The 56,802-nt window shown below is 34.5% G+C and carries 67 protein-coding genes and 3 pseudogenes (1 of these 70 only partly in view); 30 read left to right on the forward strand and 40 right to left on the reverse strand.

All coding sequences use genetic code 11. From position 1 onward, the window contains the following. Positions 1-322: 322 nt before the first annotated feature. The gene (locus LAV82_RS26065; RefSeq protein WP_013056457.1) at positions 323-754 is read right to left on the reverse strand and encodes an ASCH domain-containing protein; all 432 of its coding nucleotides are present in this window, start codon (positions 752-754) and stop codon (positions 323-325) included. Between the two features lie 172 nt (positions 755-926). Here LAV82_RS26065 and LAV82_RS26070 point away from each other — a divergent pair. Further along, positions 927-1,034: pseudogene (locus tag LAV82_RS26070) on the forward strand (M4 family metallopeptidase); the annotation flags it as partial. 827 nt (positions 1,035-1,861) lie between these two features. Here LAV82_RS26070 and LAV82_RS26075 read toward each other — a convergent pair. Together LAV82_RS26075 and sigH are read right to left on the reverse strand one after the other, a co-directional pair. After that, complete coding sequence (locus LAV82_RS26075) at positions 1,862-2,578, reverse strand: AraC family transcriptional regulator (protein ID WP_499717257.1); 717 nt, start codon at positions 2,576-2,578, stop codon at positions 1,862-1,864. A 256-nt stretch (positions 2,579-2,834) separates the two neighbouring features. Further along, positions 2,835-3,467 (reverse strand): RNA polymerase sporulation sigma factor SigH, encoded by a 633-nt coding sequence (gene sigH / locus LAV82_RS26080; RefSeq protein ID WP_499717258.1) that lies wholly within the window; start codon positions 3,465-3,467, stop codon positions 2,835-2,837. 659 nt (positions 3,468-4,126) lie between these two features. On the opposite strand from sigH, the gene LAV82_RS26085 reads away from it, so the two are divergent. Further along, a complete protein-coding gene (locus tag LAV82_RS26085) occupies positions 4,127-4,567 on the forward strand; it encodes a YaiI/YqxD family protein (RefSeq protein ID WP_499717259.1) in 441 nt (146 codons plus the stop codon). Positions 4,568-4,806: 239 nt separating this feature from the next. On the opposite strand, the gene LAV82_RS26090 is transcribed toward LAV82_RS26085, so the two are convergent. Together LAV82_RS26090 and LAV82_RS26095 are read right to left on the reverse strand one after the other, a co-directional pair. Then, a complete protein-coding gene (locus LAV82_RS26090; protein ID WP_011106177.1) occupies positions 4,807-4,995 on the reverse strand; it encodes a hypothetical protein in 189 nt (62 codons plus the stop codon). A 300-nt stretch (positions 4,996-5,295) separates the two neighbouring features. Further along, on the reverse strand, positions 5,296-5,694 hold the full coding sequence (locus LAV82_RS26095; protein WP_499717317.1) for a PD-(D/E)XK nuclease domain-containing protein: 399 nt from the start codon (positions 5,692-5,694) through the stop codon (positions 5,296-5,298). 193 nt (positions 5,695-5,887) lie between these two features. On the opposite strand from LAV82_RS26095, the gene LAV82_RS26100 reads away from it, so the two are divergent. The 5 genes and pseudogenes from LAV82_RS26100 (at position 5,888) to LAV82_RS26120 (ending at position 10,574) form a co-directional block, all read left to right on the forward strand. Continuing rightward, the gene (locus tag LAV82_RS26100; protein WP_211079400.1) at positions 5,888-6,211 is read left to right on the forward strand and encodes an ArsR/SmtB family transcription factor; all 324 of its coding nucleotides are present in this window, start codon (positions 5,888-5,890) and stop codon (positions 6,209-6,211) included. 20 nt (positions 6,212-6,231) lie between these two features. After that, entirely contained in the window at positions 6,232-7,197 is a 966-nt protein-coding gene (locus LAV82_RS26105) for a TIGR03571 family LLM class oxidoreductase (protein ID WP_211079361.1), read from the forward strand. A gap of 31 nt (positions 7,198-7,228) precedes the next feature. Next, positions 7,229-8,103, forward strand: a pseudogene (locus LAV82_RS26110) (MsnO8 family LLM class oxidoreductase). A gap of 156 nt (positions 8,104-8,259) precedes the next feature. After that, positions 8,260-9,285, forward strand: coding sequence for an LLM class flavin-dependent oxidoreductase (locus LAV82_RS26115; RefSeq protein WP_211079362.1), 1,026 nt, complete (start codon positions 8,260-8,262; stop codon positions 9,283-9,285). 167 nt (positions 9,286-9,452) lie between these two features. Further along, positions 9,453-10,574 carry an NADH-dependent flavin oxidoreductase gene (locus LAV82_RS26120; RefSeq protein ID WP_499717260.1) on the forward strand — a complete coding sequence of 374 codons (1,122 nt, stop codon included), beginning with the start codon at positions 9,453-9,455 and terminating at the stop codon, positions 10,572-10,574. A 359-nt stretch (positions 10,575-10,933) separates the two neighbouring features. Here the strand turns inward: LAV82_RS26120 and LAV82_RS26125 are convergent. From LAV82_RS26125 to LAV82_RS26150, 6 genes and pseudogenes are all read right to left on the reverse strand, one after another. Continuing rightward, positions 10,934-11,169 (reverse strand): annotated as a pseudogene (locus LAV82_RS26125) (phosphoheptose isomerase family protein); the annotation flags it as partial. Between the two features lie 149 nt (positions 11,170-11,318). Further along, complete coding sequence (locus tag LAV82_RS26130; RefSeq protein WP_499717261.1) at positions 11,319-11,591, reverse strand: stage V sporulation protein S; 273 nt, start codon at positions 11,589-11,591, stop codon at positions 11,319-11,321. A 167-nt stretch (positions 11,592-11,758) separates the two neighbouring features. Continuing rightward, a complete protein-coding gene (locus LAV82_RS26135; RefSeq protein ID WP_097825606.1) occupies positions 11,759-12,022 on the reverse strand; it encodes a hypothetical protein in 264 nt (87 codons plus the stop codon). Between the two features lie 1,095 nt (positions 12,023-13,117). Beyond that, positions 13,118-13,291, reverse strand: a complete 174-nt coding sequence (locus tag LAV82_RS26140) for a Fur-regulated basic protein FbpA (protein WP_211079365.1) — start codon at positions 13,289-13,291, stop codon at positions 13,118-13,120. Between the two features lie 151 nt (positions 13,292-13,442). After that, complete coding sequence (locus LAV82_RS26145) at positions 13,443-13,601, reverse strand: hypothetical protein (RefSeq protein ID WP_211079366.1); 159 nt, start codon at positions 13,599-13,601, stop codon at positions 13,443-13,445. A gap of 175 nt (positions 13,602-13,776) precedes the next feature. Then, complete coding sequence (locus tag LAV82_RS26150) at positions 13,777-14,157, reverse strand: YkvA family protein (RefSeq protein WP_211079367.1); 381 nt, start codon at positions 14,155-14,157, stop codon at positions 13,777-13,779. Between the two features lie 136 nt (positions 14,158-14,293). Here LAV82_RS26150 and LAV82_RS26155 point away from each other — a divergent pair, with 136 nt between their 5' ends. Then, positions 14,294-14,848 carry a Chromate resistance protein ChrB gene (locus LAV82_RS26155; protein ID WP_499717262.1) on the forward strand — a complete coding sequence of 185 codons (555 nt, stop codon included), beginning with the start codon at positions 14,294-14,296 and terminating at the stop codon, positions 14,846-14,848. Between the two features lie 45 nt (positions 14,849-14,893). Beyond that, entirely contained in the window at positions 14,894-15,634 is a 741-nt protein-coding gene (locus tag LAV82_RS26160; RefSeq protein WP_499717263.1) for a transglycosylase domain-containing protein, read from the forward strand. A 296-nt stretch (positions 15,635-15,930) separates the two neighbouring features. Here LAV82_RS26160 and LAV82_RS26165 read toward each other — a convergent pair whose 3' ends face one another. Further along, the gene (locus LAV82_RS26165; RefSeq protein WP_211079370.1) at positions 15,931-16,557 is read right to left on the reverse strand and encodes a type 1 glutamine amidotransferase family protein; all 627 of its coding nucleotides are present in this window, start codon (positions 16,555-16,557) and stop codon (positions 15,931-15,933) included. Positions 16,558-16,651: 94 nt separating this feature from the next. Here LAV82_RS26165 and LAV82_RS26170 point away from each other — a divergent pair, with 94 nt between their 5' ends. Then, entirely contained in the window at positions 16,652-16,942 is a 291-nt protein-coding gene (locus LAV82_RS26170) for a cysteine hydrolase family protein (RefSeq protein ID WP_499717318.1), read from the forward strand. Positions 16,943-17,123: 181 nt separating this feature from the next. Here the strand turns inward: LAV82_RS26170 and LAV82_RS26175 are convergent, their stop codons facing one another. Beyond that, the gene (locus tag LAV82_RS26175; RefSeq protein WP_013083310.1) at positions 17,124-17,522 is read right to left on the reverse strand and encodes a VOC family protein; all 399 of its coding nucleotides are present in this window, start codon (positions 17,520-17,522) and stop codon (positions 17,124-17,126) included. A 153-nt stretch (positions 17,523-17,675) separates the two neighbouring features. Between LAV82_RS26175 and LAV82_RS26180 the strand changes: the two genes are divergently transcribed. Further along, positions 17,676-17,879 carry a cold-shock protein gene (locus LAV82_RS26180; protein ID WP_499717264.1) on the forward strand — a complete coding sequence of 68 codons (204 nt, stop codon included), beginning with the start codon at positions 17,676-17,678 and terminating at the stop codon, positions 17,877-17,879. Between the two features lie 270 nt (positions 17,880-18,149). On the opposite strand, the gene LAV82_RS26185 is transcribed toward LAV82_RS26180, so the two are convergent. Next, positions 18,150-18,350, reverse strand: a complete 201-nt coding sequence (locus LAV82_RS26185; protein WP_013056497.1) for a cold-shock protein — start codon at positions 18,348-18,350, stop codon at positions 18,150-18,152. A gap of 243 nt (positions 18,351-18,593) precedes the next feature. Between LAV82_RS26185 and LAV82_RS26190 the strand changes: the two genes are divergently transcribed. The 6 genes from LAV82_RS26190 (at position 18,594) to LAV82_RS26215 (ending at position 24,002) form a co-directional block, all read left to right on the forward strand. Beyond that, a complete protein-coding gene (locus tag LAV82_RS26190) occupies positions 18,594-18,734 on the forward strand; it encodes an FbpB family small basic protein (protein ID WP_211079373.1) in 141 nt (46 codons plus the stop codon). A gap of 145 nt (positions 18,735-18,879) precedes the next feature. Then, the gene (locus tag LAV82_RS26195) at positions 18,880-19,062 is read left to right on the forward strand and encodes a hypothetical protein (RefSeq protein WP_025751379.1); all 183 of its coding nucleotides are present in this window, start codon (positions 18,880-18,882) and stop codon (positions 19,060-19,062) included. 1,687 nt (positions 19,063-20,749) lie between these two features. Next, positions 20,750-21,190 (forward strand): aspartyl-phosphate phosphatase Spo0E family protein, encoded by a 441-nt coding sequence (locus LAV82_RS26200; protein WP_211079374.1) that lies wholly within the window; start codon positions 20,750-20,752, stop codon positions 21,188-21,190. 347 nt (positions 21,191-21,537) lie between these two features. After that, on the forward strand, positions 21,538-22,068 hold the full coding sequence (locus LAV82_RS26205; protein WP_499717265.1) for a hypothetical protein: 531 nt from the start codon (positions 21,538-21,540) through the stop codon (positions 22,066-22,068). Between the two features lie 362 nt (positions 22,069-22,430). After that, positions 22,431-23,411 carry an NADPH:quinone reductase gene (locus tag LAV82_RS26210; protein WP_211079376.1) on the forward strand — a complete coding sequence of 327 codons (981 nt, stop codon included), beginning with the start codon at positions 22,431-22,433 and terminating at the stop codon, positions 23,409-23,411. A 144-nt stretch (positions 23,412-23,555) separates the two neighbouring features. Further along, positions 23,556-24,002 (forward strand): OsmC family protein, encoded by a 447-nt coding sequence (locus LAV82_RS26215; protein WP_499717266.1) that lies wholly within the window; start codon positions 23,556-23,558, stop codon positions 24,000-24,002. A gap of 671 nt (positions 24,003-24,673) precedes the next feature. On the opposite strand, the gene LAV82_RS26220 is transcribed toward LAV82_RS26215, so the two are convergent. From LAV82_RS26220 to LAV82_RS26245, 6 genes are all read right to left on the reverse strand, one after another. Beyond that, positions 24,674-24,880 (reverse strand): hypothetical protein, encoded by a 207-nt coding sequence (locus tag LAV82_RS26220; protein WP_211079378.1) that lies wholly within the window; start codon positions 24,878-24,880, stop codon positions 24,674-24,676. Positions 24,881-24,927: 47 nt separating this feature from the next. Further along, the gene (locus LAV82_RS26225) at positions 24,928-25,275 is read right to left on the reverse strand and encodes a hypothetical protein (RefSeq protein WP_211079379.1); all 348 of its coding nucleotides are present in this window, start codon (positions 25,273-25,275) and stop codon (positions 24,928-24,930) included. Between the two features lie 213 nt (positions 25,276-25,488). Continuing rightward, positions 25,489-25,803: a hypothetical protein gene (locus LAV82_RS26230; RefSeq protein WP_499717267.1), complete on the reverse strand. Its 315-nt coding sequence runs from the start codon at positions 25,801-25,803 to the stop codon at positions 25,489-25,491. Between the two features lie 377 nt (positions 25,804-26,180). After that, the gene (locus tag LAV82_RS26235; protein WP_211079381.1) at positions 26,181-26,330 is read right to left on the reverse strand and encodes a phosphoesterase; all 150 of its coding nucleotides are present in this window, start codon (positions 26,328-26,330) and stop codon (positions 26,181-26,183) included. Between the two features lie 126 nt (positions 26,331-26,456). Beyond that, the gene (locus tag LAV82_RS26240; RefSeq protein WP_211079382.1) at positions 26,457-26,636 is read right to left on the reverse strand and encodes a hypothetical protein; all 180 of its coding nucleotides are present in this window, start codon (positions 26,634-26,636) and stop codon (positions 26,457-26,459) included. A 316-nt stretch (positions 26,637-26,952) separates the two neighbouring features. After that, positions 26,953-27,153 (reverse strand): hypothetical protein, encoded by a 201-nt coding sequence (locus tag LAV82_RS26245; RefSeq protein ID WP_025751504.1) that lies wholly within the window; start codon positions 27,151-27,153, stop codon positions 26,953-26,955. A 1,611-nt stretch (positions 27,154-28,764) separates the two neighbouring features. Between LAV82_RS26245 and nfsA the strand changes: the two genes are divergently transcribed. Then, positions 28,765-29,505 carry an oxygen-insensitive NADPH nitroreductase gene (nfsA, locus tag LAV82_RS26250; RefSeq protein WP_211079383.1) on the forward strand — a complete coding sequence of 247 codons (741 nt, stop codon included), beginning with the start codon at positions 28,765-28,767 and terminating at the stop codon, positions 29,503-29,505. A 233-nt stretch (positions 29,506-29,738) separates the two neighbouring features. Here the strand turns inward: nfsA and LAV82_RS26255 are convergent, their stop codons facing one another. Continuing rightward, positions 29,739-30,098, reverse strand: a complete 360-nt coding sequence (locus LAV82_RS26255) for a winged helix-turn-helix transcriptional regulator (protein WP_098792142.1) — start codon at positions 30,096-30,098, stop codon at positions 29,739-29,741. A 225-nt stretch (positions 30,099-30,323) separates the two neighbouring features. On the opposite strand from LAV82_RS26255, the gene LAV82_RS26260 reads away from it, so the two are divergent. From LAV82_RS26260 to LAV82_RS26270, 3 genes are all read left to right on the forward strand, one after another. Beyond that, entirely contained in the window at positions 30,324-31,058 is a 735-nt protein-coding gene (locus LAV82_RS26260; protein ID WP_211079384.1) for an NADPH-dependent F420 reductase, read from the forward strand. A gap of 740 nt (positions 31,059-31,798) precedes the next feature. Next, positions 31,799-31,981, forward strand: coding sequence for a hypothetical protein (locus LAV82_RS26265; protein ID WP_211079385.1), 183 nt, complete (start codon positions 31,799-31,801; stop codon positions 31,979-31,981). 355 nt (positions 31,982-32,336) lie between these two features. Continuing rightward, on the forward strand, positions 32,337-32,609 hold the full coding sequence (locus LAV82_RS26270; protein ID WP_211079386.1) for an HU family DNA-binding protein: 273 nt from the start codon (positions 32,337-32,339) through the stop codon (positions 32,607-32,609). 106 nt (positions 32,610-32,715) lie between these two features. Here the strand turns inward: LAV82_RS26270 and LAV82_RS26275 are convergent, their stop codons facing one another. The 14 genes from LAV82_RS26275 to LAV82_RS26340 all read right to left on the reverse strand — a co-directional run bounded on the left by LAV82_RS26275 (position 32,716) and on the right by LAV82_RS26340 (position 42,083). Further along, positions 32,716-32,997, reverse strand: a complete 282-nt coding sequence (locus LAV82_RS26275) for an AbrB/MazE/SpoVT family DNA-binding domain-containing protein (RefSeq protein WP_211079387.1) — start codon at positions 32,995-32,997, stop codon at positions 32,716-32,718. Between the two features lie 176 nt (positions 32,998-33,173). Further along, positions 33,174-33,410 (reverse strand): hypothetical protein, encoded by a 237-nt coding sequence (locus LAV82_RS26280; RefSeq protein WP_211079388.1) that lies wholly within the window; start codon positions 33,408-33,410, stop codon positions 33,174-33,176. Positions 33,411-33,522: 112 nt separating this feature from the next. Then, positions 33,523-34,083 carry a L,D-transpeptidase gene (locus tag LAV82_RS26285; RefSeq protein WP_499717269.1) on the reverse strand — a complete coding sequence of 187 codons (561 nt, stop codon included), beginning with the start codon at positions 34,081-34,083 and terminating at the stop codon, positions 33,523-33,525. A 643-nt stretch (positions 34,084-34,726) separates the two neighbouring features. Then, positions 34,727-35,392, reverse strand: coding sequence for a restriction endonuclease (locus LAV82_RS26290; RefSeq protein WP_211079390.1), 666 nt, complete (start codon positions 35,390-35,392; stop codon positions 34,727-34,729). After that, positions 35,385-36,338, reverse strand: a complete 954-nt coding sequence (locus tag LAV82_RS26295) for a DUF3991 and TOPRIM domain-containing protein (RefSeq protein ID WP_211079401.1) — start codon at positions 36,336-36,338, stop codon at positions 35,385-35,387. Before LAV82_RS26295 ends, LAV82_RS26290 begins: the two co-directional genes overlap by 8 nt. Before the next feature lie 123 nt (positions 36,339-36,461). Further along, complete coding sequence (locus LAV82_RS26300) at positions 36,462-37,490, reverse strand: hypothetical protein (protein WP_499717270.1); 1,029 nt, start codon at positions 37,488-37,490, stop codon at positions 36,462-36,464. Positions 37,491-37,659: 169 nt separating this feature from the next. Next, positions 37,660-38,181, reverse strand: coding sequence for a DinB family protein (locus LAV82_RS26305; protein ID WP_211079392.1), 522 nt, complete (start codon positions 38,179-38,181; stop codon positions 37,660-37,662). Positions 38,182-38,430: 249 nt separating this feature from the next. Continuing rightward, positions 38,431-38,796: a cupin domain-containing protein gene (locus LAV82_RS26310; RefSeq protein WP_211079393.1), complete on the reverse strand. Its 366-nt coding sequence runs from the start codon at positions 38,794-38,796 to the stop codon at positions 38,431-38,433. A 138-nt stretch (positions 38,797-38,934) separates the two neighbouring features. Beyond that, positions 38,935-39,207 (reverse strand): hypothetical protein, encoded by a 273-nt coding sequence (locus LAV82_RS26315; RefSeq protein ID WP_211079394.1) that lies wholly within the window; start codon positions 39,205-39,207, stop codon positions 38,935-38,937. A gap of 47 nt (positions 39,208-39,254) precedes the next feature. Next, on the reverse strand, positions 39,255-39,692 hold the full coding sequence (locus LAV82_RS26320; RefSeq protein ID WP_499717271.1) for a hypothetical protein: 438 nt from the start codon (positions 39,690-39,692) through the stop codon (positions 39,255-39,257). Beyond that, complete coding sequence (gene mobP2 / locus LAV82_RS26325; RefSeq protein WP_499717272.1) at positions 39,693-40,889, reverse strand: MobP2 family relaxase; 1,197 nt, start codon at positions 40,887-40,889, stop codon at positions 39,693-39,695. After that, the gene (locus tag LAV82_RS26330; protein WP_047933301.1) at positions 40,886-41,143 is read right to left on the reverse strand and encodes a hypothetical protein; all 258 of its coding nucleotides are present in this window, start codon (positions 41,141-41,143) and stop codon (positions 40,886-40,888) included. The genes mobP2 and LAV82_RS26330 overlap by 4 nt, the downstream gene beginning before the upstream one ends. A gap of 258 nt (positions 41,144-41,401) precedes the next feature. Next, positions 41,402-41,785: a hypothetical protein gene (locus LAV82_RS26335; RefSeq protein WP_499717273.1), complete on the reverse strand. Its 384-nt coding sequence runs from the start codon at positions 41,783-41,785 to the stop codon at positions 41,402-41,404. Continuing rightward, positions 41,739-42,083 carry a hypothetical protein gene (locus LAV82_RS26340; protein ID WP_499717274.1) on the reverse strand — a complete coding sequence of 115 codons (345 nt, stop codon included), beginning with the start codon at positions 42,081-42,083 and terminating at the stop codon, positions 41,739-41,741. Before LAV82_RS26340 ends, LAV82_RS26335 begins: the two co-directional genes overlap by 47 nt. Before the next feature lie 1,129 nt (positions 42,084-43,212). Between LAV82_RS26340 and LAV82_RS26345 the strand changes: the two genes are divergently transcribed. From LAV82_RS26345 to LAV82_RS26375, 7 genes are all read left to right on the forward strand, one after another. Next, positions 43,213-43,914 (forward strand): helix-turn-helix domain-containing protein, encoded by a 702-nt coding sequence (locus LAV82_RS26345; RefSeq protein WP_211079399.1) that lies wholly within the window; start codon positions 43,213-43,215, stop codon positions 43,912-43,914. A 569-nt stretch (positions 43,915-44,483) separates the two neighbouring features. After that, positions 44,484-45,785, forward strand: coding sequence for a replication protein (locus LAV82_RS26350; RefSeq protein WP_499717275.1), 1,302 nt, complete (start codon positions 44,484-44,486; stop codon positions 45,783-45,785). 109 nt (positions 45,786-45,894) lie between these two features. Beyond that, on the forward strand, positions 45,895-46,680 hold the full coding sequence (locus LAV82_RS26355) for a ParB N-terminal domain-containing protein (RefSeq protein WP_499717276.1): 786 nt from the start codon (positions 45,895-45,897) through the stop codon (positions 46,678-46,680). Positions 46,681-46,966: 286 nt separating this feature from the next. Next, positions 46,967-47,107, forward strand: a complete 141-nt coding sequence (locus tag LAV82_RS26360) for a hypothetical protein (protein WP_499717277.1) — start codon at positions 46,967-46,969, stop codon at positions 47,105-47,107. Positions 47,108-47,181: 74 nt separating this feature from the next. Further along, positions 47,182-47,601, forward strand: a complete 420-nt coding sequence (locus tag LAV82_RS26365; protein WP_211079269.1) for a hypothetical protein — start codon at positions 47,182-47,184, stop codon at positions 47,599-47,601. Between the two features lie 501 nt (positions 47,602-48,102). Beyond that, positions 48,103-48,330, forward strand: coding sequence for a helix-turn-helix domain-containing protein (locus tag LAV82_RS26370; protein ID WP_043978001.1), 228 nt, complete (start codon positions 48,103-48,105; stop codon positions 48,328-48,330). Positions 48,331-49,045: 715 nt separating this feature from the next. Continuing rightward, the gene (locus tag LAV82_RS26375; RefSeq protein ID WP_499717278.1) at positions 49,046-49,504 is read left to right on the forward strand and encodes an HTH domain-containing protein; all 459 of its coding nucleotides are present in this window, start codon (positions 49,046-49,048) and stop codon (positions 49,502-49,504) included. Between the two features lie 1,217 nt (positions 49,505-50,721). Here the strand turns inward: LAV82_RS26375 and LAV82_RS26380 are convergent. From LAV82_RS26380 to LAV82_RS26390, 3 genes are read right to left on the reverse strand one after another with little or no spacing between them, the layout of a single operon-like run. Then, on the reverse strand, positions 50,722-51,420 hold the full coding sequence (locus LAV82_RS26380) for a hypothetical protein (RefSeq protein WP_499717279.1): 699 nt from the start codon (positions 51,418-51,420) through the stop codon (positions 50,722-50,724). Continuing rightward, positions 51,417-52,550 (reverse strand): FtsK/SpoIIIE domain-containing protein, encoded by a 1,134-nt coding sequence (locus LAV82_RS26385; protein WP_499717280.1) that lies wholly within the window; start codon positions 52,548-52,550, stop codon positions 51,417-51,419. Before LAV82_RS26385 ends, LAV82_RS26380 begins: the two co-directional genes overlap by 4 nt. 12 nt (positions 52,551-52,562) lie before the next feature. Beyond that, positions 52,563-52,862, reverse strand: a complete 300-nt coding sequence (locus tag LAV82_RS26390; RefSeq protein WP_499717281.1) for a hypothetical protein — start codon at positions 52,860-52,862, stop codon at positions 52,563-52,565. 711 nt (positions 52,863-53,573) lie between these two features. Here LAV82_RS26390 and LAV82_RS26395 point away from each other — a divergent pair. Both LAV82_RS26395 and LAV82_RS26400 read left to right on the forward strand, forming a co-directional pair. Then, positions 53,574-54,416 (forward strand): aldo/keto reductase, encoded by an 843-nt coding sequence (locus LAV82_RS26395; RefSeq protein ID WP_499717282.1) that lies wholly within the window; start codon positions 53,574-53,576, stop codon positions 54,414-54,416. A 154-nt stretch (positions 54,417-54,570) separates the two neighbouring features. Beyond that, positions 54,571-55,365 carry an SDR family NAD(P)-dependent oxidoreductase gene (locus tag LAV82_RS26400; protein ID WP_499717283.1) on the forward strand — a complete coding sequence of 265 codons (795 nt, stop codon included), beginning with the start codon at positions 54,571-54,573 and terminating at the stop codon, positions 55,363-55,365. A gap of 226 nt (positions 55,366-55,591) precedes the next feature. Here the strand turns inward: LAV82_RS26400 and LAV82_RS26405 are convergent, their stop codons facing one another. Together LAV82_RS26405 and LAV82_RS26410 are read right to left on the reverse strand one after the other, a co-directional pair. Beyond that, the gene (locus LAV82_RS26405; RefSeq protein WP_097812432.1) at positions 55,592-56,470 is read right to left on the reverse strand and encodes an Rpn family recombination-promoting nuclease/putative transposase; all 879 of its coding nucleotides are present in this window, start codon (positions 56,468-56,470) and stop codon (positions 55,592-55,594) included. Between the two features lie 153 nt (positions 56,471-56,623). Further along, positions 56,624-56,802, reverse strand: partial view of a hypothetical protein gene (locus LAV82_RS26410; protein ID WP_499717284.1) — the 3' portion only. The gene runs 166 nt beyond the window's last position; only the last 179 of its 345 coding nucleotides appear in the window; its start codon lies off the right edge, out of view; the stop codon is at positions 56,624-56,626.

The following is a 56,802-nucleotide window of genomic DNA, read 5'->3' on the forward strand; positions in this document are numbered from 1 at the left end:
TTATGAAGATGAAGAATGACTACATTTATACAATACAAAGGAACTGACATTCAATTGTCAGTTCCTTTTTTATTATTCCGTTCAACTTTAGTCCTTGGGACATCTTTGGATCTCTCGTCCATTTCATAAAAAATATAAGCCACCAGGCCAATCTCCAACATATAAAAGCCAAGCACCTCTTACATCACCATCTACTGATCCCCTACTGCGGTAAGAGGAGCCGTAGGATGTCTGAAAAAATAAAGAATCTAGAAGATTTTGTGCATGAAAAGTAGGTTCCTGAAGGAGCTGATTCAGCGCATCGTGCGCAATGTATCAGCTCCTATAAAATTAAAACATGCTCCCATAATCCTAGCTTTCCCTTTGCTGGAATAAATTCATCCAGCATCTGCATATCCTCAACTACCCAAGCATAACCTCCCACTATAAAGTTACCCATAAAATAGTCATTCCCTGATACGATTCGACCATCCTCCAGAATGGCCCATGTCTCATTGTTTTCAGTTACCTTCAAACAATCTACAAGTTTGCATACAGCAATGATCTGGCCAGTTGGAAGATTCTCTGGTGTGTATCCGTGCTTACCAAGCAACGACTTTATGGCTATATGGTTAGAGACGTCTTTATCTATTTTTTTACTTGTGTGAATGGCAAGTGGCCCCCGATAATTCGTTCTCCATGACCTTGTTTCATATGTTGCCTCTCTAAGGACAAAAAGGCTTGCCCACGGCTGGATCATTGATAAAACCTTCATTCTGACAGCCTCCAACCTATAGAAGTTTATTTTGATTATAGAGTGTCCCTTTAAAGGAATATTATGAGCAAAAGGCAGAATATCAGTTCACGGAGATCCAATTTATGAGGCATGAGTCATGACCAGTGATCATTAATATCATATATTAATCAGCGAACTATTTTTGTTGGGTTTTACAAACTCACTAGATGTGATTGGGCACGAACTTACACATGTAGTGACCCAGTTCACAAGCGGGCTAAAATATGAAAAGCAGCCTGGAGCTTTAAACGAACAGATTTAATGTGGTTTGTTATACCAATTGTGGAAGTTTACGTAACGGAAGGAATTCAACTGGTGAATCGATTCAACTAGGCGTAAGTAAAATTAATATTTATAGTGATATGAAGTATGCATATTTTACAAAAGCACGCGAAATTCTAAGTACTACCGAATACTGGGATCCACTTTATTTTCCGAAAAGCCAAACAAAAAGCGTTTGTCAGGTTGAAGGGTGCAATGGTAAACACAAGAGTTTAGGTTATTGTTCGAAGCATTATAAACGATTTAGAAGTCATGGAGATCCTTTTTTAGTTGCGCCAACACACGGAGAGATTAAAAGGGTAAAAGAATAAATTTGTCATAATTAAGGTTCAGAAAAAGGGAACCTGAAAAGGGTTCTCCTTCTTACTATGAATTATATTATATTTGTTCAGTAGTACAATATTAGATATGTAAATAATAAATTATTTACGATATATTTATGGTTTTAAACTTTACACTTATTGAAGACAAATATGAACATATTTCTTCCAATTCCCTGCAATATAAGTCTTTTTATATAATTAATTAAGATTTAGTGTAGAAAAAAGTAAATTTAAGGAATTGTTATTGGGATTTTGAACAAACTACCCAAGACGTTCTGCAACGTTGGCCAAACATTGATTATCATGCATGAAACAGAAAAAAACAACTGAATGGACCCAGTTGTTTTTTCTGTTTTTTAAGCTGTATATGATATACAGAGCTCCCTCTATAAATTGAGTAATACCAAGGTTTTATAGGGAGAAGCTTATAACATGTAGAAAAGTTATCAATTTCTCTATAAAAAAGACTATAAGCAAAGTGCTAAACTTTGCTTATAGTCTCAATAATTTTTAAATATTGCACATCTCCTAGACCATACTGAGGAAATGACTGGAATAAATTTTCTAACAATTCATTTTGTGATTGACCTTGATTTTTTCTTATATATGTTATGATTTCATTATCGGCCTTTATATATTCCATGTATAACCTAATTCCTTGAAAAATGCTAGGTGTTACTTTTATATTAGGAAATTGATGATCTATCAATACTTGTTGATAAACCTTTTTATAACTGCTTAAAAATATTTCAGTTGTTTCAATCTCATAAGTCATTTCATTAACCATATTGAAAAATACTTTCCCCTTATACGCCACTTGTTCTAAATATGCTAGTACCGTTAGCATATTTATTTGACAGAACATATCATCACCAAACCACGAAACGATACATTTATACTCTTTTTCAAACAGTGGTTTTAAGGGTGTCGTAGTGAGATTTCTGTATTCTTGTATAGATACCTTATGTCCTAAAGCCCTTAAATTTATAAATTCTTCACTGAATATTGCAACACTTGTTTCATGTGAGCACATGGCTTCGTTAAAAGGAATATACTCACCTTTTTCCAAAAGTTTATTTGTTTGAAATACCTCGTACATTACCTGTCCATTTAAAATATTTAATATTTCGGAACCAAATTGATGATTCATTTTACTATGAAAATCCTTAATCTTCTCCCTGTAGGAAAGATCTATCATAACACTCCTCCTCATAACACTTACATTTCATTCTACATCACTCATACAAAATAATGGGTTTTAAACGAGGATTAATTACAAAAATGAAATTATGCAATAAAAAGAGCTAAAACACTACAACCTTATTTTAAATCTATATAGGATACACAGATATAGTTACCATAATGTAAATTATAGGAAAACATAAACTCAAAAGCCCTTTTATCAACGGCCTTTTGCATACTATAAATTTAATTTTTTCATTAAGGCAAAAAGATTACATAGCTTTTTCTATCTCCAAGTACCGTTCTACTTTTCTTTTTATTCGTTGAATAGCATTATCGATAGACTTTTCAGGTATACTTAATACTTTGGAAATTTCTATATATGAATAGTCATTTATATATAAAGCCCATACTCTTTGTTCTAATTTACTAAGTAATTCGGCTATTTTTTGTTTCTTTTCTTCGAATTCTTCTTGATCGATAAGTAATAATTCTGGATTTGTTATATTTCTTTCGGCTATCATATCCAGAAGCATATAGGTTGATCCTTGATTAGATAGGGACTTGTATAAGGAAACATATGCATTTAGAGGTCCATGTTTTTGACGAGCAGCTGTTTTAACTGCAGTGAACATCTGTCTCTTAATACAGAGCTCAGCGAACGTTTTAAAAGAGGACATCTTATCCTCTTTAAAATTACGAATGGCCTTATATAGACCAATCATTCCTTCTTGAATAAGATCTTCCTTATCTGCCCCTTTTAAAAAATAGGTTGATGTCTTCGCTTGAACAATCCTCCGATATTTTTTAATTAAAAAATTTAGTGCCTCCTCGTTCCCGTAATAAATTAAGTTTAGTAGATCTTCATCTTTATATTTATCATAATTTTTGATATTTGCACTCACTCATATCCCTCCGCCAATCTTAGGTGAATTTTGAAAGTATTCCTGGAATAGCAAGCTTAATTTTTTTAAGATAATCTTAGTCAGTAAAAAAATATTGGTTTGTTGTAAGACAAAAAGCGCCTAGAATAGCCTGGCGCTTCTCTATATACCTTTATTTTTCGATTATTATTTCTCCATCCCTCTAAAGTATAAACAACTAGAAATAAAAATGTTGTCGAACTTTGGTAATGCTTCCAAGAAATCTAATCTTTTGCACTTCACAATGATGTATAAGATAAATAAAAATTCTTCTTTAATTTAAATAACATTTTTTCTATTTAGAGATACCCTATAGAGTTAGTTCACGTTTTAAGTTGTTATTTCCTCAACATTACAAGGTTCACATAAATGAATTAAAAACAAATATCATCACACTCCCAATAAATAGAAACCACATCATTATTATTATGGGTTTCATAAGTGATAATAACATCTTTTTTATACTTTAGAAGGTTACGTGAGATCAAATTAGCTTCTCCTTTTAAAAAAGAGAGCATCAAACGCGCGCTTTAATACAACAACTGTTTTTTAATAATTTTAGGTAAAATAGCTTTCTTGTTTGACAAAGGCTAAATCTTCCATTATCATCAACTCAAACTTATTTACGGGGAGAGGTAAAAATGAAAATTTATGTTGATGCAGATGCTTGTCCGGTAAAAGATATCATTATCTCTGAAGGTACGAATGCTGAAATTCCTGTTATCATCGTTACTAGCTTTTCTCATTTTTCTAATGTGGAACAACCATCAGGAGTGGAAACCATTTATGTTGATTCTGGAGCAGATGCTGCGGATTATCGGATTATGGGGTTAGTAGAAAAAGGAGATATAATCGTTACGCAAGATTATGGTCTTGCTTCGCTAGGTTTAGCAAAAGGGTGTGCGGTACTTCACCATAATGGGTCTAGCTATACAAATGAAAACATTGACCAATTATTACAAACACGTTATCTGAGTGCAATGGCTCGAAAAAGCGGAAAGCGTACAAAGGGGCCAAAACCATTTACACCCGAAGATAGAGAGAAATTTAAGGGGCTTTTTAAAAGATCCATTTCACGTTAAAAAAGAACCATCCATTTTTAAGAAAAACCTTAAAAAATAAATTGTCCCAATATTAAACTAACCTGCCCCGTTAGCTTAAGTACATTTCTTCACAATCTTCTCTATTTATTTTAACAAAATTTCCCTAATTCTCTCGTTAAGTATTATTCCACAAAAGGGCCCTTAACAAAAAAAGAGCAAAATTCTCGTTAAGATAACCACCGTTATAAGAACCTGTAAAAAAAGAGAAGATGATATTCCTAATCTTCTCTTTTTCTATATTTAAACTGTTCCTCTTTATAAATAAAATTCATTATTAAACAAAATCCTGCTAGAAGCCAACCAATAATAGGGGAATAAATAAAAACATTTGTTAATAATAATCCTCCACAAATAAAGATTACCGAAAACATTAATAAAAAAACGTTAGTGCCTTTATTTCTATTCATATAAAATACCTCTCTAATTAATCAACTAAGTGAAAAAATAAAAACTTTCGAAAGAATTCCATAAAATTTCCTAAGCAAAAAAGGACATCTCTTTTATGCCCTGTTCCCTCGTATCAGCCCCACCTACGCTAAATACTATGACAGCCACTCATGCCATCCAACCTACACTTAGTATAAATGAAAGCGATTACAAAGTAAAGTAATTAATAAAATATTCTGTCTATTTTTTATTATATTAAACTTGCCTATTTCGAATAATATTAAATACAATGAGCAAACTACTCAAGATGTTTCCAAGCATCACCTGATAAGTAGTGATACGTATAACAGAAAAACTCCCTTAACGCATTCAGGGAGTTTTTCTGTTTTTTTAATGTATACCATATACAGAGCTCCCTCTATAAATTCCTGTGCACTTCTACACTTGTTAATCCATTTTACAATATCATCCTGAGAGGGTTTATTAGCTCGTCTCTTTGAATCAATAAAGACTGCTTCAAAACGTTGTTTACAAGGATCCCAAAACGAAGCAACAGAATCCATAGACATTGTATCGTCATCTATAACATCATCTTCATCAGAAGTTTCTTCACCTATCCTTTTAAAGTCTTGATTTTTCAAACCTATATACCAAACCGAACCATTTAAAAAATGGACAAAATAATCCTCACCTCTCCGCCACCTGTTCTCTAAGCTAATTTGTGTAGTTCCTTTAAAACCGTTTCCTAGCCCTGTCTAAAGCATAAAATTTGATTTTGTGTATAAAGGAAAATAATATAGAGATATCGGAAATTATCAATATCCTTTTGTTCGATTGGTTTATACGCATTCAAGGCAAATAGATTTTAATAAGATCAGAAAGGGGCGGACACCGTTGAATCGGGAATCAAATATGATAAATGACGAACAAGTAATTGAAATTTTCAAGGCTCTCTCAAATCAAATCAGAGTAAATATTCTGCAAATGTTGAAAGAACCTGATAATAATTTTTCCCCGCAGGCCCATGTCATCAAAGAAAAGGGCTTTGATGGCGGGGTTTGTGTTAGTGATATTCGTAGCAAAGTAGGACTATCACAGTCCACTACCTCCCAGTATTTGTCGATCCTATTACAAAGCGGGATGGTGGAAATGAAACGAATCGGACAATGGACTTATTATCGACGCAATGAGGAAACCATTAAACAGCTTGAAAAATATATAGGCTTAAAAATATAACCTTTTAAGGAGGACCAAGAGTGAGTTTTCAAAATCATCTTGCCTATAACAGCATGTACCAGAAAGACAAAATGACACTCGGATTTATCCTCCCGACTGCCAGGATGTCTAAAAATCCGATTATGGAGAATCAGCTGGAGCTTGCCCGTAAAATTGAGGAATATGGCTTTGCTTCATTATGGCTCCGTGATATTACGATGCAGAATTTGAATATTGATGATAACGGCCAAAAGTACGATTTATGGATTTATTTGACGTATCTTGCTGCCTATACGAAGCACATTGCGTTAGTGACAGGAAGTGTAGTTCTCCCTTTGCGCCACCCTGTCAGGGTAGCCAAGGAAGCTGCATCAATCGATCAATTGTTTCCAGGTCGATTGATTATGGGAGTGGCATCAGGGGACAGGGAAAAAGACTTTACAGCTTTAGGAATATCTAAGCAAGAAAGCGGTTCGTTATTCAAAGAAAATTTCGAAATTCTCGACCGGCTGTTAAAAGAGGATCAGCCGACAATCCACAGCCACGCCGGGCTGATCGATGGTACAGATATGAGGTTAATCCCAAAGCCTGTATCTTCGATTCCGACCATGGTGACTGGATTTAGCAATCAGTCTATCAATTGGATAGCTAGGAACGGGGATGGATGGCTTCAATACCCAAGAAGCATTATTCAACAGGAGCAGCTTATCCAGGATTATCGTGCTTTAACTGAAGTTCATGCTCCAGGAGATTTTAAACCCTTCTCTCAAAGCTTGTTCATCAATTTATTGGAAAATCCCGATGAAATGCCTGTCCCCATACCCTTAGGCTATTCCGTGGGAAGAAACCATTTAGTTGATCTACTTCATCAATTTCAAGCGATTGGTGTCAACCATTTGGGGTTTGTTCTGTATTTTTCCAAGCGTCCTCCAGAGGAAGTAATCCAGGAACTTGGAGAATTTGTTTTGCCCTACTTTCCAACCCATAAAGGTACAGGCCAGCTTTAAAAAATTAAATTGTATAAAAGGAAGAAGAATTATGACAAAGAAAATCGAACTTTCAGTACTAGATCCCTCCCCAATTGTCGAGGGAGGATCAGCCAAACTTTCTCTTCAAAACACGCTTGATCTAGCAAAGGAAACAGAGCAGTGGGGATATAAACGGTTTTGACTTGCTGAACATCATAATTGGGCAGGAATGGCGAGTTCAGCATCCCCGATAGTAATTGGACGAGTGGCCTCTGTCACGGAAAAAATGCATATTGGATCAGGCGCAATGCTACTTTCCCATTATTCTCCTCTTTCCCTGACCGGGTCGACCTTGGATTGGGGCGGGCACCTGGCACCGACCAATATACAGCAAATGTATTGCGGCAGCGGGTTGCTGGTGAACCTGAATTTGATGCCCGGCTGGAGGAGCTTATCACATATCTTTATGGTACAGGAACAGCCACTAAGAATGGTTCATTTAGCTTTCACGCCATTCCCGGCGAAAAAATAAATGTGCCAATTTGGCTGTTAGGTTTAGGGTTTTATAGTGCACAATTGGCTGGAATACTTGGGTTACCATTCTCTTTCGCGGGACATTTTGCTCCAGGTAACATGATGGAGGCGATAAAACTGCACCGAGATTATTTTCGTCCGTCTCAATTTTTGGAGGAGTCTTATGTACTGTTAGCCGTTCAAGTGGTGGCTGTTGATAATATGGACGAGCTTTGGAACGATAATGAACGTAGGGCGGTTGAAGAACAGCTTTTCACTTCCATCATCGGGGACCCTGTAGATGTGAAGCAGCAGCTCCATGAGTTAATAGAAAAGACTGATGCTGATGAAATTATGGCTCATACAGAGATTTTTGATCATAAGGCACGGCTACGCTCTTATGAAATTCTGGACCAGGCTACAGTGAATTAAACAGTGTCTAGTCTAATAAAGGATGTATTTTCTGCAGATATTAAATCAGTTAAATCAATGTAATTTAGATTGAAGCAGTAAAAGAAAACAAAGGAAACAGCCTGTAAATTCTTTTATAGGTTTGAAACGGAATTTTTAAAGAAAGAAGATGAGCATATGCCTGAAAATGATACAAAACAAATTACGAATATTCCATTCTCAATCCTGGATCTCTCTCCAATTGCAGATGGAAGTACGCCGGCTGATTCTTTTCGCAATACTTTGGAGCTGGCCCAGCTCGCTGAAAAGCTGGGGTATAACCGATATTGGCTCGCTGAGCATCATAATATGCCATTTATCGCCAGCTCTGCAACATCGGTAGTCATTTCCCATGTAGCAGCAGGTACATCAAAAATTCGGGTAGGTTCAGGCGGCATTATGCTACCGAATCATGCACCCCTTGTTATTGCTGAGCAATTTGGTACTCTGGAATCATTATATCCAGGACGTATTGATCTTGGCTTGGGCCGTGCACCAGGCACTGATCAGCTTACCGCACGTGCATTAAGACGTGACTTGAGAAGTTTAGGAGAAGATTTCCCTGAGCAGCTGGCTGAGCTCCGGAATTACTTTGACCCTTCCCTGGCACAAGGATATAGTCATGTTAAAGCAATTCCGGGTGAAGGATTAAACATACCTATTTGGCTGTTAGGTTCAAGCGGATACAGTGCTCAGCTGGCAGGAGAGCTTGGACTGCCGTTTGCATTTGCTAGCCATTTCTCGCCGCATAACACACTGCCGGCTATCCAGCTGTACCGCCGTTCGTTTAAGCCTTCTAAAGTACTGGACAAGCCGCATGCAATGGTAGGGATAAACATCATTGCGGCCGACACAGATCAAGAAGCTGAGCGGCTCGCTACAACATTGCAGCAGCAGTTCTTAAATTTGATGCGCGGGAAGGAAGTCCCATTGCAGCCGCCAGTGGATAATATTAACGATGTAGCGAGCGACTATGAAATAGCTGCCCTTGAGAATCAATTAGGAACTTCGATTGTCGGCAGTCCTCAAATCGTAAAAGAAAAGCTGGAAAAGTTTCTGGATGAAAGTCAAGCCGATGAAATCATGGCAATCGCCCAGGTTTATGATCATAAGACCCGCCTCCATTCCTATGAAATATTGGCAGAAATTACTCAGCTAAAATAGGTCAAAACTGGACGAGCCTTATGGCAAGCTTTTAATGTATCTCCATAAATTTTTTGTATAGAATATAAAAAAGTGCCTGTCAAAGAAATTTTTGTAGTCTATGTTATCCAGTTGCTCAATAGCAAAACCCTTTAACAAACTTGATGTAAACAAAAGGAGAAAAAAAGATGAATACAAAATATGAAGCTGCTTTTAAACCATTTACCTTCCGTTCTGGAGTTGAAATAAAGAACCGTATTACAATGGCACCCATGACCAATACGGCGGCACATGAAAATGGTGAAGTATCAGACGAAGAAGTTGCTTACTATCAAGAACGTGCCGGTGGTGTAGGAGCCGTAATCACCGCATGCACATACGTCACCAGGAATGGAAAAGGATTCCCGGGTGAATTTGGGGCGGATTCTGATTCCCTAATCCCTAGTTTAAGAGGTGTGGCGACAGCTATACAGGAAAAAGGTTCAAAGGCGATTTTACAAATTTTTCACGGTGGCAGAATGTGCCCGCCTGAAGAATTGCTCGATCGTCAACCAATTGCTCCGAGTGCGGTAGCAGCAGAACGGGGCGATGCCGTGGTACCTCGGGAAATGACAGCAGACGAAATCGATGAAATTATTAAAGCATTTGGTGAAGCAACCAGAAGAGCAATCGAAGCTGGGTATGATGGGGTTGAAATCCATGGTGCCAATACGTATTTGATTCAACAATTCTTTTCTCTACACTCAAATCGCAGAACTGACAAGTGGGGTGGAACGCTGGAAAAACGTATGTCCTTCCCACTTGCTGTAGTTGACGCTGTTAAAAAAGCAGTTTCAGACCATGCAACAAAACCTTTTATCATCGGCTATCGGTTATCGCCTGAAGAAAGAGAGAATCCTGGCATCACCATGGAAGAAACGTTGCAATTAGTGGACAAGTTAGTGGACCTAGATCTGGATTATCTCCATATTTCGGTCGGCGGCTTTTGGAACGGATCAATCCGTGATGATAACGATCAGACATCCCGAGTTGTTATGATCCATGAACGTGTGGGCGATCGTGTTCCTGTGATGGGTGTCGGGATGCTGCGGACACCCGATGAAGTGATGAAAGCATTTGAAACAGGTGTACCTTTAATCGCTTTAGGGAGGGAATTGATAATGGAACCTCAGTGGGTACAAAAAATACAAGCCGGTGAAGAAGACAAAATCCGTACAACATTATCTAAAAAAGATCAAAAAGAACTGGCTATTTCTGATAAAATGTGGGAGTACTATACTGGCATCCCTGGCTGGCTTCCTATTGTATAAGGAGTTCACTTATCTCATTCCATCTCTGCTTCCTTGAATTGTTCAACAAAAAATGGGAATCGTGATGATAATTGTCCTTGCTCAGCAAGTATAAGAATATACCTTATACTAAACAAGACGGAACATTTTAAAGGGAACTCTTTTAGACGTATATTTAATTACTATAAATTTTTACAAATCTAGCTTTTAAAACCTACAAACACTGGGTGGCTTTTTATTTTATTAACGATAATAATTACTTTAACATCTTGTAATAGATTTAAATATCTCGTCCGTAAACGTATAGAATAAAAGGAGATTATACAGAAAAGACCACATTTTTCAATTTGTGGTCTTTTCTGTATATTTTAAGCTATTTTCTATTCGAGATTAGCATGTTTACCGTACATTTTATTAGAATCTAGGCTTTTTTCTCTCTAAAGCGTAAGATTAAGGCATCATAAAATAACAGCATTGTTTGCTCAAATAGTGATCCCATTGGTTGAATGGTCCTGTAATCACCTTCAGATTGATCTTTCGTGACTCCCAGTAATTTAACAGTAATATCAGCTAACTCTCCAATGGTTGATTCAGGAGAAATGGTTATAGCTGCGACATTGGAAATTAATTATAGAGATGGAAACATCAACTCCAGTTTTATTATGGTGTATGTTCGCAAAAATGTATACTTTATGCTTTTTCAGTTTACATAACAGCAATTATTGGCAATAACATGCTAAAAAGTCCTTTTTATTTAACGCAAATCTATCGTTTTTTTCTTGGGCTTAAAATTAATGTGATTCCTGTTCGTTCTTTATTATCGATTAAAATATTTGTAAACCCAGGAACACAAACCAAATCAACACCACTGGGAGCTACGAATCCCCTTGCAATCGCAACAGCTTTAATGGCTTGATTTAAAGCGCCGGCTCCCATTACTTGAATTTCCACATTACCTCTTTCTCTAAATACGGCTGTAATTGCACCTGCAACTGAATTTGGATTTGATAGTGATGATACTCTTAATATAGTATCCATATAAAGTGCTCCTCCTGTTATTTAAACGATTTATTTAATCATTGGAACGAATGTAATTGACGTATCTTTAAATCATATTCATATCCTGATTAAACTGAACTATTAAACCGATTCCTAAATGGGTGCTTCAATTAAAGGATTTAAGACATACACCTCTTAACTTTTGTTTATTTCCCCACCATTCCCATGATAAATGGAGTAAGATCACTCAACTTTGTTTTATCGCTAAGAACCTTCAAAAAAACAGTAGAGACATGTTCAGGTATAGGTGTTCGACTATCTACAGTTGCTGTCAAAAAATAATATAAAAAATCAAAATGATTTCCTCTTCTCATGGCATCACTCAAATAATGAGCATATAGATTATTATTTAATAGCTTCCTCTTTACGACTGTTCCAAAATCATACAATTCATTAACAGTTATATTCACAAGGTATTCCTCCTTCTAAAGTTCAGACGGTTAAAAAACGGATACCACATAGTTACTATAAACTGAACGAAAAAACTTTTTAACTGCGTGTAGAAAAACACTCTACTATCTATAATGAAAATACTATGTAATATTGCAGGTGGAAGCTGTTACATAAGTGTATTATATTAGAAAATGGGAACTTGTATGGATACGCGTAGAAGGTAGTGGGGAAGAGAAAAATTATCTCTGTAGCAAAAGAATGTTAATCCTATGGGCAATTTAATTAGCTTGATTTGATGATTTTTGCACTAATACCATATTAAGATCACTAAAAAGAAATCATTGATAAACTAATAATTAGACTTTCTCCTTACCAGCTTCAAAGAGAATTAGGAGGTTTTATTTATATATATTCTTTTTCAAACTAAATTCCCCTGCTCTATTTCTTCTAGTAAATCTTTAATCTATTTACATAAATTAATCCTCGAATTTAACATTCCGTTTTCTTTTGACATCAAATTAGCTTCTTATAAAAAGGTTTATAACAACAATAAACGACCTATTCATTCGATTAGAATCATAAGGTCGCCTACATTATCTTCATTTTCATTTTTTATCCTTCCGATTTGCTTTATTTATAAGTTTATTCTTTTATATTTTCATCTTCTAACTGTCTTAGGTTCTCATCGTGACATTGTTTAAATAAATAAGTAAGGTGCGAATGTAATTCAAATCGCTCCTCCTCAATAAAATCAGACATATTTGTTTGTTTTCTCTCATCATTCCTTCCCCCTTTTTTATTTCACTTTTATATCTTTATGGCTCCCTAACTAGAAATCTCTTATACATACCAAGTGACCATTTATCATAAAAAACAGAGAAAATTCTTCACTAAGTTTAAATCAAATAAAGGAAATCAATAAATGTCTTCAATACCGGATAAATGAATAAAAAAAATATTTTATTTTTCATCTTTTAAAGACAGGGTCTGTTCATGGAGATTAAGATTATAGACACGGCCTTTACACGTTTGTAATGACCCATTTTTGATTAGTTTTTTCAAAAACATAGATTAACACTCCTCTTAACGAATGAATTGTGAGTAGCAAAAACTTAAAAAGATAGGTCTTGGATTGCCGGATTAACTATATGATACTCTGTTTCTAACTCATGTAATGTTAATTCATAGAGCTGTTTGTTTCCTTTTTTATAGATTCCTAAATGGATTAAAGAATCTATAATCGAGGTTTTTTTACGTTGTATGTCAGAATAGGTCTGTTCGCTCATTATCCCACCGCCTAAATTCAAAATGGTCTTTCGTATGATTGTCCGACTATTCTAATTCATTATAAAGCATGCCGGTTACAAGGAAATGAAAATGAAGTTAAACTGGTGTAATAAATAAGTAAATTTGATTACATAAGTGAACGTACATTTCCTACCTATTTACTTTATAATCAACTTTTATCGCATCGCTCAATAATATAATATCACTATGAATTTCACTTTTAATCAGTTCCTTTTCACAATTCTTGTATTCTTCTCTCAAGCGATTCACTTCTCTTCTAAATAATAAAAGATTGAGTTCATTATTCATTATAATAAGCTCCTTATAAAAACTAGCATTAAATACATTATGTTAGTTTTTTACTGTATATGAAATACTTTCTACAAAACTTCCCTTTAATTTATAAAAAAATCTAAATAGTAAAATTTTTGTTTTTGTCTCTTTATATCCTCTTCAAGTCTTTGCAGCAGAACCCTTTAAGCAATTACTTAAAAAATAATTTAAAAATCCAATATAAAACGGCTATCCACAATAAGATAATAACAATTCCAGCAGTCCAATTTTTCTTTTTAACATTCTCCGATTCTCTTACTTTTTCGCGACATTCATCAAGTACATCTTTAGGAATTAATTTTAAGACAAATTTGATTGCGAAAGGAATAAGGATGATATCATCTAGATATCCTAGTACAGGTACAAAATCAGGAATTAGATCTACTGGGCTAAATGCATAGGCTATGATTAATATGGATAAAAATTTTACGTAAAATGGAACTTTAAGATGTTTGTTAGCTTCTACTAACACAAAAATTTCTTGCTTTAACTTCCTTGCCTGTTCTTTTAATTTAGTTAGTGCTTCTCCCATATATATTTCCCCCTGTTATGTACATTGTCTTTCGTTATTTAATAAATTGTATCTTCTGTTATTATATAATGCAACAAGTGTTACATTTTTATCTTTTATGTTAAAATGAATGAAAACGGTATGAGGAGTCTAAGATATGTCTACAATTAATTGGATTATTTTTACGTATAAGATTCCTTCGGAACCCTCTTCAGCAAGGGTTAGAGTTTGGAGGAATCTTAAAACCCTTGGAGTTTATTATCTTCAACAATCCGTCTGTATCTTACCTTTTAAGGAAGAAATTATAAAAAAGTTAAAAAAGCTTGAATTATTTATCCATGAAAGTGGGGGAGAAACCTCTATCCTTGAAATTGAAAGCCTTTCGCTTTCTTCGGAGCAAATGATAACGTCCAAGTTCAATCAGGAACGAGCCTTGGAATACAATGAATTCATTGAGGAATCAAATAAATTCTTACAAGAAATAGATGATGAGACTACTAAAGAAAACTTTTCATTTAGAGAAATAGAAGAAAACGAGGCTGAATTAAGAAGGTTAAAAAAATGGTTGGTAAAAATAAAGAAAAGAGATTATTTTTTATGTGAGACAAATAAAGAGGCATCAGATCTCTTTGAAAAATGCAATAAAGTGCTTGAAGAATTTACAGAGAAGGTATATCTATGTGAAGGGCTTGTCGAAGAAAAAAATGTGTAATGAGCATTTAATTTATTTAAATAACACACAAAGAGGAATAACATCATGATTAAGGGTTCCATCAGAAAGAAAGTAATTGGAAAGTTTTTTATTCTTTTATTATGCACTTTTTTGTTAACTAGTTGTTCAGCAGGAAACTATGTACAAGGGGTCATATTAGACAAAGTAAATGTGGCTGGCATTCAGGATCTTTCTCCAACTCAAGACAAGAAAGTTGCTACGTTGAAGGAATTACCAGATTATCTTAAAATGGCTTTTGTTATAACTGAAGATAAACGTTTCTATGAACATAAAGGTGTTGATCCGAAAGGTATTCTTCGAGCTTTATATAGAGACGTATTGGAAGGAAGTAAAAGTGAAGGGGCCAGTACGATTACACAGCAACTTGCCCGAAACGCATTTCTTTCAAATGAAAAAACACTTACCAGAAAAACGAAGGAAATTGCCTATGCTTTAGAATTAGAGAGAAAATACTCCAAAGATCAAATTTTAGAGATGTATTTAAACCACATTTATTTCGGCAGTGGAGCCTACGGAATTCAGGCAGCCGCACAAGAATACTTCGGGAAAGATGCAAAAGATTTAACTATTTCGGAGTCTGCTTTATTAGCTGGTTTACCTAAAGCACCTAGTAAATATTCTCCTCGTAATAATATAGGTTTAGCAAAAGAACGACGCTCTACCGTTCTTTCATTAATGGAAGAAAATCATATAATTACTAAACAAGAAGAAGAAGAAGCAAACAAGCAAGAAATCCTTTTGACCAAGAAAGAAGTGGGACAATAAATTGTTATAACTTCTTTAGGTGTGTTATCTCTCTCAATTATATACAGAGATATTTCTTGTTTAGAAACATTAAATGGATAGTATTTAATACTCGGAGCAAACTACTCAAGACGCCGTGAGGCATCACACCAAATTTCCTATTCTAAACATGGGAAACCTACTGTACAGGAGCAGTAGGTTTTTCTATTTTTCGACTATATATGATATGCAACATTAGTTAACATAAAACGGATTATAGGTATCTACAAAAATAAAAAAGAAAATTATTGTAATCGACCTTGTATATAATTAGGAATCTATATTGAGCTCATTAACTGAAAAAAGTATTCGGACTTCTGAGTTTTATTTAAGCTATACCATGAATCTAATGTATTTGATGCGAATACATCTAATTTTTTTAATACGTCCCTCGCGAATTCTAGAGGTGCTACTCCTGAAGCAGTAATCATGTTATTATCGGATACTACAGGTCCAACCTCATATAACTTCTCCCCTTTATAATTGGGACAGACCATTTTTGTATATTCTAAGTTATTAAGCGTATGCTTTCTAGAATCTAAGTATCCACTATTTGCAAGGGCATCAGTAGCACCACAAATTGCAGCTACAATAGTACCAAGCTCTAAAACTTCCCCAACTTTTTTCAATATAGGTTGATGAATCTCCTCACTCCATGTATTTCCTCCCGGTAGAATTAAAAGATCTTTATCCAAAAGGGTGCACTCATCAAGAGAAATATCCGGCTGTATACTCAGCCCCCCCATTGTTTTAATAATTTCTTTATTAACTCCTACCGTCATTACTTTTAAAGGGGCTGAACCTTGTCTGAAATATCTTCCTGAATTTAGTTCAGCAATTAAATATCCATACTCCCAATCTGACATTGTGTTAAATACATAAATATAAACTTTTTTAATTTGCATATTAAGCCTCCAGAACTGACGTTCTCTATATTATACCATTTTAAAGACATATATTTATAAAAAAATATTAAAAATTCAGAAAACAATTAAAGGGATTGAGAATCATTTGAAAGAAAACAAAATAGAAAAAGTCGTAATAGTAGGATTAACAACTCCACATTGTGTATCAACTACTACTCGAGTGAGTGATAATTTAGGATTTGAAACGTATCTCGTATCAGATGCCATAGCTGCATTTGCAATAAAAGGAGCAGATAATGCATATTATCCAGCTGAACAAATGCATACTGTGTCATTAGCAACTTTAGATAATGAGTTTGCCAAAGTTTTAACAACTGAAGAATTGATCAAAAAGTTAAATTTGACTGAAGCAATACAATCATAAGATCTTTATTTTAACTGTATATCTTCTACAAGTGGAGTTACCATAATCAGAGTTATAGGTAGTTACTTCACTAAAGCACCCGATTGTTGAATAACATGAAGGTCTTATATCGCCAATACTTACCCTAAGAACATGACAAATAATTAAAGCACGGTAAATTTTTCCGTGCCAAACATATATTTTATTTCGGAAGATTTAGTTGCCACGAGACACCAAACTGATCATTTAACCAGCCAAACTTCTTACTGAAACCATAGTCACCTAACGGCATAAGTGCTTTCCCATCTATGATTAGTTTCTCATAAAGATTGTCAAGCTCCTCTTCAGTATCACAAGTAACAAAAATTGAAAATGAAGGAGTAAAGGAGAACTGATGCTTCACATTACTGTCAATGCACATAAATTCTTGCCCTTTTAAGGAAAAAGTAGCCTGCATTACAGTTCCTTCATCTCCAGGTTCATTCGCTCCATAGCGAACAATACTTGTAATTTCTGAATCGTCAATGATTGATATGTAATGATTCATCGCTTCTTCTGCCTTGCCATCTTGAAACATTAAGAATGGTGTAACCTTTTCCATATAAATCAACTCCTTAAATATAAATAATAATACATCAATACAATTTCTCTTTGAATTGCGTCAGAAGGAGTAAATGCTATCTAAGTTCGCATAATTTTAATTCATTCATATCGTTAACTATGCTAAATGAATTAAGGCTAATCAATTTTTAGTATGTATTATTACGGCAAAAGAAATCAAGAACCTTTAGCCCAAGAACAAACAAAGGTTTGGGAATGTACAGTAGAAGATTGTAAGGGCTGGATGAGAAAGGATTTCTCTTACGACAATCACCAAAAATGCCCTTTGTGTGGAAATTATATGAAAGCTGGAGAACGACTTATTAATAAAATCCCCCTTAATCCCCATCGAAGATAATTTATACAAACGCTATTACATAGATTAAAAATTACTACTATATTATTTAATTTAATTGAAAATATAGTTAATTTATTTGCATTTGCTTTCTATTTCTATTGTATGTTATAACTAGTTATACCTTGTATCGATCGTCTTGTCTAAAACCCAGGCTTTTTTTAAAAGCCTGGGTTTTCTATTGAACTAATAGTAGATAAATCATGGTTTTCTAATTATAGGACCATAAAAAAAGACTCCTTCATAAGGAGTCCTTTTTGTTATCACTTTTGATTATGCTTTGTGAACGTTAGCAGCTTGTGCTCCACGTTGACCTTGCTCGATATCAAAAGTAACTTTTTGACCTTCTTCTAATGATTTGAAACCTTCACCTTGAATAGCACTGAAATGAACGAATACATCGTCTCCGCCTTCGATTTCAATGAAACCGAAACCTTTGTCTGCATTAAACCATTTTACTGTACCTTGTGTCATAATGTTGCCTCCTGCTGTGGAATACTCCACAAATGTATTACCTCTCTTGCCCAATCATACTATTTCAAGATAAAAACTTCTGTTTAAGGTTTTTTCTTCTCTCAATCTTATACCGAACAAAAACAAGTTAAATATAGTGTAACACATAGGGATATTGATAGCAAATAATTGCTTTTTTCCGTTTAAACGTTATAATCATACTTGTCTACGGACTAAACTAAACAGTGAGAAAGAAGTGCCACTATGAGAAAGTTAAAACCCTCTTTTCAAAACCTAGTCAATGAAAACAGACATAAAATACTAGAAGATAAAAAGGTCGTGGAAAAGATTGAAGCAAAAATTGAAGCTCGCCAGGAGCAGGCTATAAAGATGAAAACAAAATAAGAGTAGAATAAAAACATCCTATGTAAACTGTAAACGGATGTTTTTTTGTATTGTACTGCTGTTGTATTTCCAGGTAGATGGCTTTTTACAGGATTTTTCATTTGCTATGTCGAATCTAGAAATGCACAAGAAAGGGGCTGTTAATATGAATTCAAAAGAGCAAAAGAGGTTGGCAACTACTAGAGAACAAATGGAGAATGCTAAAGAACAAACTGATTTATCTTCTGAATTAGAACAGGACTTAGAGAATTTAGGATTGCAACGACGAATGAAACAATTAGAGTTAGAAAGCAAGTACCTAAAAAACCAGAACGATGAACTACTTTAATTCACAGCACCCGTTCAGGGGTGCTTTTTCAACATTTTAGTACTTTTACCTCAGAACCACCTATCTATGATTAAGACTTTCTCCCAGAGCAAACAAATAAAAAAGATGGTTTACTCTCTTTTTATCTAATTCAGTTCTATCTATGTATGTATGTTTTATGATGAGATTCCATTAATCGCTATTTACTTTAAATCAACATGCTTCATTTCCAAAATAAATCTTTGATGGTCCAGATTACTTGATCTACAAAGGTTAATTCACGCTTATATCTCTTCCATTCCTTCTCATAATTAACCTCAATATGACATCCCATGAAAAGAGCTAATCGTCTAGTTGAAATATCTTTATAATGCCTTCTTTATGCATCTTTATAAATTATAGTATTAAGACACAACAAAATTTGACAAAATAAAAAACTTAAACTTATTCTATACTTAAAGATAAACTCAAGGAGTTGAGTTATAGCATAAATGGATAACATGCAGCGCTTTATAGAGTTAGTTTTACAGTTTGAACAATCCTTAAATAGAAAGCTAACTAATCAAGAAAAGGAATTCCTGATGTGGGTTGTAAAAAAGGAAAAACAGATAGAAGCGTAATTCTGAATTAATTACTCCTATCTGTTTTAGTAATGAAGGGTAGAGCCCTTCTTTTCAATTCTTCTTCGAGAATAAGAATGTTTGATCATTTAATTTCTCCTGTACCTGTACAAACCCTCCCGTAACAAGTAGCTTTAAATGTGTTGTATTATTTTCTATCCCAAAAGCTTTACATAATTCATATCGAATTTTCACACATCCCAATTTGTCTAATTCCCTTACAATACCTGTTCTTTTTATTTTATCTGAATTAAAACCTTTGTTCCACTCGGCAATTGATCGACTTGATAAGATATCAAAGAACCTGCGCTCCGATTATCAGCAGGCTTACCATACTCAATTTCTGCACCTGTTCCTCCTTCATCACAAAATGTCATTGAAAATTCATCTCTATCATAACCTTACTTAGTAGGAAGCCCCTTTAAAGATTAGCTTCTGTTCTCTTCTGCCCCATCAGGGTTAATTGTACAAATAGCTGACTTACCTTTATTAATGGTATGTTCAATATGTGCTGCAGTTTTAGAATATTTATCAGTCGGAAAATAGATCACTTTATCTATCATAGGATGTGTTACTCTCTTGTGATGAAGAGAATAAATCCTTTAAGTCAATGTTTTCTACGTCAGTCACATAAGCTAAAATCAACAAAATAAAAATAATCCAGTATATGATTTTTTTCAATCTTCTCAACTCCTTTACTAAAAACAGTATTATGAGAAACGCTCAGAATTGCAATGAATGGACAATGACCCGCGAAATAAAGGATATTTTCTTCTGGTAGCTTCCCAATAACAACACTTCAACACTTATGCACCAGAATCCCCTTAACTATGTATAGTTAATTTATGATTAAGGTTGTCCAATATAGATAGTCCCAAAAGGTACACCTTTTAGACTGTGAAAAAATGGGATAGCTCTTTAATGTCTATAATCTTTGTATTTTCTTGTAATTTTTTGATATCTTTTGTAGAAACCGTTTTCATTCTATCTTATATTGCTCATAATATTTTTTATTGGCTCTATCTTTTTATTATAGACCTACTAAATTTCCTAGAAACTGAAAAATTTCGATGAGGTGAGAAAAAGCTATGTCAATGGTAATCAATTCAGTAGGTCAAATAAAGGACTTACGAAAATGCATTGCAAAAAAAAGGAAAGAATTAATTGATTTAGGTAATAATTATGGACTTTTAGACAAAAAAACAATTAAGTGTAGTCAAGATTTGGACAAGCTTATAAATTTGCATATGAAATCTTATTCTAGTTCAACTAACATGTTTTTAGATTACGGAGGAGATCTACCTAGAATGAGACACTCGTATGGTAATCGTAAAGTTAGTGATTTCAAATATGAGGTGAAAGCTGTTGAGCTTGCAAGAAGTAATATTCGTTTTTGTTCTGCCCAATTGATTGCTCATTCAAATCTAGCAACATTTGGAGTATGTACTGCTTTAGTTCTAGTTGGTAATGGAACTAAAGCAGGTTTTGTTGCCTTTCAAAATTTACGAAAGTTAACAACTCATTCGTGAAAATCTATCTTTTCTAACGCTTTAAACTAATGTATAAATACTTAAAAAACATCGGATTAGAAAAAACTGATGTTTTTTTAAGCACTTTAAAATTAGAAACTGATACTAATTTAACTTTTCCTAATGAATCTTATTCCTTGATTTCATATGTACCATTGTTATATAACCACAAAACAGTATAATTTTTTTCTTTGAATATGACGTTACAACCAACCTTCATTAATTATCCTACCAAGCGCAAGGTTTTCTAAATAATTCTTTAAGGATACTGATTCATCAGTGTCCTTTTTTATTTTGAAAAAAACAGGGAATCTTTTAAGACTCGTCGTATTCATATAGATAAAGAGGTGGTTGAATTGAAACAATTAATTATCAATAATGTTGAATTTAACGTTGAAAATTTCGAAGAAAAAACAATTACACATTCCCCTACAGGTGAGCAGCTAAAAAAGATTGGTTTTGCATTTTCGGTTATAGGAAAAAAAGATTATAACTTATATGACTTCTTTTTCGAGAGCCCCCATTTTGAGCTTACTATTGTTGATACAAATGAGAAACTTAAAATGAAAAATATTTCACACAGTACTTTTTATCAAGCAGCAGAGATATCAGATGACACAAAAATCGTATTTAGAATTAAGTTACAACAAGAACCAGCCAAAGAAAAAGAACTTACAAAAGATCAGAAGTTGATGGTTAATGCCGTAAATGAGGTTGTTTTATCTAGAGTAAGATTTAAAGCGTTAGAAGAAATACTAGAAGAAAAAGGATTAATTAAAGGTGATGAATTATTTGATAAGATTGAAAAAGTAGCTAAAAGAGATTTTGACACGTTAAAGAAAGAATTACTTCAGGGTAAAGAAGAAATAAATACGTAAAAGCACTCCTATTTTATCAAGGTACTTATTTATTTTTCCATAAAGATCCTTTTCGTATATCATTTCCAATAAAATCCATTATGGTAACCAAAGATGTATACCATAGATAGCTTAAAAACAGAAAAAACAACTGGGTCCAATCAGTTGTTTTTTCTGTTTCATGAATAATAATCAATGTTTAGCTGACGTTGCAGAGCGTCTTGATAAGAATCGTCGATGATTTCGTAAAAACTTTCCTCTTTTTTATATTTTTATAAGAAACGAAAGAAGCACCTTCCAATTGAAAGCTAATAATTCAAACCTTGATATTACTGTAAACTCTAACCTTTCGATATATAATAATTAACAAGGAGGTTGGGAACATGAAATCAATTCAAGTTACACAATTCGGTGGGCCTGAAAAATTAGTATTTACAGATGTTAAGGATGTAGTAGCAGAAAATGGAGAGGTATGTGTTCGTTTGTATGCGGCGGGCGTCAATCCGAGTGATACTTACACATTATCAGGTACATATGCGTTTAGTATACCTCAGTTGCCTTATACTCCAGGTTTAGACGGTGCAGGGATTGTAGAGGCGATTGGAGAAGAAGTTACAAATGTTCGTGTGGGTGATCGTGTATTTATTGCGTCCTTAATGGGAAGTCAAAGTACAGGCACCTTTGCCCAAAAAGTAGTATGTGATGCAACTTTGGTTCATCCATTACCATCCCATGTATCTTTTGAACAAGGTGCGGCATTAGGAGTACCTGCATTAACCGCCTATCGCGCGCTATTTCAACGTGCCTATCTGAAGCCTGGTCAAACCGTGTTTATTCATGGAGCCAGTGGTGGGGTTGGATTACAGGTTGTGCAAATGGCGAAATCTCACGGTGCTAAAGTGATTGGAACAGCAAGCAAGTCAGAGGGTAAAAAGATGGTTCGGCAAGCCGGTGCAGATTACGTCATTGATCATGTGACAGAAGCAACGGTTGAAGATGTTCTTGCCTTAATGGATGGCGATGGACCTGATGTAATTATTGAGTTTTTAGCAAATAAGAACTTAGAAACAGATTTGAAGCTGATTGCACCCTTCGGTAAAATCGTAATTGTTGGAAACCGTGGTTCAATAGACATAAACCCACGTCTTGCCATGCAAAAGGAATGTGATATTTTAGCAACAGCTCTGTGGAATGCACCAAAGGACGAGTATGAACAAAGTATTCATGGTGTAATTGGCATGCTAACAAGTGGTGCACTTCGTCCAATTATCGGTACAACTTTGCCACTCGAGCAAGTATCGCAGGGCTTTGAACAGCTAGAAGAAGGCATAGGAAATGGTAAACTTGTTTTGATAATTGACTAGTTAATCGACATAATTTTAAGGCATTGACTTAAATTAAAGGCTGTATTAGTCAATTAAGTAAATACTAGCAGGACCTTACAGGGGCCTTTTCCTTGCCAATAGGATTATAATGTAAACATATAAAATATCAAAGGGGAAGTCAAAATGACACGTTCTTATTTTATTGTAAATGGATCATGGCAAGGAGACCGTGAGGGTAATGGGCTTATTCGTTTACCAGGAGGATCGAACCTTGAAGTATCGGTCCCGAAGGAACTTGATGGACCTGGCATCGGCACTAATCCCGAGGAACTTCTTATTTCCTCAGCGAACAATTGTTACATGATTACACTTGCAGCTATGCTTAGTAACAGAAAAATAGAAGTGGAAAAACTTGAGGTTTCATCCGAGGGCATTGTTGAAAAGGTGGACAGGAAGCTGCAGTTTAAAAAAATAATCCACAAGCCGGTAATTTCTATTAGAGCCGGTTTAGGTGTTACTGTGGAAAAATTAGAAGAAATCGCTGTCCGGGCAGAAAAGGCATGCTTCATCAGTAATACCTTAAGAAATAGTATTGAGACCTCGGTACAGCCGAAAGTAATAGTATTATAATAGTTTCGTATAATGTCATGGAAACATGATGTCAGGCACTGCCAAAAGACAATTTACTCAGATACATTTTTTCTCAATGTATTGATGAAGAATTTACGTTTTTTGTTGGTTTGGATAAAAGACAGTTCATATCCCTATTCCACGATAGGGCGCTTTAATTGAATAAGACAAATAAAAAGTCGATTCTCTTAATATAAAGAAAATCGGCTTTTGGAGCTGGAGTATTTCCTTAGCGTACAAAATTCGCTTTTTGAGAGCGCTAACCCTAATAAAAAAGAGAGCTACCCCATTATTATTTTTCCAAAGAGTGGGATAGAATGCATAAAGAATGGATGTCTAGAAAGATCATTGCTATAGTACTTATGAAAGAAGTAGGAATGAAAAAGACGACATTTTATAATAAGGTAAAAGCTTACAAGGCAAGGAATTAATCTCCTTTTGTATCTGTATGGCGTTAGACATTCTAGCAAAATAGGTGATGCTTGCTATTTGTAGTTATTCCAATGCAAGCAATAGGTTACTTGTCTTTTTTCTAAACTGAATATCTCCACACTAAGCCCATTCATAGAAAAACTTCTAGACGTCGCTTAAGAAAGTAGTAATTCACTTAAGTTCACACATATAGCTCTGGTAAAAACACTTTAATCCAAAAAAGCATCCTGAAAGGATGCTTAGAAGTTAGCCTGTAAAGTTTCAATTTTCTTCTTAATTTTTTGGCTTTCTTCCTCTAATTCGATGATTCTATCTTGAAGTTCTTTATTGTCCCAGTTGTTTTCCAACTCTTCAGATAATTCCATTCGCTTTTTATGGATTTCAATTCGTTGTTTAGCCATTTCTTCTACTTCTTTATTTAATTGGAATTGTTCGTATGGATTCATACGTATTCCTCCTTTATTTTTAATTTCAACATAAACAGGAAATCCCTTTAAAATAAAGTCCAGTGAGTGTTTCCCACAAACATATTGACGGCCCCGAACGCACTAGCAATAAAGCTAAAATTCCATACAGTTCGCATCCAGATTACCAAAGAACTGTATGTCTTTCTGAAGACTACTTCACGCATAAAGATGAGATAAAGTACTGTAAGTCCATATACGCCAAATGCTACCCATTGAAAAGTTTCTTGAATTTGAGGGGCTACTAAGACAACTGCTACTAAAGCTACGGTGAAAATAAGATTCACAACCATAAAAAAGCTTACAAAACGCATCCACTTGAACCCTTTCTCATACAGTTTACCTGCATCATGATTTTCTTTTTTAAATTCTTCCATCGTTCATTGCCCCTAGTATTTAGTTTTTTCTATTATAGCACGGGATAATTTCACTTATAGATTGCTAGTATTAGTATATTCAAGCTTGGGAAATTAGCTACAATTATTTTAAAGTTTTTACATTAGAACCCCATATCGTATTCAACTAAAAGCAGTCAATTATCTCCCATAAATAAAAGAGCAGTTTGCATTTGTGAACTGCTCTTTTAATGACTACTTAGACTGGATAATTGCTTCTTTAACATACACTTTGTAGTCAATAATTGCATCCTCCATTATGGGCAGTTCACCTTCGGAATTGATATATCCAACTAATGGTTTGGTACTTGCCTCAAAATAAGGAAGCTTTTCATTAAGAAAAAGCTTAATAGTGTCTTCATCTAGTGATAACATGTCAACGATGACGCCAGTACTTATTTCTTCTAAAGACAGTTCCTTTGCTGGAATGATATTTATAGTGCCCACACATACTAAGTCCACTACTTTAAAGTCTTTATCTAATAGCTCTTTCACTATATCTTTAGGCATCTAAAACCCTCCTTAATACTTGCTAATTTTCGACATAAAAAGAGGGATTCCTTTAGAATAATTCCCAGAGAGTATTGCACATGAATATCTCCTATAGATCGATTAATAACTAATTATCTCTTTACAATAAAGAATATTATTATTTACTTAAGATATTTTACGCTCTCAAAATCTACGTATATTTCAAAAAGTGCATAAAAAATAACATAATCACTTTTTATGATAAATGTACACATATTGTAAAGTGGAAGGGTAAATATATGAATAAAAAATAGGATAAGCGACCTTACTGTTCGAATTAGGATAGATAAGTCGCTTTTTATTGTTCCCATATAAAGTCTTCCTGTTAGTGGGTTAATTATATTACAGAGGGTATTCTATGAGATACTTCGAAGCTGTTTAGTTAATCGTAAGAGGGTTTCTTTATCTTTATTCTTTGAAGCATGTTCCATTTGCACCAAGATTTCTGTTTTTTGAACGTCACGTAGATTTTTCATTGATAAAAGTTGATTAAATGTAGAATTCATGTCTTTTATCTCTCCTATCTTTGTGCAACCGTTTTTCTTTGTATTCCACACCCATCATTCTTTTCCCTTTAAAAGTTTTCCATATTTAATAAAAAAACTCAGTCAAAAAGACTGAGTTTCTGCTTATTATATGTTATTTACACCACTTTCTACCATAGCATGTTCCCAGCTAGGGAAAAAATAAAGTGCATTTTTCATTAGTTTTGGATGCGTTTGCTTTACTTTTTTCTTTTTTAGAGATTGTCCATTTGTTCCTAAGTACTGGATTTGGGCTTTGACTTCTTCGACCGTCATATCGGCTTGCATAAGATCACTCCCTTTATCAAGTTGACCCTATTATTCCCTTTTTTTAAATAGGTAAAACATATACTTCTAGAATTAGCTTATATTTATTTATATTTAATACAAATTATGAAGAACAACTACAACAAAGACTGCCCATTATGTATAAGCCTTCTACCAAGGATTCTTTCTCCCGAGTATGTAGCTTTTTATACATATGCTTGTCTCAGAAAATAGTCTTTATGAAGAAAAAATATATGTTATTATTTAACTCCAGTTATAGATTCCTTTAAAAAGTTACCATTTCAAATGCTTTTAGAATAATGTTGTTTTTTCTTATTTAACTACTAAAGAAACTTCCACTCTTTCTTTTTCTCTTATAATGATGATGTCCATAACTTCCGTGATGATCACGGCCTTTTCTATAATCATCACTACTGCTATAACTCTTAAAAGGTTTTGATTTTCCTCTCTTATAATCACTACTACTGTAATGCTTATGTTTATTATTCATTAGTGAATCAAACAGTTTCTTGAACATAATTTAACAACTCCTCATAATTGATTTAAATCTATAAAAAACAAAAAGCGCTTTTATCTTTTTAGTAGATAAAAGCGCTTGATGTATAAACACAGACTTCACCTAACTAAAAATGTAGGCAAAGGTCTTGCTAACAATTAAGATTGCCAACAAAGCCGGAAACGAAATGTTTCGTAGTGACGACTATTGTTGTACAGCTACTCCCCTTTGGAGTATTAAGTTTGTTCAATGGTAACGTAAATCTATTCTACAAGTCAATTAATAACTAATGGTGTTTAAAAAGGTACATCCTTTTAGACAAATGTATGTCGAAATATAGGTTAAATAATAATTGTCTTTCTGTAATTTAGAAAAGTAATACCTAAGTACTTTATAGCTTTATAAATAGAAGTTTATATTTATTTGTCCATGTGTAAATATGATATATTATATACATACCTATAATACGGCACACTATAACTAATCTAGGTAATGACAAATAAAAGCACTACTAATCCATAAATATAAATATCATCAAAGGCGTTAGTACACATTACTAACGTCCTTTTTACTGTCTTCTTCACTTTAAAATTTCTGCACGCACTGGAGGGAGATAACATTGAGTAAAAATCAAAAGATATGGACCAAGGATGAAGATTTATTCCTAAAAAAACAATATGGACAGATGACGTTTCAAAGAATTGGTGAACACTTAAATCGTAGCTAAACAACCAGTCACCAGTACAATACCGGCAGCTGGCTGTTTAAAAGGTGCTTTGATTCCTGTCTCACAAACAGGGTGCAGTCCCGTGCAGTCCCAGGACTCTGACAAGGGTTCTTTTTCCGGAGTATGCAGCTTTTTATACATCCTTGATTTATCAAGGTTTCCTCTCGGGCTGAGTGACAAATAGATGAATAAAAAGCGCACCTTTTATTCATATGCTCGTACAGAAAAATATAGTCCATAAGGTAAAAAATGTGTTATTATATGTCTGCACATGCATTTTATAGTAAAAAGCCACCTGTCCTGCAAATACTGGGTGGCTTTTTATTTATGTTGACAATATGTATTTGTAATAAATCCTAATTTATTGGGACGGGGATTTAGTCAATGGTACTATAAGTCATCCGAAGTTGAAGGTGGAATAAGAGAGATTAAGGCTTGCGCAGAATTAATGAATGAATACCCTTTATAAATAATAATTTATGTTTTTTTTTCAATGAAAAAGCACTTTAATTAAGTAATGAAAGAGGCTGAATCTCTCTATTTAATACAGAGGGATTTGGCTTTTTTTGATGGGAATTTCTTAACGTTGTAAACCTATATTTCCTTACGTAATTCCAGTAACAGAGAGAAATAAAGCTCTTTTGAAGTTAGCGAGTATTGCCATACATCATGTCACCCACTTATGAAGTCTCTTGAAAAATCATTTTTACATATTCTAGGCACCTTTAAACCCTTTTCTTACCGTTAGGTACAAAAAATGGTACTAGGGCAATTAAAATTGCCCTCTTCATAAATAAGAGAAATGATTTTATTATTGTCTTTGCAAATAGTCCTAATTCAAATCGATAATCATGAAAAAATTAGACGCGAATTTAATATTTAGGAAAGAAAGGGAGAATGTTAATATGAATAATACAATTGAATTACTTTCTAATCATACCTCTATTCGTTCTTTTACAGATCAACCTTTGACAGAGGAACAACGAGATGCAATCTTTAAGGCTGCTAATCAAACTTCATCTTTTAGTCTTCTACAGGCCGTTTCTATCATTAGGGTGTCAAATCCAGATCTTCGAAAACAAGTGATGAAACTCTCTGTCAATCAACCGTATATTGAAGAAGCAGCAGAATTTTGGATTTTTTGTGCAGATTTTAACCGAAATCATCAAATAGCTTCCACAGTAGACCTAGACTATATTGAATACCTTTTGATAGGTTCATTTGATGCTGGGCTCATGGCTCAAAATGCCTTAACGGCAGCTGAATCAATGGGACTCGGTGGTGTCTATATCGGTGGAGTAAGAGCTAATATTGCAGAATTAACCGAGGTATTAAATTTGCCAAAGTATGTGGTTCCTCTAGTAGGTCTATGCATAGGCCATCCTGCAGGAGAGAAACCTGGACTAAAACCACGTTTGCCTCAATCAATGGTCATGTTTAACAATCAGTATCAGTCACTGGATAAAGAAAAATTAGAAATGTATGACCAACAGATGCGTGAGTATTATCAGGATCGCCCTGTTAAAGCTCCTTTCACAGTAAAGAAAGTCAAGGGATGGAAAGATCATATTGAGGATCATCTTGAAAGAAGTAAACTGCCTTTTATGCTTGATTATTTAAACAAACAAGGGTTTGCTAAAAAATAAACTTTCGCAATTCATGTAAAACAAACTAGGTTTCGAAGTGTTAATTCCTTTTCAATGGTATCTGAATTAGAACTGGCTCACATTAAAGTAATGGATTCTTACACAAATAGAAGTAGTGTTCCTTAAAACAATACTTAAGCGAAAACAAAGAGCGTAAGCCCTATGAATGACAAAGGGTTTGCGCTCTTTGTTTTAACACTTTTTTATATAAGTTAGAACTCCTGCTTATTATTTTACTCAGGTTTCTCCCCGAATTTTTTGCCGAAGTTCTCCATCATATCAAGTATTGGGATAAATTCACGCCCTTTAGTTGTTAAGGAATATTCTACACGTGGAGGTACCTCCGGAAAAACCTCTCGTTTAATTAGGCCATCTGTTTCTAGTTCTCTTAACTGTTTTGTCAGAGAACCTTGCGAAATATCCCATAAAAAAGCTTTAATTTCACTATAACGGCGTTCTTTGGTTTTTAAAAACCAAAGGATAATATACTTCCAACGTCCTGAAAGTATATTTTGGGTATAGGCAATACCATATACTTCTCTTTGGTCTCTTATACACTCTTTGTCGAATCCATCCTTGCATATTCTTGACACCTTTTCACCTGCTTTCTACTGTTAGGTACAAAAAAATGTACTACGGCAATTTTTATTGCCTACTTTAAAAAAGTGAGAAATGATTTTATTCTAGTATATGTAACCAAAATACTCAATAAGCTTTTAATTTCTAATGAATATATGCTTAAGGTTTGATAGACATATAATTGTGCAACCTTAAGCAGAATAATTCTTTTATATACAAATTCTTGAGGAGGAATCATAATGAGATTTGGAATTATAGGTGCCGGATCAATTGGATCCATTATTTCTAAAAAATTAGTTAAGAATGACCATGATGTCAAAATTGCAGATGCAAGGGGAATGGAACATTTAGAAGGAAAAGAGCTTGCTGGAACGCCCGTGCGTGTAGAGGACGCAATTAAAAATATTGAAGTTCTTATCATATCTCTTCCTACAAAAGCGATACCAAGCATTCGGGACATTATCAATCAAGTTGAGGAGGAAGTAATCATTGTAGATACTTCAAATTATTATCCTTTTAGAGACGATGAAATTGAAGAAATTGAGAACGGAATGGTTGAAAGTGTTTGGGTTTCAAATCAATTAGGTAGACCGGTCATTAAAGCTTTCAACAACTTATTAGCCTATACTTTAGAAAATGAAGGCACATCCGAAGATTCTAGTGGACGAATTGCGATGGCAGTTGCTGGTGATGATCCAGAACAAAAACAAATAGTCATGGACATAGTACACGAGCTAGGCTTTGATACAGTAGATAGTGGTTCTTTAAATGATTCTTGGAGACAACAGCCAGGAACCCCTGCTTACTGCACAGAGCTAACAAAAGACGAACTCACACAAGCATTGAAAAAGGCCAACAAAGAAAAAGCACCATTACTTCGTGACAAAGTGATCGAAAAATTTGCGGAAGAAAAGGAAGTTAAATTCTCACATAAGGGTGTTGTGAGTCTAAACAGAGAAATATATAACTCATAAAACAAAAGGTGCACTCAGGTAGAGCGCACCTTTTTTGACTGTATTCCTTTAATATTTTGAAACATAATCAAATACCTCGGCCGTAAAAGTATACTTTTACGGACAAACATTATGGTTTATAAGAATCTCCAACAGATATATTCTCCATCTAATAAGGGAGATTTTTAAAATTTCTTCGCTGCTTTAAAGGATACAACAGTTGTTTCACTCCACTTTTTTCCTGATACCACTGGTTTAATAGTTCTTCATATTCTATATTTTGTATGTAAATTTATCCATCCTCGAGTAAGAATCTTGTAAACTCCTCTTAAATGATCATTATATATGTAAAAGTTTTATAGTTGGCATAGATTCGGATCAATAACTTTTTGTATCCAAGTTATTGACCCGAATCTAAATTGTAAAATTAGTCAACGCTAGTCTTAATTATAAAAATTTGATATATCTAAAATAGAATTCATAATTAATTTGGATATCAAATACTCAACTAAGAGCATCATTAATTATATAAAACGTATAACACTCATCCCCACTCGTTAGGAGAATGATTTAATATAAGACCTCTAATGAAGACAATACCGCAATAAGACCTGTACTCCAATGCTTGAAATCTTTTATCGTCATGTTCTGTAATACGTAAAATTAAAAGTCTTTTCGTGAGTAGTTGTATTAGTAATTTCCTCATACTACCTCTTATTTTCTTCAACACAAATCAAATAATACGTTTAGGAGGTGTTTTTATGCCAGAACACAGTTTCAACCAAACACATAATAATAACAATCATAGCAATAGCTATGATACAAACGGCGGAAGTATCCAACCAGTAGATGTACCCCCATCTGTTGGAAATAAAATTCCTGCTGAAAACGATGGACTAACTGGAAAAGTAAATGCAAACCTCGGATACCATCCAAAAAAATAGCACGAAAAAACCGCCCTACAAAAGTAAGGCGGTTCTCCGATAAGTTTTATCTTACAAAACTAAAACCATGTAGAATCTTTATATTTTGGAAATCATACCATTTAACAAAAAAAAGAGCAACCCTAAAGTTACTCTTTCTCTCAGCAAAAACTAAAACAAAATGTGTGCATTGGTGCTCAAGAAGTGTTCAATAAAGTCTAACTTCAAGGACAATGAACTTTAGTTATTTTTTATTAAAATATACTATTTCTAGAATAAAGCAGACTTATAAGAACGTACGTTTGACTTTTTTGAGGTAGCTATGATATATTTCTTGTCTACACACTATACATAGTAGAGAATGAGGTAAGTACATATGAAAAAAGCTGAATTAATTGATGCTGTTTCGTCAAAATCAGAATTAACAAAACAAGACACAAAAAAAGCCATTGATGGACTATTTGCAACGATTTCTGCCACACTGGCAAACGAAGAGAAAATTCAAATTGCTGGATTTGGTACATTTGAAGTACGTGAACGTGGAGAGCGTACAGGACGTAACCCACAAACAGGTGAACAAATTATCATTCCAGCTACAAAAGCTCCAGCCTTCAAGCCAGGTAAAGAATTTAAAGAAGCTGTAAAATAAAAAAAGACCTACATGAACTCTCCAGAACCTTGTTCTGGAGAGTTTGCATAGATTCAATCAAAAAAGATGAGACGAAGCCATCATACCATATGGAAACACTTATAAATTACGCTTTAATACCAAATTTAAATTCAATCTCATGCTTTAAAATCTCTACTCCTCGTGGGCTTAATACAATTCCTTTTGCATATTCTCTGTTTTGTGAAGTGACTTCTCCTGTAATTATACATTCATTTTGAACTTTGTATTTTTGAAGAATAATGTGATTGCCCTCAACAAATATTTCTATAGGATCTTTTTCTTTAATAGTAAGAACCTTCCGTAACTCCATTGGGATAACAACACGGCCTAACTCGTCTACCTTTCGCACAATACCCGTTGTTTTCATACTTTTCTCGACCTCCAAATATAAAATAAAGGATATGAAATCTAGATACCCTCTTTTATAGAGTTTAATTTTTGCTGCATCAACTGTTTATTCTCATAGATAAAGGAAGGGATTTTACTATCTCTTCTTTTTTTATAAAGTAATTTAGTACGACAATAAATAGTTGCACAAATTACTTAATACGGTCCCTTTACATTTCTTTTACTGTTTCTTTTAAATTGTTCTTTCACATACGTACACGTACGCTCATGATCATGGGAAAAGAAGTGATCCTTTTTATGGTATACTTTTACTCCACAAGATGGACAAGCAAAGAAGCCGATTGTTAGCTCTCCCGGCACCTCATGTGCATAAAACTCACCAGTTGCTGAAAACATTACTATATGGTCAGCTTTTTCGGTTTTGGCTCTCATTCCTATTCCTCCTTACCCATATTTTTCATATACTTCTATGATAAGGTCTATATGGTAATAACACAAAAAATAAGCAGCATCTCGTGTTTTGACACGAGATGCTGCTTATTCTTCAATTGCTTTTTAACTTGTACCCTTTAAATTTGTAGCCATATACGCTTGTAAGATCAACGAAACTTTTATAAGAATACGTAATGGCAACCGATGTACCCACTTGAACCTTATCATAAAGCTTTTCAATGTCTGCATTGTGCATTCTCATGCAACCTTGACTCACGTATTTTCCAATGCTGCTTGCATTGTTATTACCATGAATGCCGTATGTATCACCATACGTACCGTTTGCATTTAACCCTAACCAACGTTTCCCTAATGGATTGCGAGGATCGCCCTCAGGAATATGCCCTGTATAATAAGGACGGTTTTTGATTTTGTTCACGACTTTAAAAAAGCCAACTGGTGTTTTGTCCCATGTTTTCCCTGTTGCTACTGGATCAACAATTTCAATATAGCCATTGTGAAAATAGGCAAGCTTGTTGTAGTACTTGTTAATAATAATCAAATCTTGATTCGCTGGTTTACTTGCTGCTTCTGTTTTCACCTGATTTATTCCATATAATGCAACCATTAACAATGTAAGAATGGTCATTGATTTCATAAAAATGTTCTTCATAAAAACTCTCCTCTTTTTTATATTTTATAGGAAACGAAAAAAGCACCTTCCAATTAGAAAGATGCCTATCGTAACGATTAGTAAATAAATAACGAGGCCAACTTTGCTTTATAACAAATCGACCTCTTTTTATTTTTATTTTCTTTCCCTTAATAAACGGTTATTCTGAGAAATAATAACACTGCTGAAAACAATGGTTGCAACCATACCCAAAATCGAAAAGAATAGCAGCACCACAAAATTATTATTTGAACGCATAGTAAACCTCCGATTATTTGTGAATTATCCATATTATTTGAAATCCACCTATTTTTATTCTCTATTAGGCACTATTTCAGCTTTATTCGTTACAAAGAAACGCTCTCTGATGAAATTAACTTTTATTTTGCGTATAACCATTCGATGCAATTTCAGCGTCTTAAAATATGCATAAAAAAGAACCCCACTCAATCAGCTAGAAGGAAGATTGAAGTAGGGTAAGTATGGTTGAATCCCTTTGCAGAGAGAACCATACCATTACACTGTTATTATGTGATGACTCTAATGAGCTATACATAAAAAATATCCCTTCATCAATTATTTACGAACCGTGTATGAACTCATAACGTCGGCTCCTTTTTAGAGCAAGAAAAAGCAGACCTTACTATACAGAAGGTCTACTCTTACTTACTTCCTTATTAATTTTTTCCGTATGACGACAAGAAGGAAAAGAGGAACAGCCAAAAAAGCGAGTGCCATTCCCATCTCGTACGACTAGATCTTGCCCACACTTTGGACATTTACGAGGTTCTGGTGTGATATTTTCAAAGATTTCCCGTGCCTTAAAAACGGGATTTATCTCATTAATAAATTTTTGAAGGTCCGCCCGATCCACTAAGGTCACATCACATGCAGCTGCAAGCTCTTTCGCTTGTTTCGTAAAATAACTATTGGTCACAACCCACGCCTGATTCGCTTTATAATACGCTTTTGCCCCATACACTTCTTGTACAGCTGAAATACTGACCCGATTTTTAATTCCATATCGTTTAGCTTGAATGACAATTTTTTCTTTGCCTTTCATCACTAAATCAGCCCCAAAGTCACCAGACTTTTTGGTTACTTGAGGTTTATATCCCAACTGTTGGAAAAGGGCCTGTAAATAAATTTCAAACTGATAACCATCCATTTTATCAATATAGGGCATACCCGATTGGGCTAACTCTTTCATATACCTCCGTTCACGAAGGACACGGTAAGTAAATTGAGAAAGTTTCACTAAAATCATGATAAGAAAGAGGTAAAATACACCTTGAAACACGTTATCCATTCATTGAAAGCTCCTGTTCAGTTTGTTTATTCCGGAGACGTGATGCCACAGGTTGAATGCTTTTTCCATTCTTCTTTAACTCGTCGTTCCAATCTTTCGCTCCCTTTGGAATATCTGCTCTTATTAAATCAGCATTAACGATTTGGTGCATTTTGTCAATAAATTCTTTTCCTGCTTGGTCATTATCGACAGCTATCACCATTTCTTTAATGCTCAAGCTTTCTCTTCGAGCTTCGATATAAGATTGAGCAACGGTTTTAGGCTTTAATCCATTCATACTAATGAGTCGTGTGTTTTGTAAGCTATTCTCCTGAATACTCCAATAAGAAAGCAAATCAATTGGACTTTCAAAAAAGTGAATCTTATTTGGGCAACCAACGTCAACTGAAAAGCCTGTATGTGGGTTATCGTTCGGTAAGACTTGTTTAAAAGAACCTCGCTTATTCTTTATAGGAGCTGTGCCTTGCCGATCCGCCCCAATTACCTTTCCTTTACCTCCATGTTCACGCCATTTAAACACCACATTGTTCCGTTTGTCCTGGGCGATTAAATCTTTTTGAAGAAGCCAGTCAACTAACCGAGAATCTATTTTACGTTCTTTTATGAGATAATTCTTTATTTTGCTTTGATCCTTTACTTCTAACTCTTTTGGATAGCGAAAAGGCTCTTTTGATGGTGAAACCGACGGTTGTCCATGCAACTGAGAAAGCTCTTTATAATTGCCTTTGTTGATATCTAATACGGCTTGTGGAAACGACATCCCATAATACATTCGAGCGAAACTGATCGCTCCGTACCCTGTTTCATTCCTACTGTTCCAAGCGTACATATTTCCTTTGATAAGTAAGCTATCATGTTCCGTATGACGATAGTACTTTCCTTCTTTTACAAAGGTTTCGCCTTTGGCTTCCAGATACGACAACAAATCAACATCTCGTGCTTTCATGATTTCCTCCTCATTGACGTGTTTTCGTTCTCCCACCTAATCCCTCCTTCTCTTTCACCCTATGAAAAAAGAGGACTAAATATAATATTTAGTCCTCTTACCTTTTTCAAACTTTTGCCATTTTTAACGTTCTATTTCTTGTTGGTCTTTCTGTTTTTTTGAAGAAAGTGCTCCATTATTCCGTGCAAAAAACTTCGCAAATCCATTTTGTGGTTTCCCTTTTTTTTTCTGCTTGTCATGATCTTTTTTCTCCGTATCTAACGCTTTTTCAAGCTTCATTAATTTCTCACGTTGAGAATCAGTCAAATTCAGCTCTTTTAATTCCTGTAGCATCTCTTTTTTCAATTTGTACACCTTATCAAAGGAATGCTTTTGTTCAAACTCCTTCATTTTGGCCACACGCTGTTCTTTCTCTTGAGGTGTTTCTTGCTTGAGTTGCTTTTCGATAGGAGCTTTTTCTGCTTTAGCTTCCTCTTTCACTTCTTTAGAAGAATCTTTTTCATCTGATATGCCTAATTGGGCTAGTAAGCTTTGTTTAAACAGCTGCTTATACTGTGTTTCTTCACTAGGCTGCTGTATAACTTCTAGTACTTCTTGTTTGTAATCTTCTTGATATTGCTCCTTTTCTTGTGTCTGTTTACGTGCTTGAAACTGATGAGAAAGTTCATTTTCCATTCCTTTCAATTGGTCAGGGGTGAACTGTTTTTCCTTTAAAGAACTTGATTTCAACATCACATAATCGTTTTCTGCATTTACACGTGCTAACATGCTATCAATATCTTGAGGCTTCTCTTTGTCATGAGCCTCTAAAAACGTAATATAGCTTGTTTTGAGTTGTGTTCCTCGATCTTTCTCTAAAACAGGATTCACGTCATGACTCTTTAAAAAATCAAGTGTCGCTTCACTTTTATAGGCTTGTTTTTGTCCTTTTTCATCCGTAGAAACAAGTAAAACCTGCGGTTTTTCCTCTCCTAGAGCTGATTGTGTTAAGTAAACAGCACCAGAAGGTATGTCTTGCAGTTCACCACTGATATTGGCCCAACCTGCATCGATTTTTTCATTTTGAGGGTATTTCATAAATTTCTTGAGCTCCCGTTTATCAGCGATAAACGTATTGAATTGGTCATTTGAAAGAGATGTCACTTTTTTCATCATTTTTCCTCCAGGTAATTAGTATTTAGATAATAAATAAAGTACAAGTTGCATGAAAAAAAGCAGAGGAATGAACAACCTCTGCTTTTTTCATTTAATTTTATTAAGTTACATCTAGATGTTAGATAAAGCTTGTTAATTTCGAAAGAGGAACCTTTAACTAACCCTCTTATTCCTTACTTGAAGCAACTGATCCAACTTCCTTGTCAGGTAGGCCAATTATATCTGTATGTTTAGGTACATGACCCAATAAACGTAACATGGCTACAATTTGCCCCTTATGGTGAAATTCATGTGTAATTGTATGCATGAGCAATTGTCGAGGTGTCTTTCTTATACTACCAACCTCCGGTCTCCAAACAAGTTCTCTCTCAATAATGTCATCGAAGTTATCACTAAATTGTTCGAATACAGCATCTACATATGCATCTGCTTGATCAAAATAAAGTTGAATATCACTTATCTGCATATTATTAATTACTTCTTTTATTAAAAGAGGCGATTTTGTTTGTAAAAGTACAAAAGCGCCGAGCCAAGCATGGTAGCAACCTGCAATATGAATCAAAGAATCTCTTACACTCTGAGAGCCAAACCCTAGTTCTTTCGTAAAATCATTTTCATCTAACTCTTTACATTGCGCTAATAAGATTTGACGTGTTTGTTTTACCCATTCATACTCTTGTTTTTCCATACTCTCTACTCCTTTATTTGAATATTCCAACTTATATTACCATGTTCATTTTACAGCAAATAAGAAAAGCCAACATTAATAAAATTTGATGTAGACCTCCCTTCATCTAATGGATAATCGACCAATAAAAAGGAGAGCTTTATTTATGCTCTCTCTCACCGTTCTAACTCTTGACTTCTTTTTTTTTAGATTAGTAAATAACTAAATAAGGGTTTAATTATTTTGAACGAAATTTATCTCTACCAAATTTTAAATCCAGACATCATTTTCTGCTGTTTGCTCAATTCTCTTTTCTCCCGTATTAACAACACCCTTAGGTTCTACGAGCATAATTTTACACTCTGATTCTGCATAAGGTTTATGTTCAACATTTCTTGGAATGACAAACATTTCACCCTGATTTAACTTCACTTCACCATCGCGAAATTCAATTGTTAAGTTACCTTCAATCACCATAAAGACCTCATCTGTATCTTCATGCTTATGCCAAACAAAGTCCCCCTGTACCTTAACTAGTTTAAACTGATAATCATTCATTTCAGCAATAACTTTTGGAGACCATAGCTCTGTGAATTTAGCTAATTTTTCTTGTAAATTAATCGGAGTATATTCCATTCTTTTCTCTTCCCCTTTTTTATCAATCTATTAAATACATAACTAACAGAAAACCATCGTTTGGGTTAATGATAACCAAAAGGAGTAAATTTTTACAAATATTTTATAAATCTTGTATCTTTTATAGATATTGAACCCTTACTTCAAATCCTTATTTTTTTGATAAGGAATCATTTTTAGTTCTTCTAGTTCTTGTTCATACCAAGGTTCCTCTAAATCCACAAAAAGCTTCTGTGTTTTGATGTTCATTGGCACCAACATATTCTCTTGATGCACGACATATTGATGAAACTCCTTCGCTTCTTCTGGACTTAAATTCACCTCTACCTCTTTGTCTTGATACTGTACAATAGCATGATCCTCTCCTACAGCTTTAATCGAAGCTAACACTAAATCCTTGTTAAAAAACATATTTCGTTCCTCCTCTACATTTTTCAAACTATCTTTATATACATCCATCAATGAGATGGTTGTTTCCCTTTGGACTCTTCCCAATCAATTCGTTTTTGACGTTGATTTGCAATACGCTTCTCAACAGCTTCCTTCGCAACCTTTGTGCTGTCTAACTCTTGTAAATCGGTTGTCATTAATCCATCAAAACCGTGATGGAAGAAAAGACCGTTCATATATTCAATTAAAATTTGTGTGTTTTTATCGGCACTATTTGCCCCAAGACGAATCTTTGTTAACTCATCTTTTAAAACCCGATGTAAGTTATTGCTGACCACTTCCGAAATATATTGCAATGACCATTCATTACTTTTAGTTTTTTTATGCTCCATACAGATCTGAGCAATCGCCTCACCCGTGAATCCTATATTGTTTTCTTCCATATATGTTTGAATATATTGTTTTGTTTCCTCATCCAGTGATAATTTCATACGTTGTTTATTCATTTAATAACTCCTCTCTTCCTGACGATGATGTTCAATTTCTTTTTGTAATCGTTCATAATGTTGTTGGTTTTTCCAACTTTCATATTCTGATTTAAACGCTCGCTCCATCTTTTTTAATGCAAAATGCATAGAGACCTTTTGGTTAAAACTTGCAGGACGTTTTGATTGTTTCTTACTTTCTATCATTCTTTTAATCTGTTGCTGCTGCTTATCATAATCTTTCATTTCTTTTAAGAAAGCATTGCCCATTCGCTTATAAAGATCATCAATTTTCGTTTGCTTATAGTTCTTATATCGTTTCTCCTCAACTTTTCCTTCTCCATAGGCTTTCTTTAATTCCTCTACTTCCTTATCTAATTTTCCAAGTAATTGTTGATACTCATGACGATGATACTTTTCAATATACTTTTGACTCAACACATCAATAAATGGCTTCATTGGTTTTAATGTTCGGTAACTATATTGCCACTGCCTTTTATCTTCTGGAAGATGATTATAAATTTGGAGAAACAATGGTTGAATGTCACGATTCTTCCACCTTAATGAAGAATCCTGCTTCTTTTTTCCGACCATATCCTTTCGAATTAACTCATTTATTTTCTGGTGCTGCTCACCTCGATTTAAAATTTGATTCACGACTGTTGACTTCATCGCATCCAACGTTTTAGGCTTTCTTTTGCCTCGTTCACGAGTAGGTTGTGGTTCTACTGTCGCAATATGAATATGAATGTTTCCCGTATTGTAGTGAATGGCAGCTGACCAAATAGCCGACTCATTTAACCTTTCCCTTTTAAGCATTTCCTTCATAGACTGACGGGTAATATCCATTAATTTTTTCTCATCAACTGTATGAGTATCAGCATCGTATAAACCATTTTCTTGGAGCCAAGGATTATGAAATGTGATGACATCTTGCCACATAATACTGTTATTTTTCTGCGCTTTTTCAAACAACTTTTTTAATTGCTTTTTCTCCTCGTCATTCAATTGATTCGATTGTTGGGTAAACAAAGAAGATGTCTTATCAGGGTTATCCATATAATCTTGATAAAGAGTAAATAGTTTCTCGTGGGCTTCCTGTTCTTTTTTCGCATCATCACGATCTACATAATCAACATAATCTTGAAAAGCCTTTTTATCAGATGTAACAAATTTTGTTTTCAACACCACGCCTGGAATAACAGAAGGCGTACTCATTCCTCATCTTCCCCCGTCATATCTCGAATAAATCCATTGATTGTTTCAATTGCCACTGCACATTTTTCCATCATCTTTATATTTTTATAGATGATATTTTCGAGTTCTGCTTCACGAACTTTTTGTTCTTGAAAAACAGCCAGCGTTTCAACCTGACCTTTTAAGAATTCTTGACGAGAAATCTTTTTTTCTTTTGCAATCTCATCTATTTTTTTTACGGCAGTTGGATCAATATCTCGTAAAAGAATATCCATAACATTCGTTCCTTTCCTGTAAATTGTGGTTCCCCACTACAAAAGAGAGAAGAGCATAAGGGGTTTTTGCTATCACAGGGTGTGATAGGCTAGGCAGAGCCTAGCAAAACCGTGATATCAAAGAAAGTCGCTTAATATCCCCTTTGCGTCCCCTTTTTTGAGTGTACGTCCCTTTTACGTCCCCTTTTAAAATCCCGATGTCCCCTTTATGTCCCCCTGTTTTGGAGCCATGTCCCCTTTGCGTCCCCCTGTGTTTTTTCACTTCATGGCTAAATCTTGTTGCTTTTCATTCAATTTTTGGAGCTTTTCTTGTAACCTTTTTTGTTCATCTTCATAGAGCTGAATGCTTTCATCACTCGACTGAATGGCATCCTTTTTTATCGCAATTTTTGATTCTGTATCGACTTTTTCCTCCTCCACTTGGTACTTCATATCACATTGTAACTCGTTCATTTCTTGTTGCGTTTGACGTTTGTGTTTGGCTTCTACTGTGATCGCTTTTTCATAGTTTTTCATTTTCTTTTTGACGAACTGTTTCTCTAAATCATTGACCAAAAGTGCATAATCTTGTTTACTTTTTATTCCTTTTCCTTCTTCACTTTTCGTTTTTCGTTTTTCGTTGGTCAGAATAGAGCGTTGCAATTAACGCATGAGCATCTATTTCCTCTGTTGAATCTGTTTCTGAATCACTCGTTACGTCATCCACGTTTACCGTTTCTTTTTCTTCATTTTCTTGATACAGATCAAAGGCAAGTGCTTCCCAATTTGGAGATAAATCGCTGACCCTTACCACATAATAACCATCATCTTCATACAGCAATTGAACAGGTAATTTTACGCTTGGATTCGCTTTTTCTTGTGCAACAAAACTTACTTCCTCTTCATCGGTTTGATCCATTTTGATGACCATATCCAGTGAGCCGTTAGCCGGATGATACACACGATTTTCAATCGTGACGGTTCCTGTTATGTTGGAAGAAATGGCCTCATAGGTTTTCGTATGATATAAAAGATCTTCTGTTTTTAAATAAAATTCCGATGTCAGTAAGGATAAAAAAACGATAAGGGGAAAATAAAATCTATTATTCTAACAACTTAAAAAACTTAAATTACAACTAAACTTACATCCCAAAATCAACTAATATAGATTTATAATTAGTTTCTCCACTAGTCAAACTTAAGTTTAACCTATTACTCACTTTAATATAGTTTTTTAATCACACCTTCTCTTTAGTTAAACCTTAGTTAAACCTATCAGTAATTAAATACAGATTTATAGTCAGATTTTAAAATTAAGTTAAAGTTAAGTTGAACTTAAAGTCATCCACTACAGATTCACAGTTAGATTTCATCTCTTTAGTCTTCTCTAGCTTAAACTTAACAATTACTTACTACAGATTCACAGTTAGATTTCATCTCTTTAGTCTTCTCTAGCTTAAACTTAACAATTACTTACTACAGATTCACAGTTAGATTTCATCCCTTTAGTCTTCTCTGGCTTAAACTTAACAATTACTCACTATAGATTCACAGTTAGATTTCATCCCTTTAGTCTTCTCTGGCTTAAACTTAACAATTACTTACTATAGATTCACAGTTAGATTTCATCCCTTTAGTCTTCTCTAGCTTAAACTTAACAATTACTTACTATAGATTCACAGTTAGATTTCATCCCTTTAGTCTTCTCTAGCTTAAACTTAACAATTACTTACTATAGATTCACAGTTAAATTTCATCCCTTTAGTCTTCTCTAGCTTAAACTTAACAATTACTTACTATAGATTCACAGTTAAATTTCATCCCTTTAGTCTTCTATCCCTTTAGTCTTCTCTAGCTTAAACTTAACAATTACTTACTATAGATTCACAGTTAAATTTCATCCCTTTAGTCTTCTTAAGAACTTTGTTATAATGAACTATGACTCTGAATTGCCTATTCTATCAAAATAGCAAAAGAACCTGTAAATCTAACACAAAATCCATCATTAAATCTCTCAAAATTTAATGTCAGTTCTGTTATAATAACAACAAATTCGTTGTTATTATAATTGAGAAGAGGAGGGGGTTAATTTGAAACAAACTGAGGAAGAATTCAAATTAAGTGAAGCAATAAAACTTACTGGACTTTCTGATCAAACAATTCGAAGATATCAAGAGGACTTTAATATTCAAGGAATTCGTACTCAAGGTGGTCATCGTCGTTTCAAGAGAGAAGAGATTGATATGTTACTTGAGGCTAAAAGATTAAAAGAAGAACATGGTTACTCTATTAAGCAAATCCGTTCACATTTTAATGGAGAAACAACATCGGAGATGTTAGAAAAGAATGAACCTATGAAAACAGTTTTTGAGAAGAAAATAGTGAATTTAGAAGAACAATTAGCAGAGGCAACTGAAAAAATTGATTCTATGGTTCAGGTTTTAACAACATTTATGAAACAAAGTGGACAAACAAATCAAAATATTTTATCTCAATTTCAAGATGTACTAAAGGCACTCCCCGAAACATCTGCAACTACAAATAACCAAAGAATCTTGGAAAAAGAGCAACGTCTAAACGAATTAAAAATTAGAAACAAATTAAAAAAAGAAGCAATTGAAAAATGGGGTATGTTACCCGAAGAGGAACGGACTACAACTGTGAAAACTGGTCTGTTTAGTTTTAAAAGGGAAGAGAATTATAATAAAAAACGTGCTTTCATCGAAGATTATATAAGTGAACATTTAGTAGATCGACTTGAAAGAGAGTATGATATGAAACAAAATCAATGATTACTCTAATTTTAGCGAAATATAAAAAATAAAAGAGGCATTGCCCTTAGTTAAGCTAAGTTAACTAAGGGCAATGCCTCTTTTAAATAATGTCAGTTTGAAAGATTACTTTTATTGAAACTAAAAATTGCACTTTGGCATACTGATTGAGAGTAGAGAGAAAGATTATGTTTTTCAGATAAATAATTTTTAAATTATTTATTATCTAAATGAAAAAGATTAGCCTAAAATACTCGTTTTGATATATTTTGCTAATTTTTATTGAATTATGAGACTAGTTAACGCTATAATAAAACTAACAAAAAGGACCGGAATAGAAAAAAGACTTCAACTGTTTAAGAAGTGCTGTCAACACTCTTAAACCGTTCCCCCTAAACACAGTAGGGAAAACACTTGTCGAAGTCTCTTGTTAATAGAGTTAGTTTTTCTATAAAATAAAACTTATGTTTTTATTTTATATGAAATTGACATCTATTTCAAGGGCTTAGTTCATCAAAATCAAGGCATTGTTTTCCTTTTTTCAGGGAAACAGTGTCTTTTTTGTGTTCCTTAAAGGAGAAGATGAACAAATGACAAAAATATTAACCTGCTATTTAAAAGATGTAGACACCTTCAATGGACGGTTCAAATGGTTATGGACCCACAAGTCCACACTTCGGAAAAAGAAAGAAGAGTTTTTAGAAAATCTTCGTACCCACTTTAAACAACAACAATCTGCTATACATAAAGAATTTCCTAAAAAGAGAATGGAAATGCTCGATCATGTCATCTATAACCTAGTGGCTACGGGCATTCAAGCGATCCGTTCTGAAACACTTATGAAGAAATTTAATGTGTCCAAAAGTACCGTTTCTCGTTTTGTACGCTCGTTAAAAGCGACTCCGTTTGTACTTGTGGCACGTTACATTAAAGAAGACGCAACAGGTACTCATCCTGACAGTTATGTATTTATCCTTAAAAGTCATAAGAACTTTCATCACATTTGCAACGAAATCTTTTTTGCCCATGATACAACAGGAATACAAACGCTTCAACAAGAAGAAATGACCACTCCTGTGACACGTCCTGTGACGTCTCCAGAAAGTGCTGAAAACGTTGATACACCAAGCTTAGAGGCCGATAAATCATCTGATGCCTTTATTAACCTTGATTTACCTGTAAATCATATAAATAATCATTTAATGTCTGTTTCACAGTCATTCAGCTATATCAAAGGTGTTCCTAAGAAAGTCAATCAAGTCTATGCAGGTAAATATGGACATCAACTACAAGACTTTTATGCTCGTATTCAAAATGCTGCAAAAGCAGTAAAAAAAGATACAGAGATTACGATTGAGAAAGAGCAAGTCCATGAAATTGCATATACATCCATTGTGGGATTAGATAAATATGTCTATGAAGCTAATCAACAAAGCAATCCTTTATCCCTAGGGGATATGTGTCGATTAATCTATCAAATTGCGAAAAACCAATTCTACGAATTGGTAAACCCTAAAGAACAGGATTATTCATCAGTATACGCAAATCAACAAGAAGTTATACATAACGAAAGTCAGACAACAACATTAGCTACACCAAAACGGATTATCCGCAAAGAACTAGTTCCAGATTGGTTAAAAGCTGAACAGCAGCAAGAAAAACCTACACAAAAAGCAGAGGTTTCTCTGGATCATCAGCTTGAAATGATCCAGTTAAAGCAAGATTTAGGTCAAGAACTCACGCTAGAAGAAGAAGACTTGCTGCAGGAGCACAGCTCTACGTATAGTTTGTTGGAGATAGCTCAGGTAAAACAAGACTTAGGACAAGCTTTAACGCCAGAGGAACAAGAATGTTTGCGTCAACACAACCAGTTAAAAGACACAGCTTCCTAATCAAAAAAAGTAGAAATCTCTTAGAAGCTAATGTTTTAATAGAATATGTTTATTTGGAACTGTGTTCTAAATAAACAACAACTAAAAATCTACGCAGGAGGAGACTATTATGCCACACAAAATTACGTTAACCGGATCAGCGACAGGCCCTTTACGAGAATATGATCGCTACGTTGCTTTTGATATGCGTGAAAAAGGTTCACCATCTGCGCCTAAAGGATTAAAGAAGAGTACCTTTATTTCGTATACCGTGTTTGTTGCAAAGAAAGCCTTTAATAAAACTGAGCTCACGAAGAAAAGCATCATGCATGAAAAGATTTTAATTCAAGGGGAACCAACGTTAGACATTCCCATTGATGAATGCCCTGGTGAAGTAGGGGTCATCTGTTTTCAAATTACGGTTCTCCCGAATAAAACTGACAAAGAGAAGAATCAGTCAGATGCGAAAAAAGAACCTAAACAAGAGGCTTCTGCGTCTTCTGAAGCTCCAAAGAACACGGAACCTACTAAACAGGAAAAAGCACAAGCGCCTGTTTCTAAATCGGCAGCAAAAGAAGAGAAGAAAACTGAAACGGTAAAGCCAGAAGTAAAAGAAGCGCCTGTTCCGGAGAAAAAGACTGTGCAACAAAAGAAACAGCTACCCACTCAGCCAAAAGGGACACAGGATATGTTGAGTTTCAATGAAATTGTGGTACCTGAAGAGTTCCTAAAGACACGACCAAACCCTGAAAAAACACAAAAAGTTATTGAATTTGTGAAGCGTACTGGTCATTTAGATGAACCCTTAACAATCGATAAAGAGTCTAAGGTCTTAAAAGATGGCTATCGTCGTTATGTGGTGGCTAAGACGATCAAAATGGACAAAGTTCCAGTTGTCTATGAATATCAAAAATAAATAACTATTTTTGCTTTCAATTTCTTTACACATATTAAGCTTTTCTAAAAAGATGTCATAGTTGCGAAACTTGCGAGTCAAGTCTATTAATTGCAATCAGTAAGAGGGACTGAATGGAACGGTTTTGGGGTAGTATTAGAGATTTTAGTGAGCATCCTTATGTAAAAATGATATAAATTGCTGCGAAACTTCTTTAGGAGAACAAAGGCGGAATTTTTATGATGAAGATCTCATTGGATCTGAATTAATTCCAATTGCGAAGCTAGCATGGGGAGATTATTTGTGTTTGAACTTTCACTATGATAAGAACAATCCGTCTGTTGATCTCTTAGACTACGAAGAATCATATGAATGTGATCCAGCTACATCAAAGATTGCTGATACCTTTCAAGCTTTTTTAAGTATGTTATCCTCTGAGAACGGGTAAAAGGAGAAAATACCATCCAACCATGAGAATATCTACTCATCTAGATTTTTCAGCCTAATAAAGGGAGTGTCGATATGAAAAAGTGGCCTTGGATCATACTATCAGTTGGCGTCATTCTTCTCGTTTTTATGATGAACTACTTTATAGATAAACGTCAGCAACCCTCAAACATGATAAGTAGTGTCTCGCTTACAACCAGTACCTCTCCTGACAAGAAGAATATAGTTGAAGTCAAAAAGCTGTATACACAATCCAATGATTACTTTGACTATGAACAAAAGCAAAAGTTTGATTCTGTCCGAATGTACTACGGACAGTCAGGAAGCATGCTTAACCAATACAAAGAGCTTAAAGGAATTCATCCTTCTAGGATTCATGACGTTGATGTTTATTGGAAAGATAATCAACATGTCATTATTGACATCATAAATGGGAATCAGCAACAGAAAAACAAAGTCAAAAAGCGCTTTAATTATCATCTTACGGAACTATAAGCAAAAGATAAACGGATGCGAACAATAAATGGAGATGGCTTCTACATTTAGCCATAAAACAAACTTTTGCCGATATAAGTCAGTTAAATTTTTATTTTATCAGCAATAAATACCCTAGGTATCTAATTTAATATTCAGCATGTTTGGAGGGAGTATATATCTTTGAGTAGATGCTTCTTTCTCTGTATATCACTCTGTAAAAACATTAAGTTATAGAACTGTGAATTTTTATTATAGTTCATCCTTTAGCACAATTTTATTTTGTGGCTAATTATAGTCATATTCACAACAAAGACCGCCCATTATGTATCAGTTTATAAGGCGGTCTTAACTGTATTCATGCTATATGATTATTCCAAAAAAGTCGACAGGATACACAAATTGGCTTATTTTCTTCTATTCTATTCGAAACTTGACTCCTTATGCCTACTTTTTTTCTTTTCCTAGGTTCAAAAAGGTGAAAAATGGACAGGCTAGTAGTAAAAGAGGAGTGTGAGATAAATGTCATGGTGGAAGAATCCCAAAAGAACAAAGTTTGGTAAATTCTTAGATAAAGAAGGTATTACGCAGATGGATTTTGCGGATCGCAGTGGTGTGAGCAGAAATACAGTATGGCGTCTATGTAATGTAAAGGGGTACATTCCAACACCTGTGGTCTTAAGAAAAGTTATGCGGGCCGTCATTAAAATTGATCATCGTAAAGATTTTCATGACTTTTTTGATATATAAACCCCATGGTGTTTAGTTATAACATGGGGTTATGTTTCGTTTGGAAAAGTATACTGTGTACTAATGATGCGATTTAGAATTAATTCAGTATGTAGGACGTTACGAATAGCACCTTTGTCAGGTGACAGAGAAATTATGCCTTCTTCACCAAGCTTTGAGGGAATACAAGAGTTTAGCAAATGTTCTTTATACGTTACAATTGCTTCATATACCTCTCCGTAAATTCAAATTTGATAGGAAATAAATCCATTCCTTATTCCTTATTCCTTATTGATTTTGATTGAATTTCTAAAGCCAGCCTTTTGACTTCAATAAGCTTAGTTTTATCTTGCATACCAAGACTCCTCCATTAGCTGAATATATGTGAAAAAAAGCTTATTTTATGCGTTATTTGTTGTTTTGTTGATCTTGTAGCTGTTTCTATAATCATTGAATACTTTCCATTATGAATTGATTACGTTGGGGAAGTGTTTCGTTCAGTTGTTCCTGCCAATTATCCTGTTTGCTTTCTCCTTTTGATATCATCCAATCATTCATCAGTTCCAATTAAATTTTCCAATCTTAAATTATCTCAAATTATAAATATTGTTAATCTCAGTGTGAATTACCTTTATGACTAAATTTAAATTCTAGGACTTCATATATGCAGGATATTTAATTAGGAATCATGAATATATGAACCTAAAAGCATAATGAAAGTAGGTGACTTTTATTTATGTTAGTAGGTGAAATGCTTAATAAAATTATAAATAAAGAAATAACAATTAATGAATTAGCTACAATATATAGCGTTACTGATCAAACGATCCAAAGAAAGATTAAAAAATTAGGCTATGAATGGGACAAGAAAAAGTCCACTTACAAATATATCGGAAAATCACCTCAACCTTTAGACACTGATTTTAGTACATTATTTAGGAAGAAACTGGCTAGTAATTATAAGCACAGTCAGGTTAAAAATAAAGACAAGAAGAAAGCCAGTTACAGCAAGGGCACTAGTGACATACTAGATGTCTTATTGGTAAGAACGAAAGCGCCACCTAAAAGAGTATATCAAGGCTTTTACTTCGATAAAGACGTATTAAGTATTATAAATAGTGTTCCTAAAAATTACAAATCTGAACTAGTGAATGAAGCGTTAAGAAAAGTATTCAAGGAGAAAGGGTTACTCTAATGAAAGAGGAGGTCGGGAATCTATAAACTCTCGGCCTTCATTTTATTTACTCTAGCAAGTCCAAACTAAATAAAATGAAAAAGGGCATTTCTCCTGGCAGAGAAACACCCCATTGCTACGATAAATCATCTCAACCTTATTATAGCATGGGTTGCCCTCAAAAAATAGGAGGGTCTTATCGTGGTCAAAGCGAAAAACTATTAATGGGTATTGAAAATATCTTACTTGTAGCTTCTGATTTAATTGATAAAGTTACCCGACTGAAAAGTGTAGAAGAAGAATGAAAAATCCTGAAAGAGAAAGTCTTAATGAACCAGTTTACTAAAGTAGAACAAAAAGTATTTGCTCTTGCTATTGACTGTCATTCTATTTCAAAAATACAAGACATTCTCTATGAAGTTTTGTATTTTTCGAACCAACAAAAAAAGGACTACCTTATCCCCAAAGGTAATCCTTTCTTTTTTTATGTAGATTCTACACAACTTTATTTTACATAATTAGAATAAACAAACCATGATTCTGTTATGTTTTCTTACATAAATTATCAAATGTTATTTTTAACTTTTTCATAAAAATAAAAAAAGACATTTTTTCTATGCCTTGTTCCCTCGTATCAGCCCCACCTACGCTAAATACTATGACAGCCACTCGTGCCATCCAACCTATTATCATTATAAATGAAAGCGATTACAATGTAAAGTAATTAATAAAATATTCTGTCTATTATTTTTGTTATATTTACTTGTCTATTACGAATAATACCAAATATGATGAGCAAACTACTCAAGAGGTCGAAAGGCTTCCATCCTTTGGTTAAATAAATGTAGCAGAAAAACTCCTGATACCTGTTCAGGAGTTTTTCTGTCTTTTAAGATATATGCGATATACATCTTTAGTTAACAAAAGGTCTCTTTCCGTAACCCGATTAAAAAGAGACCTTTTGGCATAAGGGCAGGGTCTTTTTATCTTAAGTATGCAGCTTTTTATACATCCTTGATATGACTGCGTTTACTCGATACCCAAGTGGGCGGAGGATGTATAAAAAGTGCACGTTACATATGTATGCTCAAGGTCATCTTACATTGATTTGTTTCTTGATTTATTGTAAAATTATTCAGACTTTTTATAAATCAGTTTAGGAATTCCCTTAAAAGCTACCTGTCCTGCAACGATGGGGTAGCTTTCTTTTTTATCAGAAAACATATTTTCTTAGGATCCTATGTTAAGTTAATTTTGATTCCATTTGAGGAGGATGATGATACTTTTGATCTTCCATCTCTTTGCTGTTTAGCTGAACCTTTGTATTTCTCCATCAATTCATGAATACTTGCTATCTGTATAATACGGATATGGTCTGAAGATACCGCATAACGAACAGGTGTAATTAAAATGACAGAAGGGAATATCGCTGCTCGATCCTCTGGCTGCCAATGCAAAGCCTTCCATTCATCTGAAAAGAAAAACTCTTCATAGAGATTGATCTTAGCCTGCATTTTCTGCTCTGAATACTGATTTCTCTGAATTTCAATCCAAAATGGAGATCTTTTAAAAATACAAAAAAGATCTGGTTCAATGCCTCCTTTTCGTCCAGTGGGCTTATCTTCGACAATAACCTGTTTAGGCGTACTATAGGAACACATTTGCTTATAGACATCCAAGATAGAAAGGAAATGTAATATTTTTTGAGAGTTTTTTTTGATCTTCGCATCCACGGGCAAATAGACGGTCGGAGAATACTGTTGTGTGCGTTCCACCAGCCCTAATCGATATAAACGTACCATGACACTATTACACGCAGTGACAGGCGATTTTAGCTGTTTAAAGAACAATTCAACCAACGAGTCTCGATCTATAGCCCGAAACTGATTGATAAATCCGATGATGTCTTTATCACGCTGAGATAACCGAAAGCTCATCGCTGTTCCTCCTTCTCTAATAATCCAAAGATAGACTGTGACATGACATCGAGTTGCGGCTCAGGATCTTTCACACGTGTTTTATAAGGAGAAAGTAGTTCCTTACAAGCTTCTTCATCTAAGAAAAAGGCTTGAAACTCTTTCACGTCATCAATTTTAATTTTCATACGTCCCCTGGCAGCTGCATCGATTTCTTCTGCCCCAATCACTCCGGCAACCTTGGCATTGGTTGCATCAGCTTGCCTACCAGAGATCCGTACCCGTAAGTTGGCCTTTAATGCTGAGTTTAATAAATCCGCATCTGGGCGCTGCATCGCAATTATCGTATGAACACCTAACGCACGACCTTGGCTTGCGAACTGTTGAATCATCTCTACGAGATCCGTTTCTCGCTTGATGATGCTCATCTCATCTACAACCACGACAATCCGAGGCAGCTTAAACGGAAGCCTGCTGATATGAGTCACACCATGTTCTAAGAGTAAATCACCCCTTCGATACATTTCAGCTCGTAACAAGGCAAACGGTTTTCGCATGTCTTTGGCTTCAAAACAAAGCGCATCGACATGCTCAATTCCATGAAAAAGTCCTAAATCAGCCCGTTTGAGATCCACCAACACTAAGCGCAAATCTTCAGGAGAGGTATATTTCACCCATGTGGTGAGGATGACACGCATGAGGCTACTCTTTCCGGCTCCAATTTCGCCCGATATTAATAAGGTTTCCAAATCCGCAAAATCCCATGATACGGGGCTTCCATAAATATCTTGACCAATGCATACGGGGAGCTCCATTTTTTCCATATGAGAACGAATCGAATCATATTTATAGTTAAGCATCTTCGGTAAGCTTTTATGATGAACAGTAATACTAAAGTTCTTTAAGCTTCCGTTTATTTCGATGTTGCTGCCTAATACTTGCCGTAAGGCCCATCTCTTTTTGTTTAACAGCTCAGGGTCAATGCCATTCAATAAGGAAAAAGCATACCGAGTGTACGTATGGTGGTTATCTATTTGATGAATTTTTGGAAACAGATAAGAGGTGCGATCTCCTCGTTTAACTACCCGATAAATCTCTGCGGTACGAAACGCTTTAATTAATTGACCACGCAGTTTTAGTTTCTCAAACATAAACATTCCTCCTCAAAACATAAAAGTCGCAAAAAAGTAAATCAAGGCGCTATAGAAGGTGACAGGCAGGATAAAGCGCATTACCTTTGCGAACTGATCAACAAGGTCAATGACATCCCACCTCTCTAATATTCGTTCGATGATGGCAATTCCTAAGATAATACCTCCTATGGTCAAAATAGTGGGGTCAAGCATGGCGAGTGGACTAAACGGAACAAAGGAATAAGCCTTGAAGGGACGAGGTTTTGTTGAAGGTTTAAAGGATGGTTTATGGAAGAATTTTCGAAAAGTACTATAATGAGTTTTTCTCATGTTGATACCTTCTTTCACTCTTTTAATTTTTTTGCTTTTTACGTACCTGTTTTTTCAGCTCTCGGCATCCGGTCGCCCCCTTCGCCTCTTCGGCTCAGCTCCCTTACAGGTTCCACAAATGGCTTCAACAGGGTTATACAGCTTGTATTAACGCGGTAGCGATACTGAACTAGATACTGATTAAGTAATGAAGTCATAATTCTTTAGATACTATGTAGCTAGTGCGGTAAGCTTGCCTGTCCAGTCAAAAAATAAAAAAGAACCCTTACTGCAGTAGGGGATTAGTGGGTAGTTATGTAAGATGTACTTGGTTTTTATATGCTGGAGTTTGTCCCAATAATGCCTTTTTTAAGAAGTGATGTAGTAGATTACTTATTTTCAAAATATAAATGACTGATCCTGGATGAGCATTTTAAGAACATCAAACTTTGTCCGTGTAGCATAAGGCAAAGTTAATGTTCCCATTCCTTGAATGTAACCGTTAAAAGAGGCCGTCCTTTTTTACTATTATTACTTTTTGGTACCTATATTACTTGAAAGTGCGTACTTTTTTTTCCTGTTTTTATATTGGATAATAACTTTTGTCAGATAAACTAATTGATGATAGCACATTTATATTATGTCTTTGCGATGATTCCAACCTTAATTCAAAAAAGAAATGATACAAATACAAATAAAATTAATTGATAGTAAGCAGGAGGTAATATTGTTATGATGAAAAATTTACAGGATACAGTCACTTTACACAATGGAGTAAAGATGCCCGGCTTTGGCCTTGGTGTATTTAAAGTAGAAGAAGGTCCTGAATTATTAAATGCAGTTAAAATAGCCATTAAACATGGGTATCGTAGTATTGATACAGCAGCTATTTATGGTAACGAAGAAGGTGTAGGCCGAGGGATTCGTGAAGGTCTAAAAGAAGCTGGTATCTCACGAGAGAACGTATTTGTCACATCAAAAGTATGGAATGCAGACTTAGGATATGACGCAACAATTGCAGCTTACGAAACAAGCCTAAAAAAACTTGGATTAGACTATTTGGATCTTTACCTCATCCACTGGCCAGTTGAAGGAAAATACAAAGAAGCATGGAGAGCTTTAGAAACCCTTTATAAAGAGGGTAAGGTTAAAGCGATTGGGGTAAGTAATTTCCAAGTTCATCACCTTAAAGATTTAATGGAGGATGCAAAAATCAAGCCTGTAATTAATCAGGTAGAATATCATCCACGTTTAACACAAAAAGAACTTCAAGCATTCTGTGAGAAACATCATATCCAACTTGAAGCATGGTCTCCACTAATGCAAGGAGAATTATTAAATAATGAGGTTTTAACAGAGATTGCAAATAAGCATAATAAATCTGTAGCCCAGGTCATTCTACGTTGGGATGTACAGAATGGTATTATTACCATTCCAAAATCAACAAAAGAACACCGTATAGTAGAAAATGCTTCAATCTTTGATTTTGAATTAACTAAAGAAGAAATAGAACGTATTGATGAATTGAATCAAAATCATCGTGTAGGTCCAGATCCTGACAACTTTGATTTTTAATGAAGGGGAGAGGAGATAGACACACTGGTAGTTGTCTATCTCCTTCTTTGTTTAAAATTCGAAGGTTTATCCAAACTAATGACAGATTGTATTTATTTTATTAGTTCTATTAACCAAAAATATAGTTTTTATATAAAAATAGGAGTGACCTGATATGGAATTAAATTTAAAAGGAAAAACAGCTCTAGTTACGGGATCGACAGCCGGTATAGGTAAGGCTATCGCTCTGTCCTTAGCAGCAGAGGGAGCTACGGTTCTTATTAATGGACGACGAGAGGAGAAAGTCCATGAAACCATTAAAGATATTCAAACTCAGTATCCTCAAGCCATTCTTCATCCTGCTGTACATGATTTAGGAACAGAGCAAGGTTGTCAACAGCTAATGGAACAGTATCCAGAAGTAGATATTCTCGTTAATAATCTTGGTATTTTTGAACCTGTTGAATACTTTGATATACCAGATGAAGATTGGTTTCGGTTATTTGAAGTCAACATTATGAGTGGCGTTCGATTAACACGTTCTTACCTCAAGAAAATGATTCAAAAAGAAGAAGGAAGAGTAATCTTCATTGCAAGTGAGGCAGCTATCATGCCTTCTCAAGAAATGGCTCATTACAGTGCAACTAAAACCATGCAATTGTCTCTTTCTCGTAGTTTAGCTGAATTATGCACAGGCACAAATGTGACAGTTAATACCGTTATGCCTGGTTCAACTCTAACTGAAGGAGTAGAAACGATGCTAAATAGTCTTTATCCAAATGAACAATTAACTCTAAAAGAAGCTGAAACGCGATTTATGAAAGAAAATCGCCCCACCTCTATTATTCAAAGGTTTATCCGTCCAGAAGAAATTGCAAACCTTGTTACTTTCTTAAGTAGTCCACTTTCATCAGCTATTAATGGTTCAGCACTGCGGATAGATGGAGGACTAGTACGTAGCGTATTTTAAGCATTTTATAGCTAAAGATGAAGTATTCATATTCATTAGATGTTTGCCTCATAATATAAGACCATAGAACAAAGCAATAAGTAGCAAAAATTCAATTAGATGAATTAAATATTAAAAATAACAAACTTCCTTGCAGAACAAGAGGTTTGTTATTTTATCTGAGTAACGAAAAACAAGGGCCTAATCTATAATAAAAAAGAGCCGTATCGTATGATACGGCTCTTTTTTATTGATAACGAAGTTTATCCACTTCTTCTATTGTAAGACCTGTCAGTTTACTTATCATTTTACTGTCTATACCTTCTTGGATCATGCCTAAAGCAACCTTCTGAATCCCCTTTTTTTCTCCTCGCTCTTCACCCAGTTTTTCTGCTCTTTTCAAAGCAGATTTTTCATCCAAAAGAGCTTTTCGTCTTGCTTCATAAGCAAGTAATACTTCTGGATCTTGACTCACACGTTCCCATTCATCCATTGCTTTCTTTAATATTTGATCTTCTTGCATCGCAATCTCCTCCAATACTTGAGTAATTTCTTCATCTTCGGATGCTTCAAGTAATAATAACCATCGCACAAGTTGATCTTCTCGTGGATCTACCTCTCTGTTACGCCATTTAATTAATAACTTAGGTAGCTCCATAAAATGAATCTCCAACATATCGGTTAAAAGTAATTTCTGTTCGCGCTCATATAACTGAAAGGTGGAGTGATAATCATGCATATGTGATAAATAACGGAAGTTCACAATGTTAATCGTAATAGTTTTACAAAGCTCTCCGTAATCCATGCCTTCCTTCATTTGACTACTATACATTTTGGACCAATAATAGAGTGTTCGCTTTTCCATATCATGCTTATTATTAAGTTGAATTTCAATATTAACGCGGCTTCCATCTTCTAACTGCGCGTGTACATCTAAAATTGAACGTTTATCTTCTTGGTTTTCTTTATTAAAATGCGGATCTAACAACTGAACCGTTTGAATTTTCTTCTCATCTGGAAAGCGAAGTGCCGCATTTAAGAAGGCAGCTAAAATGGATTCATTTCCATGGGTGCCAAATAACGATTTAAACGCAAAGTCGACACGCAAATCTAATCGTTTCGTCATAATGCCCTCCGTCCTGGTTATGTTTGTTATTAGTATATCACGACTAGATTTCTTCTTCCTATATCACACGTTCTAATTCGATACGCTCACATTAAAAAACTTGTTATTCCTGTTAGGTACAAGATTTTCTTAATAACCCATTATTGAATATAATTAGATAAATAATAAGAGGGTTTTCTTTTTGTTTAAGTGCTGCAAGACATTAATAAGGTGATCAACATCATCTTGAGAAATGGGCAAAAGCGTTGCTAGAGCATTTTTAATATCTGCTAATATACATAAGTCATGTAATTCATGATCAGTGAAGATAGTTTGAAGGGGGTTCAATCTGA

This window comes from Bacillus sp. ILBB4 (assembly GCF_035064545.1).
In the GTDB taxonomy this organism is placed as follows: Bacteria; Bacillota; Bacilli; order Bacillales; family Bacillaceae_H; genus Priestia.

Bases quoted from the DNA above. Each gene is read 5' to 3' on its own strand.
- LAV82_RS26315 (WP_211079394.1), bottom strand. From the start codon at position 39,207: ATGTTTTTTAACAAGGATTTAGTGTTAGCTTCGATTAAAGCTGTAGGA.
- LAV82_RS26385 (WP_499717280.1), bottom strand. From the start codon at position 52,550: ATGTTTGAGAAACTAAAACTGCGTGGTCAATTAATTAAAGCGTTTCGT.
- LAV82_RS26370 (WP_043978001.1), top strand. From the start codon at position 48,103: ATGTCATGGTGGAAGAATCCCAAAAGAACAAAGTTTGGTAAATTCTTA.
- LAV82_RS26085 (WP_499717259.1), top strand. From the start codon at position 4,127: ATGAAAATTTATGTTGATGCAGATGCTTGTCCGGTAAAAGATATCATT.
- LAV82_RS26235 (WP_211079381.1), bottom strand. From the start codon at position 26,330: ATGAATTCTACATTTAATCAACTTTTATCAATGAAAAATCTACGTGAC.
- LAV82_RS26120 (WP_499717260.1), top strand. From the start codon at position 9,453: ATGAATACAAAATATGAAGCTGCTTTTAAACCATTTACCTTCCGTTCT.
- LAV82_RS26240 (WP_211079382.1), bottom strand. From the start codon at position 26,636: ATGCAAGCCGATATGACGGTCGAAGAAGTCAAAGCCCAAATCCAGTAC.
- LAV82_RS26405 (WP_097812432.1), bottom strand. From the start codon at position 56,470: ATGACGAAACGATTAGATTTGCGTGTCGACTTTGCGTTTAAATCGTTA.
- LAV82_RS26155 (WP_499717262.1), top strand. From the start codon at position 14,294: ATGTCTACAATTAATTGGATTATTTTTACGTATAAGATTCCTTCGGAA.
- LAV82_RS26185 (WP_013056497.1), bottom strand. From the start codon at position 18,350: ATGACACAAGGTACAGTAAAATGGTTTAATGCAGACAAAGGTTTCGGT.
- LAV82_RS26295 (WP_211079401.1), bottom strand. From the start codon at position 36,338: ATGAAAGCACGAGATGTTGATTTGTTGTCGTATCTGGAAGCCAAAGGC.
- LAV82_RS26175 (WP_013083310.1), bottom strand. From the start codon at position 17,522: ATGGAAAAGGTTACACCATTCTTAATGTTTCAAGATGGCAAGGCAGAA.
- LAV82_RS26230 (WP_499717267.1), bottom strand. From the start codon at position 25,803: ATGCCTAAAGATATAGTGAAAGAGCTATTAGATAAAGACTTTAAAGTA.
- LAV82_RS26275 (WP_211079387.1), bottom strand. From the start codon at position 32,997: ATGAAAACAACGGGTATTGTGCGAAAGGTAGACGAGTTAGGCCGTGTT.
- LAV82_RS26090 (WP_011106177.1), bottom strand. From the start codon at position 4,995: ATGAATAGAAATAAAGGCACTAACGTTTTTTTATTAATGTTTTCGGTA.
- LAV82_RS26195 (WP_025751379.1), top strand. From the start codon at position 18,880: ATGAATTCAAAAGAGCAAAAGAGGTTGGCAACTACTAGAGAACAAATG.
- LAV82_RS26265 (WP_211079385.1), top strand. From the start codon at position 31,799: ATGCCAGAACACAGTTTCAACCAAACACATAATAATAACAATCATAGC.
- LAV82_RS26150 (WP_211079367.1), bottom strand. From the start codon at position 14,157: ATGGGAGAAGCACTAACTAAATTAAAAGAACAGGCAAGGAAGTTAAAG.
- LAV82_RS26245 (WP_025751504.1), bottom strand. From the start codon at position 27,153: ATGTTCAAGAAACTGTTTGATTCACTAATGAATAATAAACATAAGCAT.
- LAV82_RS26190 (WP_211079373.1), top strand. From the start codon at position 18,594: ATGAGAAAGTTAAAACCCTCTTTTCAAAACCTAGTCAATGAAAACAGA.
- LAV82_RS26130 (WP_499717261.1), bottom strand. From the start codon at position 11,591: ATGGATACTATATTAAGAGTATCATCACTATCAAATCCAAATTCAGTT.
- LAV82_RS26390 (WP_499717281.1), bottom strand. From the start codon at position 52,862: ATGAGAAAAACTCATTATAGTACTTTTCGAAAATTCTTCCATAAACCA.
- LAV82_RS26215 (WP_499717266.1), top strand. From the start codon at position 23,556: ATGACACGTTCTTATTTTATTGTAAATGGATCATGGCAAGGAGACCGT.
- LAV82_RS26300 (WP_499717270.1), bottom strand. From the start codon at position 37,490: ATGAAAAAAGTGACATCTCTTTCAAATGACCAATTCAATACGTTTATC.
- LAV82_RS26365 (WP_211079269.1), top strand. From the start codon at position 47,182: ATGAAAAAGTGGCCTTGGATCATACTATCAGTTGGCGTCATTCTTCTC.
- LAV82_RS26260 (WP_211079384.1), top strand. From the start codon at position 30,324: ATGAGATTTGGAATTATAGGTGCCGGATCAATTGGATCCATTATTTCT.
- LAV82_RS26210 (WP_211079376.1), top strand. From the start codon at position 22,431: ATGAAATCAATTCAAGTTACACAATTCGGTGGGCCTGAAAAATTAGTA.
- LAV82_RS26330 (WP_047933301.1), bottom strand. From the start codon at position 41,143: ATGGATATTCTTTTACGAGATATTGATCCAACTGCCGTAAAAAAAATA.
- LAV82_RS26280 (WP_211079388.1), bottom strand. From the start codon at position 33,410: ATGAGAGCCAAAACCGAAAAAGCTGACCATATAGTAATGTTTTCAGCA.
- LAV82_RS26225 (WP_211079379.1), bottom strand. From the start codon at position 25,275: ATGGAAGAATTTAAAAAAGAAAATCATGATGCAGGTAAACTGTATGAG.
- LAV82_RS26310 (WP_211079393.1), bottom strand. From the start codon at position 38,796: ATGGAATATACTCCGATTAATTTACAAGAAAAATTAGCTAAATTCACA.
- LAV82_RS26100 (WP_211079400.1), top strand. From the start codon at position 5,888: ATGATAAATGACGAACAAGTAATTGAAATTTTCAAGGCTCTCTCAAAT.
- LAV82_RS26075 (WP_499717257.1), bottom strand. From the start codon at position 2,578: ATGATAGATCTTTCCTACAGGGAGAAGATTAAGGATTTTCATAGTAAA.
- LAV82_RS26380 (WP_499717279.1), bottom strand. From the start codon at position 51,420: ATGAGCTTTCGGTTATCTCAGCGTGATAAAGACATCATCGGATTTATC.
- LAV82_RS26395 (WP_499717282.1), top strand. From the start codon at position 53,574: ATGATGAAAAATTTACAGGATACAGTCACTTTACACAATGGAGTAAAG.
- LAV82_RS26180 (WP_499717264.1), top strand. From the start codon at position 17,676: ATGTATTATTACGGCAAAAGAAATCAAGAACCTTTAGCCCAAGAACAA.
- LAV82_RS26400 (WP_499717283.1), top strand. From the start codon at position 54,571: ATGGAATTAAATTTAAAAGGAAAAACAGCTCTAGTTACGGGATCGACA.
- LAV82_RS26305 (WP_211079392.1), bottom strand. From the start codon at position 38,181: ATGGAAAAACAAGAGTATGAATGGGTAAAACAAACACGTCAAATCTTA.
- mobP2 (WP_499717272.1), bottom strand. From the start codon at position 40,889: ATGAGTACGCCTTCTGTTATTCCAGGCGTGGTGTTGAAAACAAAATTT.
- LAV82_RS26165 (WP_211079370.1), bottom strand. From the start codon at position 16,557: ATGCAAATTAAAAAAGTTTATATTTATGTATTTAACACAATGTCAGAT.
- LAV82_RS26350 (WP_499717275.1), top strand. From the start codon at position 44,484: ATGACAAAAATATTAACCTGCTATTTAAAAGATGTAGACACCTTCAAT.
- nfsA (WP_211079383.1), top strand. From the start codon at position 28,765: ATGAATAATACAATTGAATTACTTTCTAATCATACCTCTATTCGTTCT.
- LAV82_RS26145 (WP_211079366.1), bottom strand. From the start codon at position 13,601: ATGAATAATGAACTCAATCTTTTATTATTTAGAAGAGAAGTGAATCGC.
- LAV82_RS26065 (WP_013056457.1), bottom strand. From the start codon at position 754: ATGAAGGTTTTATCAATGATCCAGCCGTGGGCAAGCCTTTTTGTCCTT.
- LAV82_RS26160 (WP_499717263.1), top strand. From the start codon at position 14,894: ATGATTAAGGGTTCCATCAGAAAGAAAGTAATTGGAAAGTTTTTTATT.
- LAV82_RS26220 (WP_211079378.1), bottom strand. From the start codon at position 24,880: ATGAATCCATACGAACAATTCCAATTAAATAAAGAAGTAGAAGAAATG.
- LAV82_RS26355 (WP_499717276.1), top strand. From the start codon at position 45,895: ATGCCACACAAAATTACGTTAACCGGATCAGCGACAGGCCCTTTACGA.
- LAV82_RS26270 (WP_211079386.1), top strand. From the start codon at position 32,337: ATGAAAAAAGCTGAATTAATTGATGCTGTTTCGTCAAAATCAGAATTA.
- LAV82_RS26200 (WP_211079374.1), top strand. From the start codon at position 20,750: ATGTCAATGGTAATCAATTCAGTAGGTCAAATAAAGGACTTACGAAAA.
- LAV82_RS26290 (WP_211079390.1), bottom strand. From the start codon at position 35,392: ATGGATAACGTGTTTCAAGGTGTATTTTACCTCTTTCTTATCATGATT.
- LAV82_RS26375 (WP_499717278.1), top strand. From the start codon at position 49,046: ATGTTAGTAGGTGAAATGCTTAATAAAATTATAAATAAAGAAATAACA.
- LAV82_RS26320 (WP_499717271.1), bottom strand. From the start codon at position 39,692: ATGAATAAACAACGTATGAAATTATCACTGGATGAGGAAACAAAACAA.
- LAV82_RS26115 (WP_211079362.1), top strand. From the start codon at position 8,260: ATGCCTGAAAATGATACAAAACAAATTACGAATATTCCATTCTCAATC.
- LAV82_RS26140 (WP_211079365.1), bottom strand. From the start codon at position 13,291: ATGAGCGAACAGACCTATTCTGACATACAACGTAAAAAAACCTCGATT.
- LAV82_RS26285 (WP_499717269.1), bottom strand. From the start codon at position 34,083: ATGAAGAACATTTTTATGAAATCAATGACCATTCTTACATTGTTAATG.